Source organism: Pseudoalteromonas sp. SWN29, from assembly GCF_015864465.1.
GTDB lineage: Bacteria > Pseudomonadota > Gammaproteobacteria > Enterobacterales > Alteromonadaceae > Pseudoalteromonas.
The window spans coordinates 1-57,671 of record NZ_JADYXE010000027.1; the positions used below are offsets into that span (position 1 = coordinate 1).

Annotated in this window: 54 protein-coding genes and 1 other RNA gene (1 of these 55 running past the window's edge); 28 read left to right on the forward strand and 27 right to left on the reverse strand. The window is 39.1% G+C overall.

The features are described 5' to 3' along the window. Positions 1–182 precede the first annotated feature (182 nt). A complete protein-coding gene (locus I6F53_RS11570; protein WP_197239653.1) occupies positions 183–3,197 on the forward strand; it encodes a bifunctional diguanylate cyclase/phosphodiesterase in 3,015 nt (1,004 codons plus the stop codon). Between the two features lie 12 nt (positions 3,198–3,209). Here I6F53_RS11570 and I6F53_RS11575 read toward each other — a convergent pair whose 3' ends face one another. Further along, positions 3,210–3,539: a stress response translation initiation inhibitor YciH gene (locus I6F53_RS11575; RefSeq protein WP_166419216.1), complete on the reverse strand. Its 330-nt coding sequence runs from the start codon at positions 3,537–3,539 to the stop codon at positions 3,210–3,212. Between the two features lie 135 nt (positions 3,540–3,674). Between I6F53_RS11575 and I6F53_RS11580 the strand changes: the two genes are divergently transcribed. The 4 genes from I6F53_RS11580 (at position 3,675) to I6F53_RS11595 (ending at position 7,616) form a co-directional block, all read left to right on the forward strand. After that, a complete protein-coding gene (locus I6F53_RS11580) occupies positions 3,675–3,980 on the forward strand; it encodes an STAS domain-containing protein (protein WP_197239654.1) in 306 nt (101 codons plus the stop codon). Beyond that, positions 3,980–5,629 (forward strand): SpoIIE family protein phosphatase, encoded by a 1,650-nt coding sequence (locus tag I6F53_RS11585; protein ID WP_197239655.1) that lies wholly within the window; start codon positions 3,980–3,982, stop codon positions 5,627–5,629. Before I6F53_RS11580 ends, I6F53_RS11585 begins: the two co-directional genes overlap by 1 nt. 56 nt (positions 5,630–5,685) lie before the next feature. Further along, a complete protein-coding gene (locus I6F53_RS11590) occupies positions 5,686–6,345 on the forward strand; it encodes a GAF domain-containing protein (protein WP_197178237.1) in 660 nt (219 codons plus the stop codon). Positions 6,346–6,425: 80 nt separating this feature from the next. Next, complete coding sequence (locus I6F53_RS11595) at positions 6,426–7,616, forward strand: amino acid aminotransferase (RefSeq protein WP_197176738.1); 1,191 nt, start codon at positions 6,426–6,428, stop codon at positions 7,614–7,616. Positions 7,617–7,699: 83 nt separating this feature from the next. On the opposite strand, the gene I6F53_RS11600 is transcribed toward I6F53_RS11595, so the two are convergent. After that, the gene (locus I6F53_RS11600) at positions 7,700–8,902 is read right to left on the reverse strand and encodes an aromatic amino acid transport family protein (RefSeq protein ID WP_197178236.1); all 1,203 of its coding nucleotides are present in this window, start codon (positions 8,900–8,902) and stop codon (positions 7,700–7,702) included. A 215-nt stretch (positions 8,903–9,117) separates the two neighbouring features. Here I6F53_RS11600 and I6F53_RS11605 point away from each other — a divergent pair, with 215 nt between their 5' ends. Further along, the gene (locus I6F53_RS11605; RefSeq protein WP_197178235.1) at positions 9,118–10,011 is read left to right on the forward strand and encodes a DMT family transporter; all 894 of its coding nucleotides are present in this window, start codon (positions 9,118–9,120) and stop codon (positions 10,009–10,011) included. Between the two features lie 68 nt (positions 10,012–10,079). Here the strand turns inward: I6F53_RS11605 and I6F53_RS11610 are convergent, their stop codons facing one another. After that, a complete protein-coding gene (locus I6F53_RS11610) occupies positions 10,080–10,958 on the reverse strand; it encodes a flagellar protein MotY (RefSeq protein WP_197178234.1) in 879 nt (292 codons plus the stop codon). Positions 10,959–11,160: 202 nt separating this feature from the next. Here I6F53_RS11610 and rnt point away from each other — a divergent pair, with 202 nt between their 5' ends. Continuing rightward, positions 11,161–11,877 carry a ribonuclease T gene (gene rnt, locus I6F53_RS11615; RefSeq protein WP_197178233.1) on the forward strand — a complete coding sequence of 239 codons (717 nt, stop codon included), beginning with the start codon at positions 11,161–11,163 and terminating at the stop codon, positions 11,875–11,877. Here rnt and I6F53_RS11620 read toward each other — a convergent pair. Next, positions 11,861–13,486 carry a DUF342 domain-containing protein gene (locus I6F53_RS11620; RefSeq protein ID WP_197239657.1) on the reverse strand — a complete coding sequence of 542 codons (1,626 nt, stop codon included), beginning with the start codon at positions 13,484–13,486 and terminating at the stop codon, positions 11,861–11,863. The two genes, rnt and I6F53_RS11620, sit on opposite strands and share 17 nt — an antisense overlap. A 263-nt stretch (positions 13,487–13,749) precedes the next feature. On the opposite strand from I6F53_RS11620, the gene ssrA reads away from it, so the two are divergent. After that, positions 13,750–14,106, forward strand: a transfer-messenger RNA (tmRNA) gene (ssrA, locus tag I6F53_RS11625). A 98-nt stretch (positions 14,107–14,204) separates the two neighbouring features. Here ssrA and I6F53_RS11630 read toward each other — a convergent pair. From I6F53_RS11630 to I6F53_RS11640, 3 genes are all read right to left on the reverse strand, one after another. Continuing rightward, positions 14,205–15,311 carry a hypothetical protein gene (locus I6F53_RS11630; protein ID WP_331458731.1) on the reverse strand — a complete coding sequence of 369 codons (1,107 nt, stop codon included), beginning with the start codon at positions 15,309–15,311 and terminating at the stop codon, positions 14,205–14,207. Positions 15,312–15,467: 156 nt separating this feature from the next. Further along, positions 15,468–15,764 (reverse strand): hypothetical protein, encoded by a 297-nt coding sequence (locus I6F53_RS11635; protein WP_166419207.1) that lies wholly within the window; start codon positions 15,762–15,764, stop codon positions 15,468–15,470. Between the two features lie 35 nt (positions 15,765–15,799). Further along, positions 15,800–16,804, reverse strand: a complete 1,005-nt coding sequence (locus I6F53_RS11640; protein ID WP_166419206.1) for a YHYH protein — start codon at positions 16,802–16,804, stop codon at positions 15,800–15,802. 185 nt (positions 16,805–16,989) lie between these two features. On the opposite strand from I6F53_RS11640, the gene I6F53_RS11645 reads away from it, so the two are divergent. Next, entirely contained in the window at positions 16,990–17,748 is a 759-nt protein-coding gene (locus I6F53_RS11645) for a sulfite exporter TauE/SafE family protein (protein WP_166419205.1), read from the forward strand. Between the two features lie 179 nt (positions 17,749–17,927). Here the strand turns inward: I6F53_RS11645 and I6F53_RS11650 are convergent, their stop codons facing one another. From I6F53_RS11650 to mnmC, 3 genes are all read right to left on the reverse strand, one after another. Next, positions 17,928–18,563: an NAD(P)-binding oxidoreductase gene (locus tag I6F53_RS11650; RefSeq protein ID WP_166419204.1), complete on the reverse strand. Its 636-nt coding sequence runs from the start codon at positions 18,561–18,563 to the stop codon at positions 17,928–17,930. Between the two features lie 183 nt (positions 18,564–18,746). Continuing rightward, positions 18,747–19,070, reverse strand: a complete 324-nt coding sequence (locus I6F53_RS11655) for a hypothetical protein (RefSeq protein ID WP_197239658.1) — start codon at positions 19,068–19,070, stop codon at positions 18,747–18,749. 67 nt (positions 19,071–19,137) lie between these two features. Further along, positions 19,138–21,147, reverse strand: coding sequence for a bifunctional tRNA (5-methylaminomethyl-2-thiouridine)(34)-methyltransferase MnmD/FAD-dependent 5-carboxymethylaminomethyl-2-thiouridine(34) oxidoreductase MnmC (gene mnmC / locus I6F53_RS11660; protein ID WP_166419202.1), 2,010 nt, complete (start codon positions 21,145–21,147; stop codon positions 19,138–19,140). A gap of 179 nt (positions 21,148–21,326) precedes the next feature. Between mnmC and fabB the strand changes: the two genes are divergently transcribed. Next, the gene (gene fabB, locus I6F53_RS11665) at positions 21,327–22,538 is read left to right on the forward strand and encodes a beta-ketoacyl-ACP synthase I (RefSeq protein ID WP_197239660.1); all 1,212 of its coding nucleotides are present in this window, start codon (positions 21,327–21,329) and stop codon (positions 22,536–22,538) included. A 103-nt stretch (positions 22,539–22,641) separates the two neighbouring features. Here the strand turns inward: fabB and I6F53_RS11670 are convergent, their stop codons facing one another. Continuing rightward, complete coding sequence (locus I6F53_RS11670) at positions 22,642–23,007, reverse strand: hypothetical protein (protein ID WP_007582001.1); 366 nt, start codon at positions 23,005–23,007, stop codon at positions 22,642–22,644. 51 nt (positions 23,008–23,058) lie between these two features. Between I6F53_RS11670 and I6F53_RS11675 the strand changes: the two genes are divergently transcribed. Both I6F53_RS11675 and ggt read left to right on the forward strand, forming a co-directional pair. After that, on the forward strand, positions 23,059–23,601 hold the full coding sequence (locus tag I6F53_RS11675) for a GNAT family N-acetyltransferase (protein ID WP_197239661.1): 543 nt from the start codon (positions 23,059–23,061) through the stop codon (positions 23,599–23,601). A gap of 97 nt (positions 23,602–23,698) precedes the next feature. After that, positions 23,699–25,372 carry a gamma-glutamyltransferase gene (gene ggt, locus I6F53_RS11680; RefSeq protein ID WP_197239663.1) on the forward strand — a complete coding sequence of 558 codons (1,674 nt, stop codon included), beginning with the start codon at positions 23,699–23,701 and terminating at the stop codon, positions 25,370–25,372. 48 nt (positions 25,373–25,420) lie between these two features. On the opposite strand, the gene I6F53_RS11685 is transcribed toward ggt, so the two are convergent. From I6F53_RS11685 to I6F53_RS11725, 9 genes are all read right to left on the reverse strand, one after another. Beyond that, positions 25,421–26,278: a Tim44 domain-containing protein gene (locus I6F53_RS11685; protein ID WP_197239664.1), complete on the reverse strand. Its 858-nt coding sequence runs from the start codon at positions 26,276–26,278 to the stop codon at positions 25,421–25,423. A 161-nt stretch (positions 26,279–26,439) separates the two neighbouring features. Continuing rightward, positions 26,440–27,192, reverse strand: a complete 753-nt coding sequence (locus I6F53_RS11690) for a DUF3379 family protein (RefSeq protein WP_197176727.1) — start codon at positions 27,190–27,192, stop codon at positions 26,440–26,442. Then, a complete protein-coding gene (locus tag I6F53_RS11695) occupies positions 27,192–27,749 on the reverse strand; it encodes a sigma-70 family RNA polymerase sigma factor (RefSeq protein WP_032827217.1) in 558 nt (185 codons plus the stop codon). Before I6F53_RS11695 ends, I6F53_RS11690 begins: the two co-directional genes overlap by 1 nt. Before the next feature lie 60 nt (positions 27,750–27,809). Continuing rightward, positions 27,810–29,468, reverse strand: a complete 1,659-nt coding sequence (locus I6F53_RS11700; RefSeq protein WP_197176725.1) for a BatD family protein — start codon at positions 29,466–29,468, stop codon at positions 27,810–27,812. Further along, positions 29,462–31,402, reverse strand: coding sequence for a vWA domain-containing protein (locus I6F53_RS11705; protein ID WP_197176723.1), 1,941 nt, complete (start codon positions 31,400–31,402; stop codon positions 29,462–29,464). Before I6F53_RS11705 ends, I6F53_RS11700 begins: the two co-directional genes overlap by 7 nt. After that, complete coding sequence (locus I6F53_RS11710) at positions 31,402–32,388, reverse strand: vWA domain-containing protein (protein ID WP_166419194.1); 987 nt, start codon at positions 32,386–32,388, stop codon at positions 31,402–31,404. Before I6F53_RS11710 ends, I6F53_RS11705 begins: the two co-directional genes overlap by 1 nt. Continuing rightward, positions 32,381–32,815 (reverse strand): DUF4381 domain-containing protein, encoded by a 435-nt coding sequence (locus I6F53_RS11715; RefSeq protein ID WP_004335624.1) that lies wholly within the window; start codon positions 32,813–32,815, stop codon positions 32,381–32,383. Before I6F53_RS11715 ends, I6F53_RS11710 begins: the two co-directional genes overlap by 8 nt. A gap of 2 nt (positions 32,816–32,817) precedes the next feature. Continuing rightward, complete coding sequence (locus I6F53_RS11720) at positions 32,818–33,762, reverse strand: DUF58 domain-containing protein (protein WP_197176721.1); 945 nt, start codon at positions 33,760–33,762, stop codon at positions 32,818–32,820. 3 nt (positions 33,763–33,765) lie between these two features. Continuing rightward, positions 33,766–34,722, reverse strand: coding sequence for an AAA family ATPase (locus I6F53_RS11725; protein WP_024598407.1), 957 nt, complete (start codon positions 34,720–34,722; stop codon positions 33,766–33,768). A 306-nt stretch (positions 34,723–35,028) separates the two neighbouring features. Between I6F53_RS11725 and fadI the strand changes: the two genes are divergently transcribed. The 3 genes from fadI to I6F53_RS11740 all read left to right on the forward strand — a co-directional run bounded on the left by fadI (position 35,029) and on the right by I6F53_RS11740 (position 39,129). Beyond that, positions 35,029–36,339 (forward strand): acetyl-CoA C-acyltransferase FadI, encoded by a 1,311-nt coding sequence (gene fadI / locus I6F53_RS11730; protein ID WP_004335629.1) that lies wholly within the window; start codon positions 35,029–35,031, stop codon positions 36,337–36,339. Next, the gene (fadJ, locus tag I6F53_RS11735; RefSeq protein WP_165729177.1) at positions 36,339–38,546 is read left to right on the forward strand and encodes a fatty acid oxidation complex subunit alpha FadJ; all 2,208 of its coding nucleotides are present in this window, start codon (positions 36,339–36,341) and stop codon (positions 38,544–38,546) included. The genes fadI and fadJ overlap by 1 nt, the downstream gene beginning before the upstream one ends. A gap of 73 nt (positions 38,547–38,619) precedes the next feature. Continuing rightward, positions 38,620–39,129, forward strand: coding sequence for a GNAT family N-acetyltransferase (locus tag I6F53_RS11740; protein ID WP_007580595.1), 510 nt, complete (start codon positions 38,620–38,622; stop codon positions 39,127–39,129). Positions 39,130–39,165: 36 nt separating this feature from the next. Here I6F53_RS11740 and I6F53_RS11745 read toward each other — a convergent pair whose 3' ends face one another. Continuing rightward, complete coding sequence (locus tag I6F53_RS11745) at positions 39,166–39,552, reverse strand: MmcQ/YjbR family DNA-binding protein (RefSeq protein ID WP_007580596.1); 387 nt, start codon at positions 39,550–39,552, stop codon at positions 39,166–39,168. Positions 39,553–39,746: 194 nt separating this feature from the next. On the opposite strand from I6F53_RS11745, the gene efpL reads away from it, so the two are divergent. Then, positions 39,747–40,319, forward strand: a complete 573-nt coding sequence (gene efpL, locus I6F53_RS11750; RefSeq protein ID WP_007580599.1) for an elongation factor P-like protein EfpL — start codon at positions 39,747–39,749, stop codon at positions 40,317–40,319. Between the two features lie 142 nt (positions 40,320–40,461). After that, positions 40,462–40,656 carry a hypothetical protein gene (locus I6F53_RS11755; protein WP_007580601.1) on the forward strand — a complete coding sequence of 65 codons (195 nt, stop codon included), beginning with the start codon at positions 40,462–40,464 and terminating at the stop codon, positions 40,654–40,656. Here the strand turns inward: I6F53_RS11755 and I6F53_RS11760 are convergent. Continuing rightward, positions 40,653–42,905, reverse strand: a complete 2,253-nt coding sequence (locus tag I6F53_RS11760; protein WP_007580604.1) for a sensor domain-containing protein — start codon at positions 42,903–42,905, stop codon at positions 40,653–40,655. The genes I6F53_RS11755 and I6F53_RS11760 overlap by 4 nt on opposite strands. 54 nt (positions 42,906–42,959) lie before the next feature. After that, complete coding sequence (locus tag I6F53_RS11765) at positions 42,960–45,683, reverse strand: insulinase family protein (RefSeq protein ID WP_197176717.1); 2,724 nt, start codon at positions 45,681–45,683, stop codon at positions 42,960–42,962. A gap of 192 nt (positions 45,684–45,875) precedes the next feature. Between I6F53_RS11765 and sixA the strand changes: the two genes are divergently transcribed. From sixA to I6F53_RS11780, 3 genes are read left to right on the forward strand one after another with little or no spacing between them, the layout of a single operon-like run. Then, positions 45,876–46,346 (forward strand): phosphohistidine phosphatase SixA, encoded by a 471-nt coding sequence (gene sixA, locus I6F53_RS11770; protein ID WP_197176715.1) that lies wholly within the window; start codon positions 45,876–45,878, stop codon positions 46,344–46,346. A 24-nt stretch (positions 46,347–46,370) separates the two neighbouring features. After that, a complete protein-coding gene (locus I6F53_RS11775; RefSeq protein WP_024591642.1) occupies positions 46,371–46,724 on the forward strand; it encodes a RidA family protein in 354 nt (117 codons plus the stop codon). A gap of 8 nt (positions 46,725–46,732) precedes the next feature. Beyond that, entirely contained in the window at positions 46,733–47,470 is a 738-nt protein-coding gene (locus I6F53_RS11780) for an SDR family oxidoreductase (RefSeq protein ID WP_197176713.1), read from the forward strand. A 1-nt stretch (position 47,471) separates the two neighbouring features. Here the strand turns inward: I6F53_RS11780 and I6F53_RS11785 are convergent, their stop codons facing one another. Next, the gene (locus I6F53_RS11785; protein ID WP_007580614.1) at positions 47,472–48,401 is read right to left on the reverse strand and encodes an AEC family transporter; all 930 of its coding nucleotides are present in this window, start codon (positions 48,399–48,401) and stop codon (positions 47,472–47,474) included. A gap of 27 nt (positions 48,402–48,428) precedes the next feature. Beyond that, a complete protein-coding gene (gene smrB / locus I6F53_RS11790; protein WP_007377742.1) occupies positions 48,429–48,986 on the reverse strand; it encodes an endonuclease SmrB in 558 nt (185 codons plus the stop codon). 152 nt (positions 48,987–49,138) lie between these two features. Between smrB and prmB the strand changes: the two genes are divergently transcribed. The 7 genes from prmB to I6F53_RS11825 all read left to right on the forward strand — a co-directional run bounded on the left by prmB (position 49,139) and on the right by I6F53_RS11825 (position 54,471). Beyond that, complete coding sequence (gene prmB / locus I6F53_RS11795; protein WP_165725676.1) at positions 49,139–50,074, forward strand: 50S ribosomal protein L3 N(5)-glutamine methyltransferase; 936 nt, start codon at positions 49,139–49,141, stop codon at positions 50,072–50,074. Between the two features lie 64 nt (positions 50,075–50,138). After that, positions 50,139–51,236: a chorismate synthase gene (gene aroC, locus I6F53_RS11800; protein ID WP_008138551.1), complete on the forward strand. Its 1,098-nt coding sequence runs from the start codon at positions 50,139–50,141 to the stop codon at positions 51,234–51,236. 119 nt (positions 51,237–51,355) lie between these two features. Next, positions 51,356–51,748 (forward strand): DUF4112 domain-containing protein, encoded by a 393-nt coding sequence (locus tag I6F53_RS11805; protein WP_166419181.1) that lies wholly within the window; start codon positions 51,356–51,358, stop codon positions 51,746–51,748. A gap of 164 nt (positions 51,749–51,912) precedes the next feature. Then, a complete protein-coding gene (locus I6F53_RS11810) occupies positions 51,913–52,374 on the forward strand; it encodes a zinc-ribbon domain containing protein (RefSeq protein WP_166419180.1) in 462 nt (153 codons plus the stop codon). Between the two features lie 117 nt (positions 52,375–52,491). Beyond that, positions 52,492–53,046, forward strand: a complete 555-nt coding sequence (locus tag I6F53_RS11815) for an elongation factor P hydroxylase (RefSeq protein ID WP_197239666.1) — start codon at positions 52,492–52,494, stop codon at positions 53,044–53,046. After that, positions 53,036–54,199 (forward strand): ATP-NAD kinase family protein, encoded by a 1,164-nt coding sequence (locus I6F53_RS11820; RefSeq protein WP_197178220.1) that lies wholly within the window; start codon positions 53,036–53,038, stop codon positions 54,197–54,199. The genes I6F53_RS11815 and I6F53_RS11820 overlap by 11 nt, the downstream gene beginning before the upstream one ends. After that, positions 54,196–54,471 carry a YfcL family protein gene (locus I6F53_RS11825; protein ID WP_002962183.1) on the forward strand — a complete coding sequence of 92 codons (276 nt, stop codon included), beginning with the start codon at positions 54,196–54,198 and terminating at the stop codon, positions 54,469–54,471. Before I6F53_RS11820 ends, I6F53_RS11825 begins: the two co-directional genes overlap by 4 nt. Before the next feature lie 140 nt (positions 54,472–54,611). On the opposite strand, the gene I6F53_RS11830 is transcribed toward I6F53_RS11825, so the two are convergent. Beyond that, on the reverse strand, positions 54,612–56,471 hold the full coding sequence (locus I6F53_RS11830) for a DEAD/DEAH box helicase (protein WP_197239667.1): 1,860 nt from the start codon (positions 56,469–56,471) through the stop codon (positions 54,612–54,614). Between the two features lie 160 nt (positions 56,472–56,631). After that, entirely contained in the window at positions 56,632–56,895 is a 264-nt protein-coding gene (locus I6F53_RS11835; protein WP_004587283.1) for a GrxA family glutaredoxin, read from the reverse strand. Positions 56,896–57,152: 257 nt separating this feature from the next. Between I6F53_RS11835 and I6F53_RS11840 the strand changes: the two genes are divergently transcribed. Continuing rightward, on the forward strand, positions 57,153–57,671 hold the 5' end (the start) of the coding sequence (locus I6F53_RS11840) for a response regulator (protein ID WP_197178219.1). It continues 519 nt past the right edge of the window; the window shows 519 of its 1,038 coding nt (coding positions 1–519); the start codon lies at positions 57,153–57,155; its stop codon lies off the right edge, out of view.

Here is a 57,671-nt window from a genome sequence, read left to right on the forward strand (position 1 = left end):
TCGCTTTAGCATTCACTATGATGTGGCTACCAATGTGGGCTGATTAATATATGTACTACAAAGATCAACAGCCCCTAGTTTTTAGTGATATTTAACAAATAATTTATATATATGAAGTCAGATCTGATATATTTCGTTAACTGGTTCAAATAATAACAATTATTAATAATTAAGGTTGACCCGTGGTTTACAGACGCCCTCCATCGCGTTTTGGATTAAATTCTTTAAGTGTAAAACTTTCACTGCTTATATCTGCTATTTGTTTAATAGCAGGGGTATGTGCGGCTGCCTTAATGCTTAAATCTGAAGAGAAACAACTTGTATTTGAAGAACACGAGATATTAAAAAGCTCGACAGATTTATTAGTAAAACAATTTAATGAGCGTATTAAAACAAAAATAAATATTGCCCAGCAAGCTAATAACGTAGTGACAGAGCAGCTTTTTCAATCCAATTCACCAATTAATTTAAACAATAAATCACAGTTACAGTTTAATAGCGACGGCACAATTCGAAGTGCCTCTGCCGACGGATTATCTGCCGCATTTTTACCACAGCAAAATTACTCTCCTTTTTACAAACGCCTGTTTAATGATTCTGAAATGTTGTGGCGTATAATTTCTCCGACTCTGGTACATGACTTTTTTAATTTTTATTTAATAACTGATAATGATTTTATTCGGGTTTCTCCACCAAATTGGGCATTAAATGCACCTGCTGGCTTTAGAGTAACGAATGGGTCAACTTATAAATCTATTAAAAGTACATTAAGGTCAGAGCGAGAGCCTGCATGGTCAAAAGTTTATTACGATACAGTATGGCGCAAGTGGGTTATAAGCTTACTTGTGCCTGTTTATGTTGATAACGAGTTTTTAGGTGTGACGGGGAGCGATATTTCTCTCAATAAACTTATTTCGTTTTTACCTGTTGGTGATAAAGAAAAACACCTACTTGTGTTTGATAGCAAAGGGCAATTGTTAGCGCATCCGAGTCTAAACCCAGCTTTGTTAGCTGACTATGGGAGTGATAATAAAGCGCTTGCCACTAACGAATTTGTAAACTCAGAACTGCAGTCGATTATTGACGATGTAATTACGGTTAAGTTACCTGAATATGCAAATTCATTTGAACAAAATGATGAAGCTCATATTATTAATATTCGTAAGATTGATGATTTAGATTGGTATGTAGGGGTTTATAAAAAACGTTCATCTACGTTATCTGCGTTACAAGATTTAAAACTGAAGTTTTTTGGACTCTTTATTTTATACGCAATATTAGTTGCCTTATTGCTGCATCAGGCGCTTTATCAACTAGTACTTCGCCGTTTACATACTTTAGTTTATGCAGTAACAAGCTTTGGTAAAGGTCAATTAACCACAGAGTTTCCACCAGAAAATAAAGACGAGATTGGTACCCTTAATGGCTCATTTAGAGACATGACGGTAGAAATCCGTAAACTTATTGATGGCTTAAACCAAAGAATTACAGAAAAAGAAATTGCTGAAAAAGCAGCAAATCGTTTATCTAAAGCGGTCGCGTTCTCGGGTACCGGTGTTGTGATCACCGATGAAAACTTTATTATTGAGTACGTAAACCCCAAAATGCTCGAAATGACAGGTTACCCAGAAAGTCATTTTAACCGAGCGCCATTACTTAATATTATTGCCTCAGAGATGTCTATTTTAGTTGAAGATATAGACATAGATTTACGAAGCCGTAATTACTGGCGAGGCGACACGTTAATTGCTGGCTTAAATAAAGAACCAATTTGGGTGTCTTTAAGTGTTTCGCCAATTCGTGAAGAGGGCGGTGAAATAACCAGTTATGTAGCATCAGCACAAGATATTTCGTTTGTAAAAGAAAGCCAACGTAAAATGGAGCAACTGGCATACTTTGATACCCTAACAGGCCTTGCCAACAGAACGTTCTTTAGAATGCAATTGCGAAAATCAATGGCATTGGCGGAACGCGGACATTATGCATTTGCATTGTTTTACTTTGATTTAGACGAATTTAAACGTATTAACGATACATTAGGCCACGATGCTGGCGATCAATTATTAATTGAAGTGGCAAACAGACTTAAAAAACGTTTACGAGCCGAGGACACCATAGCGCGCTTAGGTGGTGATGAATTTGCAGTATTGCTTAGTGGTATAGAAAGCCAAGAGCATGCGACAGAGGTTGCTAACACCATTCAAAAAACGCTAAATGTACCGATAAAGCTAGGTAGTAATGAAGTTATAGTGAGCGCTAGTATTGGTATAACTATGGCTCCATACGATAGCCTAGAGGAAGATCAGTTACTCAAACATGCCGATTTAGCAATGTATGAAGCTAAAGCAAAAGGGCGTAATACATTCCATTTTTATAGCCAAGAATTGAACGCCGCCGCAAATGAGCGTTTATTTATTGAAAATGAGCTGCGTATAGGGCTCAAAGAAAAGCAGTTTGTAGTTTACTACCAACCTCAAGTCGACAGTCGTACTCATCAGGTCGTTGGCTACGAAGCGTTATTAAGATGGTTCCACCCAACTGAAGGCGCAATACCTCCAGATAAGTTTATCCCTATTGCAGAGGCAACAGGCCTTATAGTTGAATTAGGCGAATGGGTGCTTCAAGAGTCTTGTGATTTTGCCGTAAGATTAACAAAGCAAGGTCTAGAAAATAATATATCGATAAACTTATCAGCTCGCCAGTTTAAAGACTCAAACTTAGTTTCAACGCTGAGCAAAATGATAATTAGGTCGGGTGTTTCGGCTAAACGACTTCATTTAGAGCTGACCGAGAGTATGCTAATGGGGAATGTAGAAGCTGCTATTACTCAACTTCACGAACTTAAAGCATTAGGTATATCAATTTCGATTGATGACTTTGGTACAGGCTACTCGTCACTTAGTTACCTAAAACGATTCCCGGTCGATATATTGAAAATTGACCGTTCATTTGTCAAAGATATCCCCGATGATACAAATGATATGGAAATTACTGCCGCTATTATTGCCATGGCGCAAAAGTTAAAGCTCGATGTGGTCGCTGAAGGGGTTGAGACAATAGAACAAATGCAATTTTTACAAAATAATAATTGCTTCATTGTACAAGGCTATTACTTTAGTAAGCCAATTGCTGAACACGACTTACCAAAACTGTATGAAAGGTTAAGTGAGCTTTCAAATAGCGAAGTAAGCAGTTAATAAAATTGCGGGTTAACCACCCGCAATTTTAACTTTAAATTTTAACGCTTCTAAAATAGCTTTTAGTTTGTCTCGGTCATCGCCTTGTACTTCTATAATGCCTTCTTTTACTGCGCCACCTTGGCCCATTTTGCTTTTTATAGTTTTAGCTAACTTTTTTAAATCGTGATCTTTTGGATCAATGCCCACAACGAGCATTACGCCTTTGCCTTTACGACCTTTTGTTTGGCGTTCAATACGAATAAAACCATCTTTAAAAATCTTAGCGTCTAACTCTTTTTCTGGTTTTGGCTGGTCAATGCGACCAGTACTTGTTGAATATACTAAGTGACTATCACTCATATCTTGCCTTTATGGATGAAAATGAATTAAATACTGACGTAAATGATAGCAAATTTGAAGTTGTGTGTTTTTCTTTTTGCTAAATACTTTTAACAGGTTATATTTAGTTTAAAGGAAATATTATTGGAGTTTACTATGAGTTTAACTAAGAATGAATCAGTCGATGGCACTACATTAACAATACAAATTAAAGGTAAATTTGACTTTAATTTAGTGCAATCCTTTCGCCAAGCTTATGCTCAAATGAGCGAAAAAACAGTAAAGGTTATTGTTGATTTAAGAGAGACTGACTACATGGATAGTTCAGCACTTGGCATGTTACTTAACATGAAAAAAACCATTGATAGCCAAGTGAAAACCATCGAAATAAGCAATTGCCAACCTCAGCTTAGAAAAATACTACAAATTTCACGTTTTGATAAAAAGTTTGATATTAGCTAATGATACATGTGTTGATTGTTGACGACCAGGCGCTCAATCGTATTTTATTAAGTAAAATGCTTGAGCAAGAGGGTTATAAAATATCTGTGGCTTATAACGGGCTAGATGCACTTAATGTACTTAAAAGAGAGCAAATAGACGTTGTTCTACTCGATGTTTTAATGCCAGTAATGGATGGTTTTGAGGCCGCTGAAAAAATAAAGCAGCTGTATAGCGAAGTCTATCTACCGATAATTTTTATTACCTCTTTAGAAGATCAAGCAAGCTTTGAGCGCTGCCTTGCAGTAGGTGGCGATGACTTTATTCATAAACCATTTGAAAAAGTTATTCTGCACGCAAAAATTAAGGCACACAGTCGCACCAGAGAGTTGAGTAAAAAAGCCAATCAACAAAAAAAATTACTTGAATATCATCATAATCAAATTGAACGTGAACACGAAATAATTGAACATATATTTAATAATTCACTAGAAAACCAAGGTAAATTTAAAGAGTATCTCGACTTTAATTTATCACCTGCCTCTATGTTTAATGGCGATATGTTTTTAGTAGCCCAAAGCCCGATAGGTAATTTGTATTGCATGCTGGGGGACTTTACTGGCCACGGCCTAGCAGCAGCAATTGGCGCATTACCGGTTTCTCGTGTGTTTTACACTATGGTACAAAAGGGCATGGCGGTTAACGATATTGCCTGTGAGCTAAATACACTACTGTACAACCTCCTACCTGGGCATATGTTTTGTGCTGCAACCATTATAGAGCTTAGTGCATCAGGTAAAAGTGTTTCAGCATGGATGGGCGGCTTACCCGATGCCTACCTAATAGATAAAGACGGTAATGTAAAACAAACATTAGAATCACAGCATATGGCGCTGGGGATTTTAGATGAACAAGAATTTGAATATGAAGTTATTCATTTTGAAACAAATAGTAATACCCGCCTTGTATTAGCGACCGACGGAATTATAGAAACAGCAAACAAAGAAGATATATTTTTTGGGGAAGAGCGTTTTTTACAAACCTTAAAAAGTAAGTCGATGATTAGTAGTGAAGATATAGTGGCTAACGTTACTGAGTTTGCAGATGGTACTAAACAACAAGACGATTTAAGTATTGTTTTACTAAACTGCCTGCCTTTAATTCCTGAGGAGCAAGAGCGAGAAGCATTTTCTACTTTAGCTTTTAATTTATCTTTGAGTTTAAACTCAGAACAAATAAAAAAAACAGACCCCGTTTACGACGTTGTTAATATTTTAAGCAGTGTTGAGGGGTTAAATGCTCATCGTTCTAATATATTTTTACTGCTATCTGAGGCTTATAATAATGCGCTTGATCATGGTGTACTAGGGCTAGACTCAGAAATTAAAAAACAAGAAGACGGTTTTTTTCGATATTACGAATTAAGAGAAGCAGCTCTGGCTAAACTTACTGATGCTATGATTATTATTGATATGCGCTATTGCCCCGACACACTCAGTTTATATTTTATTATTTGTGATTCAGGCCGAGGGTTTAGTAGTAAGCAAGATGAGTTGTCAAAAGTTAATAATGAATTTGGCAGAGGCGTGTCTTTATTAGAAGAAATAGCCGAAAAAGTTACTTATAACTCCAGTGGTAATCAAGTTGAAATGTGCTACAAGTTGAGCTAGCTCTGTAAAAATATCCATGCTATTATCCTCGAAACTTTAGATGTATGGATGGCCAAATGATTTCTTCTTACCTAAAACAAGCACAATTAAGTGCTAATCCTACTTTGATTGCAACAGAGCTTGAAAAGCTTGAGCTGCATCTTACAAACTCAACTTTACCTGATGTGCGTTGGGAGTATCAAATACCAGAGCTTGGCGAGGGCGGAGCGTGTAGTTTATTTGGTTACTTACAAGATGAGCCATTCAAATTAACTGACTATCTTAAAGGTGATGAGCAAACACAACTTAAGTTAGCTAATTTACAAAGTATTGTAAGCTACATCGAACAGCAAACAGGCGTTGATTGGTATGGTATTTATCAATCAACTAATACAAGTGAAGGTAAGCAACTGTTAAAATTAGCTTATCATGGTGCGCCTAGTCGCCCGTTGTTTCCTTTAACGCAAGCATTTGCAGCAGGGAGTAATAACGTACAAGTTGCGCTATCTCACAAGGGCCGAATTATTAATAACGTTGAAGCGTATTTATCACAAGGCGGTGAATACTACACATGCGATCCTAAAGTTAAGTCAGAAACTTGCTTACCTTTATTCAACGCAAAAAATGAATGTGTTGGTATTATCGATGCAGAAGCCTTTAAAAATGATTTTTTTGATGAAAAGACGCTTGCTGTTTTAATTGCATGTTGTATTAAAATTCCTCACTTTCTAGTGTAAATAACGCTAGTCAATATGATGTGCTTTTATGTTAAGCTTAGCTTAACAGCTAACCCCTAAATAACGATAAGAGATAGCCAATGTTCTCAGTATTAAAACCATTACCAACAGATCCTATTCTTGGCCTTATGGCGGCCTATAAACAAGATACAAACCCTAATAAAATTGATTTAGGTGTAGGTGTCTACAAAGATGAGCAAGGCAATACACCGGTTCTTAAAGCGGTTAAAAAAGCTGAAGCGTTTCGTCTTGAAAACGAAATGAGCAAATCTTACATTGGTTTAGCGGGTAATTTAGATTACTGCCAAAAAATGGAGCAGTTATTACTAGGCGAACATCAAGCATTGCTAGCAAATCGCGTACGTACTGCGCAAGCGCCAGGTGGTACAGGTGCACTTCGTGTTGCAGCTGAATTTATTAAGCGTTGTAATACAGACGCGACTGTTTGGGTAACTAACCCAACATGGGCTAACCACATTAGCTTGTTTGAAGCTGCAGGCTTAACAGTAAAAGAATACCCATATTACGATTACGAAAATAAAGATTTATTGTTTGATGAAATGATCAACACACTTAAACAAGTGCCTAAAGGCGATGTGGTTTTACTGCATGCATGTTGTCATAATCCAAGCGGTATGGATTTAAGCGAAACACAGTGGAACACGGTTGCTGAACTTGCAAAAGAAGTTGGCTTTACACCACTTGTTGATATTGCATACCAAGGCTTTGGCGCTTCACTTGAAGAAGATGCACGCGGCTTACGTATTTTAGCTGATGCAGTAGAAGAGCTAATTATTTGTTCTTCATGTTCTAAAAACTTTGGCTTATACCGCGAGCGTATTGGTGCATGTTCACTAATTGCAAAAGACAGCGCAGCAGCTGATATTTCAAATTCTGTAATGCTGAGCGTTGTGCGTAGTATTTACTCAATGCCGCCAGCGCATGGTGCCGATATTGTTAATACTATTTTAAGCAGTACTGAGCTTACACAATTGTGGCACTCTGAGCTTGATGAAATGCGTAGTCGTATAAATGGCTTACGTAGCTTAATTAAAGAAAGCTTAGCAACGAAAGATATTGCGCAAGACTTCTCATTTATTGAACGTCAAAACGGTATGTTTTCTTTCTTAGGTATTAATAAAGAGCAAATTGCTCGCCTACAAAAAGAATACGGCATTTACATTGTTGGCTCTAGCCGCGTAAATGTTGCAGGTGTTAGTCATTCAAATATTGAATACTTTTCAAATGCTGTAGCTGACGTTTGTAAATAAACGCAGTTAATAAAAAAACCGCACATCATTAGTAATGATGTGCGGTTTTTTATTATCTAAATTTAAACAAAAAGCAGCAACCTTTAACCGATAGCAGGAATAAGCCCCGCCATTTGCATAAACTGCGCAGCAATAATAGTTATGCCACATATAGCTGCTATACCAAGCCCAACATTCCCGCTTTTAACTTGGTAGCCTGTTTTATTTGATGTTGTACGCTGTTTATAAACCATTGCTACAGGCAAAAATATTGCAAGGACGACAAGTGCTATAGCAGCGTAACCTAAGGCCATAATAAAGCCTTGAGGATAAAATAATGCAAAGCCAAGTGGCGGAATAAACGTAATTAAGGCCGTTTTAATTCGATCTGTTTTATTGTCACCCTTTTTAAATGCATCAGCAAAAAAATCGAATAACCCTAAACTCACCCCTAAAAATGATGTCGCAAGTGCTAAATCAGCAAATAACTTAACGGCCGTTGCCACACTTGGGTTATGCGCAATACTTGCCACGCTAGATACAAATCCATTAAGACCTTGGCTGTTGAGTAAATCAGCTTGGCTCATAATACCTTGGCTAAGTAGTTGCCAAAAAATATAAATGACTAAAGGCAGGGCGGCTCCAGCAATCATTACTTTGCGCAGTACTTTTATTTCTACACCAACATATTTAACAATAGAAGGGATAGAGCCATGAAAACCAAACGAAGTAAATATAACCGGTATAGCTGAAAGGATTAATCCTTGCTCTACAGGCATCTCTAATAAGTGCTTACCTTGCACATAAGGGGTAAGCATGTAAAACAAACTAGCTAATACAATAATTTTTATTGTAAATAACACTCTATTTAGTTTATCTACCTTGCTAGTGCCTAGTGTTACAACACTTGCAATAATAACAGCGAGGATCACAGAGCCAAACTGTGGGGCTATATCTACATCAAAGCCTATATTTATACGCGCTTGAAGTTGTGCACCACCACCTGCAATATAGGCGGCGCATAAAGCATAAAATAAAAAAATCATCGAAAAATTCGCAATATATTGTCCGCGCTTTCCAAGCCATAATTTAGCCAATGTATTTAATGTTGCATCGCGTGGTGCATATTGGTGTAGCTCTAACATGAGTAGTGCGGTGTAGGTCATTAGTAACCAGCTAGCTATTATTAATGCAAGTGCAGTACTAAACCCAAGCCCGGCAGATGCAATTGGCAATGCCAACATACCCGCACCAATAGTGGTGCCTGCAACAATTAACATGCTTCCCGTTGTTTTATTTTTAAGCACTTAATTACCTTAATTATTATTAATATTGATGCACCATATAACTAGTTGCTCAAATCTCAAATAGTTTTGTAATAAAAGAGCAGTATTAAAATGTAACTTACAATTTACAACTGTATTTATTAAGGACTTTAGTGTTTAAAAAGTACTAAAACACGGTAGTGAGCGTATAATTTATTCTTTGTTTTATTCATTCATATAAAGCGTAGGGATGTCACGTGCCAGTTAAAGTATCGTATTTTTTCATGGTTCTTATATGGTCTACTACACCACTGGGTATTGTGTGGAGTAGTGACACTGTATCGCCAACACTTGCAGTGTTAATGCGAATGCTGGTGGGGCTATTGTTAGGCGGCTTAATTGTTGCCATTACAAATATTAGAGTGCCTTGGAGCAAAAATGCATGCTTACTTTATTTTTATTCGAGTATAGGTATTTTTGGTGGCATGCTACTAAGCTATATGGCAGCTAAAACAGTGCCTTCAGGTATTATTTCTCTTATGTTTGGCCTTGCACCTATTTTGTCGGGATTGCTTGCTCAACAGCTATTAAATGAGCCTAAATTTAGCCCGATTAAATTAGTTGCGTTAGCGTGCGCCTTAATTGGCTTATATTTTGTTAGTTATAACCAAGTACAAAACTCGCAAACTCAAGGGCTCGGGTTACTTTATGTGTTTATGGCGGTCTGCTTTTTTAGTTTAAGTGGTGTGATGATCAAGCGCGTAAAAATTGCGATTCATCCAATGGCCACAACATTTGGCGCATTGGTTTTTGTAACCCCACTCTTTTTTATTGCGTGGTGGTTATTAGACGGTGAATTGCATATACAAAACTGGAGTGCAAAATCATTGTGGGCTATTGGTTATCTAGGAATATTTGGATCTTTAGTAGGGGCTTTGGCGTATTTTCATGTACTGCAAAACCTTAATGCGAGTACGGTATCACTTACTACTCTTATAACTCCTAGCTTTGCGCTAGGTTTGGGAGCTTGGCTAAACAATGAGTCACTAAGCCAAGAGTTAATAATTGGTGCGGTTATTATTTTAATTAGTCTGGGCTTTTTTCAATTTGGTGATAAGTTTTTAAAGCGAAAAAAAGTAAACATAAATTAGCTTTACTACATTTTTTCAATTTAGTGATAAGTTTTAAAGCGAAAGAAAGTAAGCGAAAATTAGCTTTACTACATCTTTTCTATTTGAATAATTAAACGACGGTTTTTGTCTCGGCTTAAAATGTTATCGTTATTATCAACAAAGCGTTTTTCACCGAAACCGGTTGTTTGTACTTTGCCTTCATCAACACCTAAGCTCACCATATAATCTTTTATAGTTTTGGCGCGCTTGCGCGATAAATCTAAGTTATTCCAGCGCCCGCCATAACTATCGGTGTATGAGTCAATACTAATGGACTCTATGCTTGCATCATTTTTTAAATACTCAGCAATCTTATCAAGACGTTGTTGCGAGGATTTAGTTAATTTACTGCTGTTAGATTGATAGTTCATTACAGTAAACGAAATATCTTCAAAGCTGTAAGGGAGTAGCTCATCACGGCATTGTAAAAAAGCCCAGTAAGCTTGTTTAAAGTTTACGCTCGATATACCAACGGCAATTTTATCGGCACTGTTTTGCCAGTCTTGATAATAAAAAGTAGGGTAGTAGCCTTTTTCAAGCTCGGTAAGCATTTCCCATGCGGTTTTATTGCCTAGCTCGCCATCAAACTTTTTAAGTAATTTCATGTTTGCAATATCGCGTGCAGGCAATCCTGCGCGCCATGTTGGTGGCACTGCTTTTAAGCCTGCAATTGCGTAGTTATCTGGGCGTACAACCATATCTAAATTAAACGTTAAGTTTTTATTTTTACTTGCTGAAGCTTTAAAAATAGCTTCGCCGTAATAAGGAACCTCATGATTTAATTGGCATTGTAAGCGCGTTGTTTTAACGACTTCCCAGTTGGAGTTGTCTTGGGTTGCTGTGTATTGGCGCATAGCAGCTTGCGAGTGAGTACCACAAAGCACTGCACTTATACTAAGGCTAATAAATAACAACTTATACTTCATGGTGCTCTCCAGCTATCCGGGAATGCCAATAATTTGGCAAATTTATGACTGCAATGATTAGTTTGTTCTCTACGTAACTAACTTATAAGTTAAAGCAAGTTATGTGCCTACAATTTTAAAGCAATAAATACTTAAATCCCCTAGCCTAGGGGGCATCAATTTTGACATAATAGTCAGCTTACACGTATAAACAAAGAAAACTATGGCAAATATTGAGCAAACACCTTTCGCAAAACGCTTTCGTGGATTTTTTCCTGTTGTTATTGATGTTGAAACTGCAGGTTTTAACAAAGAAACAGATGCCTTACTAGAAATAGCAGCCTCTGTTTTAAAAATGGATGACGAAGGATTGCTCAGCATAGATCATACTGTTCATTTTCATGTTCAGCCATTCGAAGGCGCTAATATAGAACAAGCCGCTATCGACTTTAATGGTATAGACCCATTTTCACCATTACGTGGCGCAGTACCTGAAGATGAAGTAATTAAAGAAATATGTAAAGTAGTACGTAAAGCTCAAAAGGCCGCTGGGTGTCAACGCTCAGTTATTGTGGCGCATAATGCCGCATTCGATCATGGCTTTTTAAATGCAGCAATAGAGCGTAATAACATTAAGCGTACGCCATTTCATCCCTTCGTAAGCTTCGATACAACATCTTTAGCGGGTTTAGCGTTAGGGCAAACTGTATTAGCAAAAGCATGTAGAGCGGCTGGTATCGAGTTTGATAACAGCCAAGCGCACTCAGCGCTTTACGACACAGAACGTACAGCTGAGCTTTATTGCTTAATAGTAAACCGCTGGCAGCAATTAGGTGGTTGGCCATTAGCCCCAACCGACGATTGCGACGCTGACGCCGAAACTGGTGCCGAAGTTGAAACTGAAACAAAAAATGACGAAGACGCTAAAACGTCTGAGTAATTTTACCCTCAGTTAGCTTAACTAAATGGGGCGGGTAAATACGCGAAAATTGTTTAGAATCTTTCGCTATTTTAAGCTCCACACCAGGGTGCATTAGCTCGTTTACTGTTAAACGACTACTGGCAAGTAATTGCACTATTTTTTGCTTAATAAGTAGTTTTTGACGATGAATATGGGCAGAGCGTATTTTTATATGTTGTTCATTTTCAGTTATTTTATTCATAAATTGCTGACGCTGAGCAGCCCCCGCAATTTTACTCGCTTTTTCACGAGCTTGTTGTAAAGCCGCTACTTTGGTTGCAAGTACTTTTTCAAAATCGGTTATTTGAGCTTGCTTTTGACGAAGCTCAAACCAAAGCTGCGCTAAAAACACACGCGTTTTAGTACCGGCTGGCGCGCCTAATTCACCTGTTTCAATACGCATAGCATCTAAAATATTACCGCCAATAATTTTACCTCGCGGATTATTTGCTTTGCCTACACGTATTAATCGCCTAGCACTTAAATCACAATGCAGAGCTTGGCGTTCAATAAATAAATCTTGTTCGGTTTTAATGTTGCAGTACTGGGCATAACCAATCGAAATAGTTCGCTGAGCGGTTATACAGCACGTAAATGCTTCCTCGCCTTCACGTTTTCGGCCAATTGCGCCAAGCATTATGGTTACCGCACTTTTACTTTCAACAGTTCCTGATTCTACAAAACCAAGTACCGTAATATCACCGTTGGCTTTTACACGCATGCCGTCTTTAATATCACCAGTAATAATTACGCTACCATCAAAATCAACATGGCCTGTACTTACATCTACGTTATCAAAGCATAAAACGTCATCTACACGCATACCACGTGGTAGGGCAACGGGCACACCTTTGCAGTCGGCAATAAGCATATTAGGATTATTAGGATCTACTTTTGTACCTTCGAAAGGCTGGAGTTGGTGATCTTTACCTGGTTTTGCACTAATTGAATCGCCAAATACCGTATAGCCTTCTTCTCCAGGTGTAGCTGCAATACGCTGCATTAAGGGAGTGCCAGGTTTTACGGTGATAATAGCGCCAAGGTTTTTCATATCAACCTTACCGCCTTCTTTAGCTTGTGGGCTAAGTACTCGGTCTTGAGCTGTTGAGCATAAACGTACAAATTTGGCATCGCTGCCTTCTTTTGGATTGCGCCCATGTGCAATTATGGCACTGTAAGAGCTTCCTGCTGGTTGCTCAAACTGCTGGCCCAAAAAGGTATCAAGCGCACGAGGACTTATTCCTTTTTTAACACCTGCATCAGCAAGTGCTTTTTGCGCGCCTTCCATAGACAAAAGTGCGCCACCTTTAGCGGTAGTTAATGTTGCTTCTGCGACCATGTTTTTTTCATCAATATTAATGATAAGCGACGCACCTACAGCTCTAGCAACGACAAGCGATACTTCCTGATAATTTTTAGTTGGCGCAAAAAGCTTTCCAATATTGGCAATGACAGCTTCGTACTCACTAAACTCAGATTGCTCTAGCATTTGCGTTAGCTGAGTACTTGTAACAGGAAAACCACTATCAATAGGGTGACTTTCTAAAGAGACAAACCCTGTACTTTTATCAAATGAAAAAACCGACATTTATTAATTCCCTACTCTATGCCTGTTATTATTTTTATTTTTTACAACTAAAGGTTTAGAAATAGCAAAAACCTTAACTCCTCATTTGAACACAGGTTAAACACATTGTTAAGTAAATGTTTATATAGGCTTGCACAAACTAAATTTTGGTTACTTAATGCGCGATTGGCACATGCAATTAAAATAAAGCGTTACTAGGCCTTGAGTATCAGTACTTTACTCAGTTATACTGTTTGCACGCTCTGAATTGAGTTACTAATTCAGGGGCTGATTAGGATTCGACGGAATTCAAGAAGCCCAAGGTGCATGTCGAGGTGCGGTTTGCCTCGTTAAACAGCCGCAACCTAAAGTAATCGCAAACGACGATAACTACTCTCTAGCAGCTTAGGCTGGCTAGCGCTCCTTCCATGTATTCTTGTGGACTGGATTTTGGAGTGTCACCCTAACACCTGATCGCGACGGAAACCCTGGCCGGGGTTGAAGCGCTAAAACTAAGCGGCCTCGCCTTTATTTACCGTGTTTGTCCGGGACTTAAAGGTTAATTAAATGACAATACTAAACATGTAGTACCGACGGTCGAGGCTTTTCGGACGGGGGTTCAAATCCCCCCAGCTCCACCAATAAAGGTTTTTGAACTCGTTATTCGAAAACCATAAGAAACCCGCAAATTTGTTAATCCAAATTTGCGGGTTTTTTTATGGAATTTATAAAATAAAGTTTAAGAATGTCTTATAGCGCGTAGCTTCATTTTTATTGCAATCACAAACAGGCTAAATAACGACAGCATACTTATTAACAACGTTAGGTTAAGTATGGGGTTACTTGGCTCATCGGTGGTGACAGGAGAGTTGTTTGTAGTTTGCGAGTTTTGATGTTGCCTAATATAGCTTTGGCTGATCCAATCTACCGCGTTTATCCATTGTACTTTGGCGGGATCAGTATTGTTTAGCATCCCTATTGCGTGCTTATCGTTATCTAAGCTTTTTGAAAGTTGTATCAGTTGCTGCCAAAATTCATTTTTAGGGCCTAGGTCGTCTATTTCTTGTAGGTGCTGTTGTAATTTGTCACCCCCCATCGTTTTTATATCAGCTTGTCCTGTACTTTGCGCGTAGCTATTTATTAGCGATGAAAAGCGACTAAAGTATTCATTACTTTTTTGCTGTGTAGGGTTAGCTGTTCGCTCGTTTGTTACTTTTTGTGTTGGTTGATTTAGGCTATTTTGATCAATCAAATATTGTTTATAGTTTTGGTAACTTAAGTTGTTTGTAGTTGTGTTATTTGTAGTTGTGTTATTTAGAGTGCCAAAGTTGTTTTTAAGTGCATTAACACTGATCACTACGCCTACTAAGGTAATAATACAAAGTGCGCAATAGCAAAAGTACAATGCGCTTTTTAAAGTGTTACGCAGTAGTTTATATTTATTATAACTTTGCTTAATAGCTGCAGCTGTATTTGGGGCTTCGTCTGTATCTAGGCGTTCATTTTGTATTGAGATACTTTTGTCGTTAGTACTTTCACTAATGTGTTTATCTGTATTTTTACTGTGCTCAGTGAGTGCTATTTGATTATTTTGAGATTGAGAGATTACAGTAATGAGTTGAGGTTCTACTTTAGTAATCAAACCTAGCTTTTTAAGTGAGGATTCTGTTTTAACAGCATCAATACTCGATAAGTCTTTTTTTAAAGCGTAAGCTTTTCCATCAAATAACTGAACAACAATATTATGAGGAATATTAAGAAGTTGGCTGAGTTGTTCTTGGGCAGAGGTAAGGTCAGTATTTTGATATAACTGACCATTAAAAACAATTTTAAATGTAGCGCTCACGTTAGTACCTTGCTTGTGTAATTCCATTTTTGGAATTTTATTTTTATTATTTGATACACAAAGCTAACTTAACAGATAAAGGGTATGCTTTCTAATGATTTGCGATTAAAAAAGCCTTAACAAACAGCGTTAAGGCTTTGGCGTGTAGCTGTTACTTTATCGTTTAGCGAGTGATTTTACAGATTGCTTTTGATCACTTGCTGGTTGGGTTGCTTTGTCTATTAATGTTTCAAGTGGTTTATTTCGAACGCACATAAGTACTTTGTTCATTGCTTGGCATGTGCCTGTCGCTTTTCTATCATGGCTTGTGTAGCTGCAATCTTCATTAATGGCTTTTGCTTCACATGCTTCCCAAGGCGCATTTGAGCCGTGGCCTGCATGACTTAGCGCTGAGCATGAGGCAGCAATTAAAAAGCCAGTGGTTAGTGCTTTTATCACGTTAAATATTTTCATTAGTATCTCAGTTAATTGTTTGGCCAGAATGCGAGTTATCTTGCGGTAGCACCTTTAAAACAACCAATAAACATGTTTTCAGATACATCGGCTGCATGGTAGTGGTATCCGCGTGTATCGTCGGTGTGGCCTCTACATTCGTCTAAATCAGTGGGTTCTAATCCATCTTCGTTAAGCATGCCAAATATACCAAATCCATCGAGTGCATAACCCATCATGGCGGCATGACCGTCTGATTGAATTTGTGTTTGGCTACAACCTGCTTCACCGTGGTAGTGATAACCTGCTACTAAGTTAATATGGCCAGCGCAATCATCAAAGGCTGCAATAGTGTATGCGCCTAAAATAGCCTCAACAGGCGCGGGTGCAGCAAGTACAACACCATTGAGAGCAACACCTACATTGGCGTTACCAATACTGCTATTTTGAGTGGTTGCAACAGGCGTTATTGGAATTAAAAATGATTCTGATATACCGCCATCAACATAATCAATAGAGCATTCTACGCAGTGGTTTTGGTATTGTTCTTCTACGTTTGGACGTGCAGCGCCATCACACGATTCTTGTGTGTCGGTTACATTTACAAGGCCTGTACCTTCGTCGTATAGCTGCCAATGACTATCGTTATATAATGTAGGTAGATTTAAAATAAAGTCTCCGGTTATATCGTAAACCTCACCGGTGCCGTCAAACCAAATACCGGCTTCGTCAGCTGTTGAGGTGATATTTTGAGGGCAAAATACACCAATCTCGTAATTTGAAGGCGCACCGGCAATATCAATTTTGTAGCATGAGGCTTCATCGCCATTACTTAGCGTACATGTTTGAGTGGTAATTGATGAAATGAGCGCATCGCTTTCAAAGTTAAAAGGGTCGACTTCTACAACAAAATCGGTTGAAGTATCTGTTGTAGTTCCCTCATCGGTGGTTGTTTCAGTTACGACGGTACTTTCAGCATCGCTACCGTTACAGGCAGCTAAACCCAGTGCAAGTATACACACTGCAAGCGGTGTCAAAATTGGTGTGTTAATTCTTCTCATCAAAAATATCCGGTAATGAAGTTGAATGTATAATATTTGTTAAATGTGCAAACAAAGTGCAAAAACAACGCAACATAGTACATAGCACGAGATAGAGGCTGATAAAGTTGCTATAAATGTGTTTAGTACCTTTTTTACTATTAAATACTGCGACTTGAAAGTACTTAAATAGGCAGTGGAGTTTTATGGATTTTTTATTTCCTGACAGCATGTCTTTATTTTTGTTTTTATTGTTAATGATCACCGCTGGCTTTACTTCTTTTATATCTGCTGCATTTGGTGCTGGTGGCGGATTAATGCTGCTTGTTGTTATGGCGTCGTTTATGCCAATGGCAGTTGTTGTGCCTGTGCATGGTTTAGTACAGCTTGGCTCTAATGCAAATAGGTTTTTACTCAGCTTTAAGCATATTGATAAAAGCATGTTTGTATATTTTGCGTTAGGCGGCTTAGTAGGGGCGGGGTTATCTAGTTTTGTAATTAATGATATATCGCTTGATGCAATGAAGTTCGTGGTCGCTATTTTTGTTATTTATTTACTGTGGGGTAAAACGCCACCTATAAAATTAACCTCTAAGGTGTGGCGTATGGTCGCGGGTTGCATTACTACTTTTATTTCTATGTTTGTGGGGGCAAGTGGCCCATTAGTTGGTAGCTGTTTATATATAAATAACTATGAAAAGTTAAAATTTACGGCAACGTTTTCGAGCATTATGAGTGTGCAGCATTTATTAAAAGCGATAATTTATGGCGCTGTTGGCTTTAGTTTTTGGCAATGGATACCGCTTGTAATTGCCATGGTAATAAGTGGCGCAGTAGGAACTTGGTTCGGAATTAAATTACTTAAAAGGATGTCTGGGGATAAATTTAAGCATATTTTTAGGATAGTTTTAACGTTATTAACGCTACAACTTGGTTGGCAAGGTATAAAAATATTACTCCACTAATTTGCTTAGTGGAGTAAATTTAATTTTATTAAACATAAATTATTTAAGCGGATTAAATAATTCATTGCGCCAAAAAGTTACTGATATAGAGCGACTATACTGTAATTTTTTGCCTTATCGATGAATTACATATTCTTTGTAATAATTGTTCATATGTTTAATTAAATTGGTATTAAAGCTTATTTAACAGCGGCTTTAATTGGCTTGTCGCCATCAAATAACTCAAAAATTCGATTGCTAATAAATGAGTTAGTCGCAATATGTAATAAAGCATTGGCTACGTTTTCGCGGCTAATTTTAGCTTTTGAGCGGTCACTTGGTCGCTGCGTTGTTACTTGCATTGATGCGCTTTCGTCAGTCAATGTACCTGGGCGAACAATAGTGTAATTTAAGCCACTATTTATTAAGTGCTCGTCGGCCATGTGTTTTGCTACTAAGTAAGGTTTTAAATCACCTTGAATCGAATCTGGATCGTCTGCACCAATTGAACTGACCATAATAAAGTGATTAACGCCGTGCTCTTTTGCAAATGTAGCTGCTTTTGTTGCAGCCCATAAATCAATGAGTACAGTTTTATCATCGCCTGTACTTCCACCAGAACCAGCAGCAAAAATTACTTGGTCACAGCCTTTCATTGCATCGCCAAAATCGCCTTCAAGATCTTGCTCAACAATAGTTAAAAAAGAGCTGTTTAAATCGCTTAACTTATTTTTGTCGCGCACTAATGCCACAACATTTTGCTCATTTTCTAAAAGTAGCTCAGTTGTCATTTTACCTATTTGTCCGCTTGCGCCAATAATTAGGGTCTTACTCATAATTAACTCCTTCCAATAAATAGTAAAAGTAATGTGCTTACAAACAGACCTTGGGGTAGGGGATTATTTTTAAAGGGTAAAAAAGAGTTTAAATGAGCTAATTTCAAAAAATACTTTAATTAAAGTGCGATGCTTAACTGAGTATTAAAATCAGCTGCTTTTGGTGTATTTTTTTAAACCTTTTTATTCAACCATTATACTCACTTCGGTCACATAACTACGGCGGTATAGACTAATACGGACTTTACGTTCTTGGTAATTATAAAACAAAGTGCGATATGTACTATTGCCATTTGTTTTTAAAGGTTCACCTAATTTTTGCTGATAAAAGCGAGTGATATCAGAAATTGAATCGGTTAAATAACCAGTACGTACCATTGGGTATTCGCTTGCTACGTCCATCGTTGTAACAAACTCTTCAGGAAGTGGGATTTCAGTGACGTTTTGGCTGAGTACGTTAAACGATAGAGTGCATAGCAATATGATTAAACATGCTAAAGTTTTCATTAGAGTCCTTTGAGTAATAAATTCCTTTTATTGGTACTTATTTTACCTGAATAAGCACCAATGTCATTTAAATTTTATTACGAATTAAGTCTCGCACTATAAATCGTGCAGGATGAATCGCTTGGCTTACACGTTCGCTTAATGGGCGGGGTTCGTTATTTAAACAACTTACGAGGTGGTCTGCACTTAGCGGTGCGCTACACAACGCGCGAGCACCAAAACCGGTAAAGATATGCAGGCCTTGTTGTGGTTTATTAAGTTGCTCGTACCGATAGCGTTTACCTAAACGTAGATTAGCAAAAGCCATAGTGTAATCACTTTGCTCGCACCATTGCCCTGCCATTGGTAGGTGATCTATAAATGTGCAGCGAACAGCCGCTTTTGCCGAGGTTATATTGCCAAGAGTGGAGGCAAATTCACTTTGCTGATAAAAGCTAAGTAGTTGCTCTTGGTTTAATTGGTTGTCGAGCGCTGTAACCTGGCGGCTTTTAGTGTTTTTTTCAAATGTGGCACCCATACAGTGATGATCTAAATAAGCCGGTGTAAAATACCCTTTATGGCATAGCACTGTTTTAAGTTTGCGTGATTGCTCACTTGCCTCAATATGTGAAACCTGACCGCGAACGCCTACTATTGGCAGCGCTTTTGTTTGCTCAAATGCATCGCTGTGCTCGCCTGCACAAATAATTACATCGCTAAAAGGGCCTAACAGCTCATTATTCGTTAATAAAAACCAACCGCTATCAGTTTTTTTAAGCTGCTTTATATTGCAGTTAAATAGGCTTTTAAATGGGCTTATGCTATTTGCAGCGCTTAGCATAGCGTTTACTAATTGTGGCGGGTTAACCCAGCCGCCTTGTTCAAAAAACACGCCTGAATAACCTGTCGTTACGCCGGCTATTTCATCGCCTTGCTCTGCGGTTACGTTACGCATTAGCTGGGTTGGCCACAGTTGCTTTTGTGCTAAGTTTTCGTGCTTATCAGCGAGAGGTTTTTTTACTGCGTGTTGTAATACGCCGCACCAATCGTAATCAAAATTAAAACCGCTGCTAAGTAAATTGTTATATAGGCGTTTGGCGTATAAAAAACTATGTGCAAACAATTCGCTGTGCGGCGAGTTTTTAGCTTGTAGGTGAGGGTAAATAGCGCCTTGCACATTATGCGATGCACCCATAGCGGGCTTTTCATCTTGGCAGAATAATTGGCTTGTTATGCCACGTTTTGCCAAGCTATATAAAATACAGCTACTGGCAATACCGCCACCTATTACAGCTACGTTTTTTAATGCGCTGCTATCTTGATTGAAATAAGCGGGGGTTGATTGAGCGTTATTAGTCTGTTTAAGTTGGCCAATAAGCATATTTTCTTTTTGATTAAAATTTTTGGCTTTTTCAGCACTAAAGCCAGCTTCTATTAATCCTCGTTGAACAAAGTCAGCGGCAGTAAAAGTCGATAAGGTTGCATTAGCTCTTGTTATATCAGCCATGGAGTTAAATAAACTTTGCTGCCACATATCAGGATTTTTACTTGGCTCAAGCCCATTTAAATACCAGGCATCAACAATTCCTGTTTGCGGGTAGCTCATTGCCTGTATGGATTCTAAAGCATCCCCAAAATATAAATCGAGAACAACAGTGCCATTATTAAATTCGAGCCGGTGGCACCCCTCTAAGTTAATAGGGTAGTTTGCTGCTAATTGCTCGCTTAAATGACTTAAAGTAGGCCAAGCGGTTAATGCTTGTTTTAAGTCGTTCACGGTTAAAGGGTGTTTTTCAAACGAAATAAAGTGTAAGCGTTTTACACTTTTTTCACATTCATTTTGAACTTGCATCCGCTTAAGGTGGTCAGTAAAGCGTTGCCATGTATTTAAAAAGTTTAAACCTGTGCCAAAGCCGGTCTCGGCAATAACAAAATGTGCTTGGTCATGATTTTGTAATCGTGCATCTATATTATTTTGCTCATAGAACACATAATGCGATTGAGCTAAGCCATCGACATTAGAAAAATAAATATCACCGGAGTCATTAGTCAAAGGTTTACCTAAATTATTAAAGTGACTATGTGCGTTTTTAATCATGATTTTTTAAATTTATGGATATATTTTTTAATTATTTTACGGGTTTTCTTTGAAATAGTCTGGCGTTATTTATATGCTAGCAGTTCAGAGTACAAGTGTACGCTAGAAAGCTGACCACTTAGGTGATTAAATTCGCGTAAAATAGAATGCAATTAAGTATTAAGCTAAGGGAATTACCCATGAGAAGAGCTGTAATTACAGGTATCGGTGTTGTATCAAGTATCGGTAACAACAAAGAAGAAGTATTAGAATCGTTAAAAACGGGCAAAAGCGGTATCGCTTTTAACCAAGAATTTGCCGATTATAAGTTACGTAGTAACGTATCGGGTAAAATTGATATTGACGTTAAAGCACATGTTGACCGCAAAGCAATGCGCTTTATGGGTGATGCTGCTGCTTACTCTTATATTTCGATGACTCAAGCAATTGAAGACTCAGGTTTGACTGACGACCAAGTATCAAATGAGCGCACGGGTATTATTGTTGGCTCTGGCGGTGGTTCGTCTAAGTGGCAAGTAGAAGCAGCTGATATTTTACGTGAAAAAGGCGTAAAACGCGTAGGGCCTTATATGGTTCCACGTACTATGGCGAGCACTACATCTGCTTGTTTAGCAACACCCTTTAAAATTAAAGGTGTTAACTACTCAATTAGCTCTGCATGTGCAACATCTGCGCATTGTATTGGTAATGCAGTTGAACAAATTCAATTAGGTAAGCAAGATGTTGTTTTTGCTGGTGGCGGTGAAGAACTACACTGGACATTGGCAATGGAATTTGACGCTATGGGCGCACTTTCTACCAAGTACAACGAAACACCAGAAAAAGCATCTCGTACATACGATGCAAACCGCGATGGTTTTGTTATATCTGGCGGTGGCGGTATTGTTGTAGTTGAAGAACTTGAACACGCACTTGCTCGTGGCGCACATATCTATGGCGAAATTGTTGGCTACGGTGCAACATCAGATGGCTACGACATGGTTGCTCCATCTGGCGAAGGTGCTGCACGTTGTATGCGCCAAGCTATGCAAGATGTAGACAGTATTGATTACTTAAACACACATGGTACATCTACACCGGTAGGCGACGTTAAAGAGTTAGGTGCAATTCAAGAAGTGTTTGGTGGTAAATCACCAATGATCAGCGCAACTAAAGCAATGACAGGTCATGCATTAGGTGCTGCAGGTGTTCACGAAGCTATTTTCTCTTTATTAATGCTAGAGCATAGCTTTGTAGCGCCTTCAATTAATATTGATGAGCTAGATGAGCAAGCGGCAGGTTTAGATATTATTACTGAACGTCGTGACGTTGAGTTAAATACTGTAATGTCTAATAGCTTTGGCTTTGGTGGCACAAACGCGACTTTAGTTATGAGTAAATACAAAGGTTAATTTAAGTTTATAAGCTTTAAATATGTAAACACATATTTGGGCTAAATAGCTTAAAACAAAAAAGGAAAGCCGAGGCTTTCCTTTTTTATTATCGAAAGTTAAATTAACCTTCGTTATGTTCTTTACGCGCTTGCTCAATTTCGTCAGCAATTTCTTGCGCTTTCTGCTTAGTTTTTTCAGTTAACTCACCAGCAGTTTCTTTGCTTTTAATCCATGCATCAACAGCAATCTCTTTGCCGTCGTCGTACATGTCTAAGCCCATTGTTTTACTTTGCTCTAATAGCTCGTTTAAAGACTCGTCATTTTTAAGATCGTTTGTTGTCTCTTTAACGTCGTTCCATGCATCACCAAGCTTTTCTTGCATTTGTGCGCTTTTATCTTTTGCATCTTCTTTTACTTCGTTGGCATCTTCACAACCAGTTAATGTAATTAAAGTGCCTAATAAAGCTAAACCTGCTAATTTATTCATGTGCTATCTCCTTTAGAGACTGATAATTAATTCGAGGCAGACTATACAATAATGAAAATGAACGCTCCCGTAACAAAACGATTAAACTTTAAATTAATGAATGAGCACGATTGGCCTCAATTGTTTGAACTTGATCAAGACCCTGCCGTAATGCAATTTTTAACGCGAGGTGTACCTACCACTTTAGATCAAATAAAAAATGAGGGAGTGCCTCGTATGCTCGCGTATCGAAATGAGCTAAAAGGCTGGGGGCTCTGGAGTCTTACTATAAAGCACACCAATACATTTATTGGTTGGGTATTAATAAGACCAATGGATTTTTTTAATGATGCACCAAATTACAGCGATATTGAAATAGGTTGGCGCTTTAAGCAAGCGAGTTGGGGGCATGGTTATGCAACCGAGGCGGCTTTAGCATTGTGTGATGAACTTATTAAGCAAGATGACGTTAAGGCGATAAGTGCAACGGCATTAAAAGGTAATACGGCTTCTATAAAAATAATGAAAAAACTAGGCCTGCAATTTATAAAAAATTATACGCATACAGATGAGCAAGGCGACTTACCGGCAGTACTTTATTCAAAAAACGTTTAAAGATGATTAAATATCAACAGTATAAAGATTGACCTACTCTTAAGTGACGTGCATTAATATGAATGAGTAACTAAAAATAATAAATTAAGGATGTTGTATGGGATTGTTTTTTTCACCACGTAAATTAATCGTCAAAAGTGTACTGGTTTTACAGTTCAGTGTATTTAGTGTTTTGGCGCAGCCTTTAACGCAAAGCGCAGTAGCTATGCCTGACTCGTTCAGTGCCGATGCTGCTAAAAGTATATTACAGCAAGGTGGTAATGCTGTTGATGCGGCTATTACTGCACAATTTGTACTTGCGGTAACGCTTCCTGAAGCCGGAAATATTGGCGGCGGGGGATTTATGCTTATTCAAAAAGATGGCAAAGGCGATTTTATAGATTATCGCGAAACAGCCCCAACAGCCGCTCATCGCGATATGTATTTAGATGAGCAAGGCAATGTTGTCCCTAACAAATCAATATATGGCATTCATGCAAGCGGTGTACCGGGCAGTGTAGCGGGTATGTGGCTTGCTCATCAAAAGCATGGCAGTTTAAAGTGGGAAGCACTCGTACAGCCTGCCGTAACTTTAGCGGAGCAAGGCTTTGTTGTTCCGTCTAAGTTGGCACAGGGTGTTAGCCACTATATAGCGCATCTAAAAGATCAAAAAATAAATGTAAACTTTGAAAAATATTTTGCTGATGTAAAAGCCAATAAAGTATTTAAACAACCAGAGTTGGCAGCAACCCTAAAGCGTATTCGTGATAACGGTCAAGATGGATTTTATAAAGGCGAAACCGCAAATATTATTGCTAAGTTTATGCACCAGCACGGCGGTATTATTAATCAAGATGATTTAAAAAATTATACCGCTAAATCGCGCACGCCCATTAAAGCAAGTTGGAATGGTTATGAAGTGCTTACTTCACCACCGCCGAGTTCAGGTGGTATTGCTATTTTACAGTGGCTTAAAATGTATGAGCTACAAAAGCCTGATGCAGGCTTAGTTCATAACTCCATGCAATATGTTCATTTACTCTCTGAAATAGGTAAACGCGTATTTGCAGATAGAGCAGAGTATTTAGGCGATCCTGATTTTTTTGATGTGCCAGTAAACGCGTTAACTAATATTAACTACCTCAAAGAGCGCAGTAATGGCATTTCGCTAACCGCTATCTCTACTACCGAAAATATTAAACCGGGCCTTAAAGAAAGTGAGCAAACTACGCACTTTTCAATTGTTGATAAAATGGGTAACGCTGTAGCAAATACCACCACAATAAACCTAGGGTTTGGTAGTGGTGTTGTTGTTGAAGGTGCGGGATTTATTTTAAATGATGAAATGGACGACTTTAGCGCCAAACCAGGCGTTATGAATGTATTTGGTGCAATAGGTGGTAAAGCTAATGAAATACAGCCACACAAGCGTATGTTGAGTTCTATGACGCCTACAATACTACTTAAAGACAACACTGTTAAAATGGTGACAGGCTCGCCTGGTGGTACAACTATTATTAGCTCTGTGTACGAATCTATTTTAAATGCGGTAGAGTTTGATATGAGTGCAGAGCAGGTTGTAAATAGCCCCCGTTTTCATCACCAACTATGGCCTAAAAATATAATTAGATCCCATAAAGGTTTAACTGATAGCGTAAAAGCAGAACTTACAAAAATGGGTTACACCATCGATGAAAATCACTTTGGTGACTTACACGTTATTATTAATAAAGAGGGTCAATTAGATGCCGCTTCTGAAGCATCAGGGCGCGGTAAATCAATCGTTTTTTAAATAAAAAAAATACCGCGCTAAAAAGCGCGGTGTTTTAAACAATAAAAGCTATTGAGTATCAATTAAATCTTCAACACCCACTATTAGCCATGGGGCATCATCTGAAATTAGACGCTCTAAGTGCCAAATTTCTAAAATAGGTTCTTCTTTTTTATCGCCTAAATCACGATACTTACCTTTAAAGCGAACACTAACCTGCCACGATTGCGCGTTTGTATCTGCACGCACAAGTTCGGCATCAATAAACATTACTTCAGTGTCTACGTTTTGTATCGCTTCACGCTCTGTTTTAAATTCGGCAACAAGTTCAGAGCTCAAGTATTCAGCCATTGTGGTGTAATCAGCATTATTCCATGCAGTTTGCAGCGTATGGTAATGACTACGGGCACCTTGTAAAAAACCATTAACGTCAAAGTTAGGCGGTAAGTTAAAAGGTACACTTTCACCTTGTGGTGCATTGCTTGCAAAGCCTGTACTCATTGGCTGCTCGATTGGTGCTTGTTTAAAAGCATTTTGCTGAGCATTTGTACCAACACTGGCATTTGCAAGTTGTGGAGCACGATTAACACGTAAAAAGCCTGTTACTAGCTTAAATAAAATAAAGAGTCCGCCAGCTAATAAAATCATTTCCAATAGCTGAAAACCTTCAAAATCGTCGCCTAACATTGCTGCAATTAAGCCACCCGCTAAAAGACCACCCAACACGCCAGCCATAATCCCTTTTTTATTTGATTTAGCTTTAGGTGCTGTTGATGCAGGTACATCTGATTGTTTATTTTGTGTGGTTTGTTGTGTTGCAGGCGTTTTTCCGCGTTTGCTGCTACCAAACTTTTTACGTGCATGTGCATCAAAACTAGCAGTACATAACAATGCTAATAGTGAAAAAATAACGATGATGTTCCTCATGAAAACCCTTAATTTTAATCGAGCCGCGATTATAATTTACTTTAAGGGGAAATATAAATAATTACTTTTAAAATCAGATGGTTTGAGTGTAATTTAATCTATTTAATAGACACAAAAAAACCGCTTAATAAATATTAAGCGGTTTTTTAATTACGTAAAAATTATAACCAACGAATAGCGCCTGTAACGCGTTCGTTATAAGTATTTAGAGGTGCGCCAACACTTGCCACTAAAATAGTATCTGCTTGTGGACCACGATTAATATGACCTTCAAAGCGCTCGTCTTTGAAATTATCATCGCCAAAACCAAATGATTTATTTTCAGAAGGCACTATAAATACAGTCATTGGGCCAAAGTCAGACTCAAATATTAAGTGCAGACCTTTTTCGCCTTCAAAATCACAAAACATAGCGTACGTTACGGCACCTGGAAGTTCATCAAGATGACCTCCTAGAACTGCAAGCTTGTCGTTAACGCTTTGTAGGCTAATAGGCTCTTTTTTATCAAGCGCATTAATTTCGTAGTACACATGGGCTAGTGCATGTTCACCTGCTTCGTGCGCAATATTTTGCTCTGTACTAAAAAAGAATGCACCCATTGCTACAAAAAATGATGCGGCAAGCGCTAAATGTACTCGATCAAACTTAAAACGCGATCGGGCATCAACCACGTTTTTTCCCGTTGCTTGCTCTTCTTGTAGTGCTTTTTCTTTTAATGATGTGTTTAAAAGAATACGGTCTGCAAGATTTTCTGGCACAGGTATGTCTAAAGCATCTTGAATATACTTATCAAAATCTTTCATATCGTTAATAAAACTTTGTCGCTCTGGGTTACTGTTAGCAAACTCCATGAGCTCCTTGTCAATGTCGTTTGGCTGCGCAATAGTGCGGCGACGAAACTCAAGTTCATCCATTATTTTGATGCCCCTTTAAGTTGTTCATCATCACGGCTTAAAGCCTCTTTAAGTTGATTTCGGGCACGGTATAAACGAGTCATTACCGTGTTTTTATTTAAATTAAGTATGCCTGCAATCTCTTCACCAGAGCAGCCCATTACAACTTGCAGTAATAATGGTTCTCGGTATTCATCAGATAGCAGTGCAATCTGGCGTTGAATAACCGTTTGCTCCATTTCATCATCTAATGAATGGCTGGTTTCATCAACAAGCGTATCGTTTTCTACATCACTGTAATCAAACTGTTTACGCTCAAATCTGCGTGCGTTTTCTCTTCGTAATATAGTTAGCAGCCAGGGTTTAGCTGCTTTTTGATCAAGTAAAGAGTCGAGTGAACGCCAAGCGCGTAAAAACGTTTCTTGTACTAAATCATCTGCTATGTGCGGATCACGGCATAACCAATAAGCAAAGCGATAAAGCTCTTTATTGTAAACGTGGACCAAGGCTTCATAACGCTTTTGTTTCTCTGCCATATCGATTAAGACCTGATTGTTTGATTTTTTCTTTCCAAGCATAAGCACTTTTTTAATTAAAAATTATTATTTTTTGCAAAAAAGACCTGTTTATAGTCGTTATTAATCATAAAGATCTTTTAATACAGCTTGTTGCGATTTTAATGCTTGAGTTTGATAATTCTCAATAATTTTAATAATAGCATTAAGATCCGTGTTTGCGTCTTTATTGCTATAAAGTTGCGCCTGTAATTGGTTAATAAAACCATTTAGCTCACTACTATTTATGCGGCTACAAAGCTCATCAATAGCGCCCACATTTTTGTGGGTAACTTTTATAGCAAAGCTATTTAGTGCATTGTAAAAAGCTTTCACATCCTGTGTTTTAGCTAAAGCTTTAAGCTCATTTAAGTTTGGCTGAACAATACGCCCACTATTAATCTGTACTTTTTCAGTCGTATTTTTAGAAGAACGGGTAACTAGATAAAAAATTACAGTACCAATCCATAAAATATACCCTAAAGCGGCAACAACTATTAACCAAAGAGGAGTATCACTTTTAGTTTCAATACGTTGTGTGCCTGTCGCTTCATTCGAAACATTTTCAATAGCAGGTAAATTGTTTGGGTTTGATTGTGGGTTTGCCACAGCGGTATTAGGTGCAGTACTACTTGGCGTTACCGTTATAGTGCGCTTTGGTAATGTAGCTACGCTAATACGGTTCATTTTAGTATTAAACCAAGGCAGCTGTATTTCAGGTAAAGTGTAAGTACCTGGTTTTTGCGGTAATAATGCATACGATGCAGTTTGCTGCGATACAACACGTCCGTCACGTACTGCATTGTTATTTTCTTTTTTATCAGGGTAGCTGCGTATGCCATCAATAGTAGGCATTGTAATTTCAGGCAGTTGCTCTTTTGTAACACCAAGCGCGGTAAGTGTAATAGTACGTGTTATAGGCGTACCTACTTCTACGGTGTTGTCGTTAGGTTGCCATTCTTCATCAAGACTAACTAGCTCGCTTGGTAACCATGCGCCCTTGTAGTCACTCGGAATTGGTTTAATTTCTACTTGCTGATCGTCCCCAAGGGCCGATACTTCTAACTGACGATAATTTTGTTGTACTCGTCCTTGAAAAGCGGGGCCTGCAATAGTGTAAGCACCACTTTTTTGTGGCTGAATTAAATATTCGCGAGTAATAACAAGATAGCGTTTACCATCAACTAGCTCATAGCCTTCTGCTTGCTTACCCAATTGCGTAAGCTGAGCGTCTTCCATACTTGGTGTGCTTAAACTGCCATCAAGCAGTTCTTTTGCAAGATAAAGCTTAATAGTATAAACGCCGGCTTCTTGCACAAACAATGAATTACTCGATAGTGACGTTTTTAAAAATATTTCGTTATTTTTATCTGCATCAACAGAGCGTTTTGCTACTTTTAATTTAATAGGCTGTGAGGTTAACCCTGCAACGCTAAATGCCGGAATCGTGTATTCGCCCTCAGCACGGGTCATTAATTTAACCGACCACGTAGTTTGCTTATTAATGCTGCCATTAATAATGTTGGTACGAGAGCTTAAGCTAGTCGGGCCTACTACAAAGTCTTTTAACAGTGCAGAGGTGTCAGGTTGCTCGCCTTTAACTGTATCGTCTACGGATATATTAAGCATAAAAAATTCACCTGCTAAAACAGGGTTTTTATCTACGCTGGCTTCTAACTTGGTGGCAGCCCATGAAGGCATCGCACTTAATAGCAATAAACAGCAAAATAATCGCATTACCATGATTTTTCGACTCCTGTAGGGCGACGTTTATATTGTCTTTTTTGGGCTTCTAATTGCATTTTATTCCGTAATAAAATAGCCGGATCGTCCGGGACTTTTCTAAGTAGTTGATTAAGCTGTTGCGCTTTTTCTTTCTCTTCGTTAGTCAATTCGCTAGCTTGGGCTTGCATTGCCTGCTGTTGAGCATTTTGCTTTTGCTCATCACTAGCAGGTTGCTCGCTCATTGCTTGTGGCTTACTTTGTTGCTGCTCGTCTTTAGGTTGGTCAGCGTCTTTATTTTGTCCTTGCTCACTTTGTGGCTGGGCTTGCATATCAGGTTCATTTTGCTTGTCTGATTGCTCTCCAGGCTCACCTTGTTGATCTTTTGATTGTTCAGACTCTTTATCTGATTCTTTATCAGATTTTTCATCGCTGGGGCTTTGACTTTCGTTTTCGCCTTTTTCAGAATCGCTTTTATCACCATTTTGTTGCTGATCCTGTTTTGACTCATCAGAATTTTGCCCTTGGTTTTGCTCATCTTTTTTCTGGCTATTATCTTGGTCTTGAGAGTCGTCGCCGTCGCTTTGCTGATCTTGCTGGTTTTGTTGCTCTTGTTGATTTAGTAATTGTTCAACTAAAGTTTGGTTGTCAGCTGCTTGTGTAAAGTCGTCTTGTAAGGTTTGGGCTTGTTTGTAGGCTTCAATTGCGTCCTCAAGCTTGCCAGCTTTGGCAAGGGCATTACCGTAGTTGTACAAACCGCTAGCCGACTTATCATTACTAAACTCATTAAGTGCAGCATCAAAATTACCTTGCTGGTAAAGCGCAGCGCCTTTTAGTTCACTTGATTGAGCCTGTGTTGCTGCATCGTACTCTTTATTATTGTAAGCCTCTAATGCACGTTGATCTGCATTTTGCAAAAGAGTAGGGAGCTCTACGGCATACACATTTTGCTGGGGTAAAAAGCTAAATACTAAAAAAGCACCTAATAAGGCAGCGCGTCTAAATAAATACAAGCCAAATGGCAATAGCAGTAACAGTCCGTATATACCGGCATCTATTCGCCAAAGTGCATGGCTTTGTTTTTCGTCTTTTAACAATTCGCTTTGCGCGCTTGGAGCAAATGTATTTATGTCGTTATTACTAGGCTGATAGCTCGCAAATTTACCGCCACTGCTTGATGCTAAATTTTTAAGCTGAGCTGCATTAAGTGTAGGGACTACAATTTGGCCGTATCTGTCTTTCAAAAAACCACCTTCAGGTAATTTTATCGGTGCGCCTTGAGCGGTACCTACACCATATATATTTAATCTATATTGGGTGTTACTGGTAAAGCTACTCACGTCGCTTTGTTCTTGTTGGTCAATACCATCGGTTACTAAAATAATGTCGCCATCAATATAACCCGCTTGCGTTAATAGCTCTTTGGCCATATCAAGACCGGCTAAAACGTTTGAGCCTTTGTCTGGCATTATTTCAGGGCTCAAGCTTGGAATTAAATTACTAAGTGTTGTGGCGTCGTTTGTTAGCGGCGATATTATGTAGGCCGTGCCTGCGTAGGCTACAAGCGCGGTATCGCCTTCTTTAAACAGCTCAATCATATCAAGCGCTTTAAAGCGTGATTGCATTAAACGATTTGGTAAAATATCGGTGCTGTACATTGAGTACGACATATCCATAACAATTACGCGGGCACTTTTACTTTGAAATACGGGCACTTGTTTTTTCTCAAAACTAGGTCCTGCACTAAATAAAATGCCAAGGCTGCAAAACAAAGCAATAAGCCAAAGAGGTTGGCTGGCTTTAGTGTTTGATTCGCTCATTATAAATTGTGCTAAATGTGGTGCAATTAGCTGCTCACTGGTCGCTTTTTTATGCTTAATTAAGGCAATAAAAAATAATGCCACAGCAGGTATGAGTAACCATAAAAGAGCAGGGCGAATAAATTCAAAATCCATTAGTTTGGCTCCTTTAATGCACGCAGTGTACTAAGCATTACTTTTAAGCTAATAAGTAAAATAGCGATAAGTAATGGGTAGTAAAATAATGAGCTTTGTGGGCGAAATGTTTGTTCATCAGCGCTAATAGGTTCAAGCTTATCAAGCTCTGCGTAAATTTGTTGAAGGCCTGCTACATCTTTGGCTCTAAAGTATAATCCGCCAGTTTGCTCGGCAATCTTTTTAAGTAAGCTTTCATCTAAATTACTGCCGCTAGAGCCGCCCATATTAAAGAGGCTAAAACCACGTGGGTTATCTGAGCCAACACCAATGGTGTACACTTTAATACCTTCTTCGCGAGCTAGCAGTAGTGCATCTTCTGGGTTTAAATTACCAGCGGTATTTTGTCCGTCGGTTAATAGCACCACAATACGGTTACTTTCATCTTTATTGGCAAAGCGTTTTACCGAAAGACCCAATGCATCACCAATAGCTGTGGCGCGTCCCACTAGACCAATTTGGGCTTCGCTGAGCATTTTACTTACTGTTTTAACGTCGCGCGTTAGCGGGGTTTGTAAAAACGCGGTGTCGCCAAATAATATCAGCCCAAGCCTGTCGCCTTGACGCTGCTCTATAAAATCACTGAGTACGGCTTTTACCATGGTAAGGCGGTCAACATATTGGCCGTTGTAAGCCATGTCTTGTTCGGTCATTGAGCCTGATAAGTCAACAGCTAGCATTATATCGCGACCCTCATTTGGCAATGAGATTGGCTCATCTAGCCATGTTGGATTGGCAGCGGCAGTAACAAGTAATAACCAAATTATCCATTCGAAAGGATTTAAACGTTGTGCGTGTGGTTCAATACTTTGGCTGGTTAAATTGTGCTTTGCAAAACTGGGTATACGTAAACGCGTACTGGCATTACTTGCAGCAGGTTTTAATAGTAAAAGTAATAAAGGTAAGGGTAGTAATAAAAATAACCATGGCCAGCTAAATTCAAACATTTACTGACTCCTTTATTTTAAATTGTTTAATACCTTGGCGAAATTTTTCGCACAGGGTTGTATCTTTTTGGCTGGGGTTATACAAGCTTAGTATTTCTTGTTCTGTAAAGCTTAAGCCAGTAAGCGTATTAAGTGTTGTACACCATTTAGAGGTTGATTGCGCAGCAAGGCGCTTGTCGTAATATTCAATCACTAAACGTTTTAAAATAATATGCAGTTGCTGAGGGTTTTGCTCACTTTGGCTCAATTGTATTGCGTAGCGTTTAGGCTTTTTAAATTTATGTTTTTTATAAAATATATAAATAGCTGCGCACAGTGCTAAAAACAGCAGTGCAATAATAACCCACCAAGCAGGGGCAAGTGGCCACCAATTAACTTGGCTTGGCGCTATTATGTCGTGCAGGCCATCGAGTGGATTGGTTTGCATGGTTATTTTCTCACTAATTGCAGCTCAAGCGGTGTTGCTGCATTGAATGATATTAAGTTAAGACCCGATTTAGTTAGGCGATTAAAGCGCGTGCTAAATGCGTGTTCTGCATTTTTAGCAAAGCGTTCTCTAAAGCTGTTATCCATTAATGGTAGGGCAAAGTCTTGGCCATTTGCATTAACGGTAACGGCTTGCTTAAACGCAGGTAACTGATGCTCAAACGGATCGCTTATATGGCAACCAATAAGCTCGCAGTGGCGGCTTAATATTTCGAGTTGCTTAAAGCTGGCATCATCCAGAGCGTTAAAATCAGACACTAAATACACTAAGCTGCCAGGTTTTGCTAAATGATTAAGGCGCTTTAGGTTATCACTAAAGTTGTTAGTGGCTGCTTTATCAATGTTGTTGAGTGCTTGCAGGTGGTTGTCGCATAAATTATGACAAAGCTTAAGGACTGCTTTTTCGCGAGCACTGGGTTTTAGCTCCAAATGAGAGTGCTGATTAAACACAATGCCGCCAATTCTGTCGCCGCGCTGACACGCCGACCATGCAACAAGGGCGCTTATATGCGCCGCTTGAACCGACTTTAACAGTAACTTTGAGCCAAACAGCATCGAGTTTGAAAAATCAGTAAACACAAACACAGGGCGTTCTTTCTCTTCTTGAAAGAGCTTTGTGTGAGTTTCGCCGGTACGCGCAGTGACTCGCCAATCAATAGAGCGAATGTCGTCACCTTGCTGATAATGTCGCACTTCGGCAAATTCCATTCCTCGGCCTTTGTGCGGTGCAAGGTATTGCCCTGTTAAGGTATTTTTTATTTTTACCTTAGGGGCAAGCTCAAGCAATTGCGCTTTGGCTTTGTAATACATCAGCTCTTTAAGTGCTAAATTAACACCGTTGCTATGGCTCTCTTTAAGCCATGCTTGGGGATCTAATTGTTTTTGCATAACTTATGGTACGGCTACAAGTTCAACTATACGGCTTATTACTTGATCTTTAGTAATGCCATCGGCTTGGGCTTCGTAACTTAAAATAATGCGATGACGCAGGACGTTATGCACAACAGCTTGAATGTCATCAGGTGCTACAAAGTCACGGCCTTGAAGCCATGCATGAGCACGAGCACATTTATCAAGTGCTATTGTTGCACGCGGGCTTGCACCAAATTCAATCCAACTACCTAGTTGTGCATCTAATTTAGCGCCTTCACGGGTGGCAATAATAAGTTGTACTAGGTATTGCTCAAGCGGCTCTGCTAAATAAAGCCCTAGTATTTCTTTTCGGGCAGCAAATAAATCGCTTTGACTAATCTTTTGTAATACCGGCTGTTGTTCGTTAAGTGCTTCGCCGCGTGTTAAACGTAGTATATCAAGCTCATGCTCTGCGCCAGGGTAACCAATACTTAGGTGCAGTAAAAAACGATCCAGCTGGGCTTCTGGTAACGGGTAAGTCCCTTCTTGCTCTAGCGGGTTTTGTGTAGCCATAACTAAAAACAGCTCGCTAAGCGGATAGGTGTTTTTACCTACGGTAACTTGGCGCTCTGCCATGGCTTCTAACAATGCTGATTGTACTTTGGCTGGTGCGCGGTTAATTTCATCGGCTAAAATAAGGTTGTGAAAAAGAGGGCCTTTTTCAAATACAAACTCGCTAGTTTGTTGGCGGTAAATATCGGTACCTGTTACATCAGCCGGTAATAAGTCTGGCGTAAACTGTACGCGCTGAAACGAGCCTTCAATACCTTTTGCAAGTGCATTAACTGCACGTGTTTTTGCAAGCCCCGGAGGCCCTTCTACTAATAAATGACCATCAGCTAAAATTGCAATAAGTAGCGCTTGTGTAAGCTCTGGCTGGCCAATGATTTGTGTATCTAAGTACGTTTTTAATTGTGAAAATGCGTTAGCTGCCATAATAAGTGGACTGTCCTCGTCAGCTGGGTTTGTACCTAATAGTGTTAGGTGATAAATACAGACCTATTTATAAGGTTTATAATTGGGTAACTCAAGAGTTAGACTGTATTTTTTAAAATAGTTCGTTATTTTTTAACGATTTTTAGCGTACCACAAAACTTTGTAAATGCGTCTAAAAAAGCCTATTGTGATAGTCGTAATTAAACACTGTTTATATAAATTTGTGTTTTTCTATTGGCTTTAGCACACGGGTTGTTTAGAATCGAGGAAAACAAACAGGTCAGACCTGTCAGCGGGAGAGCATAAATGTCTGAGCAAAACATACTAAAAACACCAAAGGGCGACCGTATTGCCATAGTTAGCGGCTTACGTACACCTTTTGCAAAGCAAGCAACAGCGTTTCACCATGTACCTGCACTTGATATGGGTAAGTTGGTGGTTAACGAAATGCTTGAACGATTAAATTTCAATAAGTCAGAAATTGATCAACTTGTATTTGGTCAAGTAGTACAAATGCCAGAAGCGCCAAATATTGCACGTGAAATTGTATTGGGCACAGGTATGCCAGTATCGGTTGATGCATATTCTGTATCGCGCGCATGTGCTACCAGCTTTCAGGCAATTGCCAATGTAGCTGAGTCTATTATGGCAGGCTCTGTAAGTGTAGGTATTGCGGGCGGCGCAGATTCGTCATCAGTATTGCCAATTGGTGTAAGTAAAAAGCTAGCAGGCAGCTTAGTTGATTTAAATAAAGCGCGTACGCTTGGTCAACGCTTAAAAATATTTTCAAAACTGCGTTTAAAAGATTTATTACCAGTGCCACCTGCAGTTGCAGAGTACTCAACAGGCCTTTCAATGGGGCAAACTGCTGAGCAAATGGCTAAAACACATAACATTAGCCGTGAAGATCAAGATGCATTAGCACATCGTTCTCACTCACTTGCAACGCAAGCATGGGCTGATGGAAAGTTAAAAGATGAAGTAATGACGGCGCATTTACCGCCATATAAAAGCTTTATTTCAGAAGATAACAACATTCGTAAAAACTCAACGGTTGAAGGCTACGCTAAGCTTAAACCGGTGTTTGACCGCCAGCACGGTACAGTTACCGCAGCAAATGCAACACCGTTAACAGATGGTGCAGCGGCCGTACTTATGATGAGCGAAAGCAAAGCAAAAGCACTTGGCTACGAAATACTAGGTTACGTACGTAGCTTTGCATTTTCGGCAATTGGCGTAGAAAAAGACATGTTAATGGGCCCAGCTCATTCAACGCCTATTGCACTAGATAGAGCGGGTATTACCCTTGCTGATTTAGATTTAATTGAAATGCACGAAGCGTTTGCATCGCAAACACTTGCCAATATGAAAATGTTTGCCTCAGACAAATTTGCACAAGAGCATTTAGGTCGCAGCAAAGCAATTGGCGAAATTAACATGGATAAGTTTAACGTTAACGGCGGCTCTTTAGCATATGGTCACCCATTTGCAGCGACAGGTGCACGCTTAATTACGCAAAGCTTACACGAGCTTAAACGTCGTGGTGGCGGTTTAGCATTAACAACAGCGTGTGCTGCTGGTGGTTTAGGTGCAGCCTTTGTATTGGAGAGCGCGTAATGACTGATTCAGTATTTAATTTAGCGGTAGATGAAAATAAAATCGCCGTGGTAACGATTGATGTGCCGGGTGAGAAAATGAATACCCTGCGCAGCAGTTTTGCCGATGATTTAAAAGCATTACTAGAAGACGCTAAGTCGCAAAATGTAAAAGGCATGGTATTTATAAGCGGAAAAAGCGATAACTTTATTGCTGGCGCCGATGTGAAAATGCTCGATAGCGTTCAAAAGCGTGAAGATGCTTTAGCTATTAGCGAGCTATGTCATCAAGCGTTTTTTGATATGACAAAACTGCCATACACAACAGTAAGTGCGATTCATGGCGCTGCATTAGGTGGTGGTTTAGAGTTTGCTTTAGCATGTGATTACCGTGTTGGTACCGACAGTGATTTAACAAAAATTGGCTTACCAGAAGTACAACTTGGTTTACTTCCAGGTGGCGGCGGCACCCAGCGCTTAACCAAAATTGTTGGTATTCAAAAAGCACTTGAGTGGATGCTAACAGGTAAACAAATTCGCCCTACGCAAGCTAAAAAAGCAGGCGTGCTTGATGATTGTGTACCGCACAGTGTGCTGCTAAAAGTTGCAAAAGAATTTGCCGCGAAGAAAAAGCCACAAGCAAAAGAGCCAAAGCTCGACAATATTAGTAAATTACTAGAGTCAAACCCGTTTGGTCGTAACTTTATCTTTAAAAAAGCAAAAGAAAACGTACTTAAAAAAACGGGCGGGCACTACCCAGCACCACTAGCTATTATTAAAGCAGTGCGAGCTAGTGTAGAGCTTGATGAGCTAAAAGCGTATAAAACAGAAGCTGAAAGCTTTGCAACACTTGTAATGAGTGACGAATCGAAAGCGCTTCGCGGTATTTTCTTTGCAACGACTGAAATGAAAAAAGAGTGGCGCAATGATGACGCACCCGCAATAAGCAAAACTGCTGTTTTAGGTGGTGGACTAATGGGCGCAGGCATTGCGCACGTAAGTGCTGTTAAAGCTAAAGTACCGGTACGTATTAAAGATGTAGCAGAGCAGGGCATTAGTAATGCAATGAGCTACACCTATAAAATTTTAGATAAGCGTCTTAAGCGTCGTATTATGTCTAAAGCTGATGTGCAGTTAACGATGAACCGTATTACAGGTACAACTGACTACAGTGGCTTTAAACACATTGATTTAGTAATAGAAGCGGTGTTTGAAGACCTTGCACTTAAGCAAGGTATGGTTGCAGACGTAGAGCAGCAATGCCAAGCAAATACAATTTTTGCAAGTAACACGTCATCATTACCAATATCGCAAATTGCAGCGCAGGCAGCACGTCCTGAAAATGTAATTGGCTTGCATTACTTTTCACCAGTGGAAAAAATGCCATTAGTGGAAATTATTCCACACGAAGGTACGTCTCAAGAGACCATTGCCCGCGTTGTTAACTTTGCACGTAAGCAAGGTAAAACGCCAATTGTTGTAAAAGACATGGCCGGTTTTTACGTCAACCGTATTTTAGCGCCTTACTTAAACGAAGCTGCTAACTTAATGTTAGCAGGCGAGCCAATTGAAAAGATTGATGCAGCGCTTGTTGAGTTCGGTTTTCCGGTAGGCCCGCTGGCTCTACTTGATGAAGTAGGTATTGATATTGGCTCTAAAATTGCCCCAATTCTTGAAAAAGAATTAGGCGAGCGTTTTAAAGGCCCTGATGCATTTATGCGTATGATTGATTCAAAACGCCTTGGCCGTAAGTCTGGTCGTGGTTTTTATGAATACGATAAAAAAGGCAAAAAGGTTGATGAGTCAGTTTACGAACTATTGGGTGTTACCCCGGCTCCACGTTTAAACAAGAGCGAAATTGCTAAGCGTTGTGTATCGCAAATGCTTAACGAAGCAGTACGCTGTTTAGATGATGGCATTATTGCCAGCCCACGTGATGGCGATATCGGTGCAATATTTGGTATTGGTTTTCCACCATTTTTAGGTGGCCCGTTTAGCTATATGGATAAATTAGGCGCAAGTAAAATAAGCTCTGATATGTCTACATTAGCTAACAGCGATGCTAACTTTGCACCATGTGAATCACTGGTAACAATGGCAAGCTCTGGTGCTACTTTTTATAACGCAACACATGTTGAGGTTGTAGCTCCTGAAGTACAAAGCACTGAGTCACAAGAGCAAAGTGTAACTGAGCCTGAAGTTACCAAAGAGATTGAAACGAAAGAATAAAGTTTCTGCTATCTAAAAAAACCGCATTTAAATGCGGTTTTTTTATAGTTTTTATAAATAAATGAGGAGCTTAATGACATTATTTACACAAAGATTGAGCATATACCAAATGGAAGAATCTGATTGGCCTCTTTTTCTTGCGCTTCATCGCGATCCTCAAGTCCTCAAGTATTGTTTTGATATGCCAATGGAGTCACTGGTAAGAAACCGCTTTGAGATACGCTTGCCTAAGTGGAATGCTAAATCACGTCATCCCCTGTGTTTACTCATTATTAATAATCAAACAAAACAACCTGTGGGTGTTACAGGTTTTGCCTATGACGGAGAAACCGCAGAGCTTGGTTATTTATTATTGCCAGAGTATTTTAATAAAGGCTACGCGACAGAATCCCTAAGAGCTGTGATTGACTGGGCTTGGAAAGAATGTGGTATTAGGCAGTTTAAAGCAGTCGTAACGCGTGGCAATATTGGTTCTGAAAAGGTGCTTGGTAAGTGCGGTTTAACCCATACCGATACACTTTTTAAAGTGCATACAATAGGCGAAAAGTTATATGACGATTTAATTTATACGCTTAAGGTGTAGGGTTTTAATGGGCTAGTAGCCTAGCCCAAAAAGTGTTTACAAGTGAAGTGAAATAGCTTTTCGGTCTTTTTCTGGCATGTTTTCTACGACTAAATTAAATGAGTTATCAATCATTCTCTCAATTTCACCTTGTGGAATTGTGCCGTCTAAAATTACTGTGTTCCATAAGCGTTTATTCATATGGTAACCAGGGATCACTGCCGGGAAAATATCACGCAATGATATTGCTTCATCAGGATCGCACTTTAAGTTAAGCCACCAAATAACCTCACCATCATCATTAGTTTGACCGTCATTGCCAATAGCAAGAGTCGCAAACATTTTATGATTCACTTTATATACATCAACCTCTTGCGCAAATGGTTTTGTAACCTGAACAAGTGGTTTTTTAACTAAATACTCATGTACTTTTTTCTGGTCCATGATCCATTCCTTGAAGTCATACTCGGTAAAGCTACCATAGCAGTTTTTTTCACATTTGATTATATGTATTTTAGTATAAATTAAAATTTTACAAGCTAATACAACATGTAGCGTAAAACCAACGTAATTTTAGTTGAACAAAATCCAGTTCGTGGTATGTTTCTGGCAATCAAAAAAATAATAGGAATTCACACATGCCAAAGGCGAGTGATGTTAAAAAAGGTACTGCTATTGACTTCAATGGCCGCGTTTTAGTTGTAAAAGATATTGTGCGCTCTGTGCCGCAAGGTCGTGCTGGTGGTAGTTTATACCGTATGCGTTTATACGATGTGGTAACCGGTGGTAAAGTTGACGAAACATTCAAAGACAGTGACATGCTAACGCTGGCTGATTTAACACGCCGTGAAGTAATGCTATCGTACATTGATGGTGACGAGTATGTGTTCATGGATAATGAAGATTACACGCCTTATAACTTAAGCAAAGATGCTATTAGCGAAGAAATTTTATTTGTTAATGAAGAAACACAAGGCGTACACGTAATTGTTATTGATGGCGCGCCAGTAGGGCTTGATTTACCGTCAAGTGTTGAACTTGTTGTTGAAGAAACAGACCCATCTATCAAAGGTGCATCTGCGAGTGCTCGTTCAAAACCTGCACGTATGTCTACTGGCTTAAATATTTCTGTGCCAGAGCATATTTCAACAGGTGACCGTATCCGTATTAATACTGTTGAACACAAATTTATGGGTCGTGCTGAAAAGTAACGCGTAAATTATAATTTTAAAAGCCGAATCTGTGTTTAACAGCTTCGGCTTTTTTGTGCGCGCGGGGGATTTGTTGCTTTAAATTTAATCACGTTAGCGTTAGAATAAGTGCCGTATTTTTGAGCAACTTTAAAGGGTAATTTTGTTTATAGTTTTACTAAGCAGTGCATTTATAGCTTTAATGTATTTAGAAGCCATTAAAAAAGGTATGCCAATTAAGCGATGGCTTATTTTAGGCGGTTTACTTGGGCCTGTGGCCTGGTGCTTATTTAATCTACATTATCGCCGTGCTTTAGTAAGAAATGTAGGTATAAATGCGTGTATATGGCGCCCTTAATTTATCGACGCCACATTTTTATTTTTTCTAATTAAGCTTGGGGCTGCTTTAGTTTGTTGCTGCTTTAAAAATTCAGTAAATTCACTTTTTGATAGTGGCTTAGAATAGTAATAACCTTGTACTGTTTCGCAATTAAGCTTTTTAAGTATATCAATTTGATGAGCTTGTTCTACACCTTCAGCAACTACATGCAAATCAAGGTTATGCGCAATAGTGACTATTGAGTCGACCATATTACGCCCACGTTCGTTGGTCATGTCATCTATAAATGCTTTATCTACTTTAAGTGTATTAAGCGGAAATTGCTTTAAATACGCTAATGATGAATAACCAGTACCAAAATCATCCATTGCTAAATGAATACCTCGGGCACTTAACGAACGCATAATTGCAATGGCTTCTTTAGGGTCGTCCATTACAGTACCTTCTGTTATTTCAAGCTCTAAAAAGTAAGAAGGTAATTCGTTTTTTTGCAAAATAACGTCAATACGAGAAGTTAAATCGGGGAGGCTAAATTGCTTTGCTGATAAGTTGACAGCTACTCGGCCGCTAAATAAACCGCTATCTAGCCATTCTTTTACGTCTCTGCAGGCTTTGTTTAATACCACTTCACCAATTTCAATTATTTGGCCAGTTTCCTCGGCTATAGGTATAAAAACTCCCGGACTAATAATGCCTTTTTTGGGTGTAATAAAGCGCACTAATGCTTCCATTCCGGTTAGCTTGCCTGTGCGAATATTCATTTTTGGTTGGTAGTACACTTCAAAATGGTCTTCTTTTAAACCAAAGCGCATGAGGTTTTCAATTTGCAGTCGTTTAACGGCTTGACGGTTCATCGTGTCGTTAAAAAATAAGTAGCTGTTACCTTTCTTTTTAGCATGATACATCGCGGTATCTGCATTTTTTAAAAGCAGTTCAGGCGTATTACCGTCTTCTGGAAATAATACAATGCCTACACTTGAGGTGATTGCCAGTTCGTGGCCAGCCATTTTAAATGGTGTAGCAATGGCTGCTAAAAACTGTTTTGCCATACGTGTAATTACATGTATGTCGTTAGTGTCAGACATTACAAGAGCAAACTCATCGCCGCCTAAACGATAAAATACATCATTTTCGCGGGTTAGTTTATTTAAGCGCATTGCTAGTTTAGCTAATAAGCTGTCACCTAGTTGATGCCCTAACGAGTCATTTATTTTTTTAAAGTTATCTAAATCGAATACAAGCAAGGCGTGATGCGAGTTGAGCTTTACTAGCTTTTGCAAATCAGTAAAAAATAAATTTCGGTTAGGCAGACTAGTTGTGCGATCTCGATTCGATAAGTTATGTAACTGCGATTCGGCTTTTTTACGCTCTGTTAAATCTGAATAAACAACGACATAATTAGTTATTTGATTTTGATCGTTTTTAATTTCATCTATCGATATTTCTATAGGCAATAAAACACGCTCACTATTACGAAGCTTCACTTCTTGTTGGATATGTTCGCGCTCTTTTACTATTTCAATAATTCTGTTTGTGTAGCTTGGCTCATACCCAGATAGGTTGAAATCTTTTCCTAAGTATTGCTCGCGTACGCCACCAAACAAGGTTAAAAAACTCGGGTTTATATCAACCAGTTTAAAGTTTTTATCGTAAATTGCTAAGGCGTCAGTGAGTGATTCAACACATTTAGCAAAAAGGTTTAAGCGCTCTTCCGTTGATTTTAACTGTGATATATCGCGAACGGTACCTGTCATTCTAAGGGGTGATAAGTTGGCGTCTTTTTCAATTATTTTTCCGCGATCGAGTACCCAATGCCAACGACCAAATGTATCTTTGATTCGGTAGGTGGCTTCAAAAAAAGCAGACTGCTCTGCAAAGTGTACTTTTAACAAGTGCTCAACGTTATTAATATCGTGAGGGTGAATAAGGCCTTTGTTTGGCGGAAACCCCATTAAGGTAGTCGAATCCATTAAGTACTTATCGTTAATACGAATAACTTCGCCTGTTTTTATGTTCCAGTCCCAAAGTGTATCGCCGCTACCTTCTACAGTACTTTTAAGGCGTTTTTCCGAAAGACGGAGTTGACGGCGTGAGCGTCTAAGTTTGTGGATTACAAATAACAGGTAGGGCAAAGCAAGCGCTATAATGGCGCTTGCTAGTATAAGTATATTGTCGGAGTTGTAATTAAATGATGACTCAAAGGCAAAAAGCTCAAATGAGTAAGCAAGTACTACAAGCATGCTTAGTTTTATTATTATTTTTATCATTTTTTTATTACTTCTAATTTACAAATGATAATTTAAAACAAGCTAAACCTAGTGTCAAAGAGATTGAGAGTAAACGGGCATATTTTGAGATTTATTGACTTTTGCCGAGCTTAAAAGCTCATATCTTGGTCTATTATCATCAAATAGGCTTAGTGCATAAACTTTTAGTTCTTTTAGGGTTAGCGCATTTAAGGCATCTAAAAGTCGTTGTTGCATATAAAATTCATGATCTCTGTTACCAATAGCAAGCCATAACCGTTGTGAGCGCAGGCGCAGGTTTTTATCTTTTTCTGCAATATGAGTACTAAGGCCGTGTTTTTGCTGTTGCCAATCGTTTTCATCAAGTGCATCAATATTATCAAGGTAGTTTTTAATAAAACGGTTATGTCGATGCAATAATGTTTTTGCATCAAACTTAGGTGACTGCACATAAAATGCTATACCAGCACGCGTGTTAAATGGTGCATAACCAGCGCCTACTAAATAACCAAGTTGCTGTGTAGTTCGTAATTCATTAAAGTAATCTTGATTAATTAAATGATTTAACGCCATCATTTTTACTTTTTCGGCCACGCAATCCGTTTGCGCTTGATAGTAAATAACCATTGCATGGTCGTTACAAGGAAGCTCTAACTCGTAGCGAGTTACTTTTTTAATTTCAAAAAGAGGGCGTCTTAAATCTTCAATTATGGTTGCGTTTTTTAAGTGATTTGCGACCTTTTTTTGAAAGGCTATTGCATCACTTTGCTGCCAGTTACCATGTAAAAATGATTCAACATGTAGTGCTTTAAAAAAGTCTGTTCTGAACTCATTAAATTGCTGAAAACAGGTGTTTTTTAATGCCGATGCAAGCTCCCCAGGTTGTGGGTTCCAAGGCATTATTTTTGCGCCTAAAATGCTAAATAACTCACTGACTGGTTTGTTTTGGTTGCTATTGCGCCAATGCCTTACAAGCTGTTTTTTATATTCAGCAAAGCGTTTTGCACAGATCTCTACATTAAATAAAGCATCTATTAATTGATCAACAAGCTCTAACTGGCTAGATGAAAGCCCCGCGGTATGTAGAGTTAATCCACCTTGATGCGAGGTTAAGTGGTAGCTAAGTCCCGCAAGTTCTGCTGGATAAAATTGCTCGCCCACACTATCCATAAATAAATCTGTAAATAAGCGGGTGAGTGCCATATGTTTTACATCTTTTACGGCAAAATCAGAATCCATGGCCAAATAAAAATGGCCTTTAGCAACACGAAATGTGTTGTCTTGTTTAAACCAAAAGTCAAAACCGGGTTCTTTTACTAATAACTCGGGTTTTGTTTGTGGTTTTACGACATCAAATAACACCACTTCTTTTGTTAAATAAGGATTAGCTGTAGGTAGCAGCATTTCGCTCAACGGCTTATTTATCTCGCTAAGGGCATCAAGCCAACTAGGTGAAATATGTTCTACTTTATATGGTGTGTTGTACCATGCCGTTTTATGTTCAGGCTCTACATCTGGATGTATAAGTACGATGCGCATATTATGTGGCGTTAACCACTGCATGGCCATTTCGTGGGTCGCTTTTTTAAAGCCTTCCATTAAATAGTCGCCTTGCACGTAATTTGCTTCATCGTAATGCTGCATATTAATGCTTAAGTTACTAACCCAATCAATTAAACGTGACTTTTCTTGGTTATCGAATGCTATTTGTAATAGATTTTTTTTATCTTGATATAGGCGCGGTAATTTTTCGGTGTTATGGTTAATTAAGCAAATGTATTCAAACACCATTTCAATAATATCTTCAAAGTATTCAATGCCTTCATCACTAAGCGCTAAACTAATATTAAAATCTTTGAAGTTGCTACCATTAATACCACCGCCAGCAGAAAGTGCATTGATCCAGCCTTGCTCCTTTAAAATAGAATAAAGAGAACCGGCGCCTTCATAGCCAAGTAAATGAGCTATAAAACTTACTGTTTTGTGACGATAAAAGTCATCAATATTAGGCATAGCAAAGCTAATAATAAGTTTTTGCATATGCTTATGCGGCTCAATATGGAGTATTTTCCCTATGTCTTGCTTGCGATAAAGTGGCTCACTGATCTCTGGCTTTTTAAAGTTTTTGTTGCCGTTAATTGCGCTAAAGTAAGTTTGCGTCCAACTTTGCAGAGTATCTAGCTCTTCATTAGCGCATATAACCAACGTCATCCACTGAGCTTGGTAGTAGTTATTAAAAAAATCACGTAGCTCGTCGCTAATACAGCGCTCTCTGTCAGCTAGAGTTTGTAGGTTACCCACAGAAAATTTAGCAAATGGATGAGCAGGATTTACTGTTTCTTTGTGGGCCTGATAAATACGGCGACCATCATCTTTTATTTTTAGCTTAAACTCGGCTTCAATTGCATTTCGTTCTTTTTCTGTTTCGGCTGAATTTAAAAGAGGAGCAATAAAAAAACGACTAAATTGGGTTAGCGCTTGTTCAAATTCTTGATTGTTAATATCAAAAAAGTAACAGGTATGCTCAGTGCCAGTCCATGCATTGGTGTTGCCGCCAGCTTGGGAAACAAAATTATTAAAACTGCCTGAATCTGGATATTGGTCTGTGCCTAAAAAAAGCATGTGCTCTAAAAAGTGTGCGAGGCCTTGCCTGTCAAGAGGGTCGTCAAAATGTCCGGCGTTAACTGCCATTGATGCTGCCGCTTTTGTAGAATCTTTATCTTGCACTAATAGTACTTTTAGACCATTGTCCAGTGTAAAGGCGCGGTATGCTCTGTTATCATTGCGGCTGATATTCAAATGATGCTCCTGAAACTAAACGTTTACTTGTTAACAACAGATGATGGCTTCAGGAAAGCGAAATATAGCTTGAAAATTTACCTGAGTCTCATGAAAGAACTATTTTAGAAATAAATAGGTTTATGTTGTCAATATAGCTGACAAACGGGCAAACTGGCTACTGTTTTATATTCTTTAATTGGTTGATTTTTTATGAAAACAATCCTAATAATGCGCCACGGCGAAGCAACACCCATGCAGGCTGATGATGCAGGTAGAAATTTAACCCAAGCAGGGCATGATGAAGCTGAAAAAATGGGTCTTTGGCTCAATAAAACACATCACCCTGATGCACTGTTAGTTAGTCCTTACATTCGAGCGCAGCAAACGGCTGCAGGTGTTGCTAAAAATAACGAATTTAAATTTAGCGAAACCACGTCCGATATAATCCCTGAGGGCAAACCTCAAATTGCCGCTGACTACATCGAAACACTTATAGCTACTCACCCCCAATGTAATACGTGGCTCATTGTAGCCCATATGCCTATTGTCAGTTATTTAGTGGATCAATTAAGCCCTGGCAATATGCCCATTTTTAATACGGGTGCTGTAGCTGTTATTAGTTACGATGAGCAAACCCAGCGTAGTAGTTATTTAAGTATAAATGCCCCAGAAAATGTTTAAATATAAATAATTGAGTAAATTAAAATGACGATAGAACGCTTACAAACAGGTGCGCGCATGAGCCGCATAGTAAAACACAACGGTACTGTGTATTTATGTGGGCAAGTATGCGCCGACGCACAAAAAGATATTAAAGAACAAACTCAAACTATGCTCGATAAAGTAGAGGCGTTACTTGATGAAGCAGGAAGCTCAAAAGAGCATATGCTTAGTGCGACTATTTACGTAAAAAGCATGGAATATTTTGCTGATATGAACGCAGTATGGGATGCGTGGGTAACCGAAGGTTATGCACCAGCACGTGCTTGCGTGGAAGCAAAAATGGCGCGCGATGCACTGCTTGTTGAAATTTCAGTAGTCGCAGCTTTAAAAGAATAATAGCGTTAATGACTCGCTCCCCCGTTGTACTCATCACTGGCTCTAGCCGAGGTATTGGCGCAGCTACGGCATTATACTTTGCTAAGCAGGATTATGATGTTTGCATTAATTATAAAGCTGATTTAGCTAGTGCCAAGCTAGTAGCTGATCAAGTAAGAAGCTTTGGCGTTAGAGCTCAATTTATAAAAGCAGATGTGTCCAAAGAGATGGATGTTTTGGCGTTGTTTGATTTTATTGATAAAGAGTTTGGTCAACTTGATGTACTTGTAAATAATGCTGGGATATTACAGCCGCAAATGCCCTTACTGGAAATGAGTGCTGAGCGCATAAACGAAGTTTTGACTACAAATATTACCAGTGCTTTTTTATGTAGTCGTGAGGCAATAAAGCGAATGGGAAATGGCGGTAGTATTGTTAATGTTTCATCGGGGGCCGCTAAAACGGGCTCTCCTAATGAGTACATTGATTATGCAGCATCTAAAGGTGCAATGGACACATTTACTATTGGCTTGGCAAAAGAGGTGGCAAGTAAAGGTATTCGTGTTAACTCTGTTAGACCTGGGCTTATTTACACTGATATGCATAGTGATGGCGGCGAAAAAAATCGAGTCGATCGTCTTAAAAGTAAATTACCCCTTGGCAGAGGCGGTACACCCGAGGAAGTTGCTGCAGCAATTTACTTTTTAGCTTCGGAGCACGCTTCTTTTACAACGGGTAGTTTTGTTGATGTAGCCGGCGGTTTGTAAGCTAAAGTAATAAAGCTAGCCAAAACGTAAAGCTAATAACACTTAAGATAGTAGAAAGTACGACAGCCCCAGCAAGAGTAGCTTCATGCTGCTTTATTTGACTCGCAATAAGATAAGCATTTACGCCAACAGGGGACGCACTTAAAAGTACCAATACATTAAGTATTTGCGTGTCTAGCTTAAATACATAGGTGCCTACCAATAAAACTAACGCAGGCAATAAAAATATTTTTAAAATTGATGCTATTAACGCGGGTTGCCAATTTGCTGCTATTTTATAAAAAGCTAAATTAGCACCAAGTACAAATAGCGCACAGGCAATTGCTGGTTTAGCTAATAGATCCAAACTATTTGCTAAGTCGGTGAATAGTGTTACTCCTAAAATGTTTAATATAAGCCCGCATCCAATACTCAGTACTATTGGATTTAACACCATACTTTTTCCAAAGTGCGACCACGAAAATTTATCGCTGCTGCCTTTAGCGCCTATTAAAAAAGTAAGTGCAAATAACAATGTGCTATGAAAAGTAATGATCATAAACGCAATGGCTATCATCTCTTTGCCAAGCGATGCAATAACAATAGGAATACCCACTAACACCATATTTGAATAGCTAGAAGCAAGTCCAAAGACGCCGTGTTGTTGGTAATTTTTTAAATACTTTTTATTTAAATAAAAGCGGTCAATTAAAATACCCACCCCAAATACACTCAGAACCGGTATGTAAAAACTCAAAAATGCAAAAAGGCTAATGCTTTGCTGTAAGTTAATTTGCGACATATTTAACAATAAAAAAGCAGGCAAACTAATATAAAAAGTAAATTTACTTAAGCCTGCAATATGCTGCTTTTCGAAAAATTTTAATCGGCAACAGCTGTAACCAAACGCCACAATAAAAATGAGCGGAAAAATAATTGAAAAAATATGCACGAAGTTACATCCTAGTAATAGCTAAAGTTAGCGTCTAAATTCATCACTTTGCGGTAAATTAATTAGTATGAGTACAGCGCCTCTACCACCATATTCGAGAGGGGCTTGGTGCATCGCTATTACGTCAGGGTGCTGTACTAAGTACTGAGGCACTTTGTGCTTTAGTACGCCGCCGCCAATACCGTGCACTACACATGCACAATAGTAATGCTGCTTTTTACATTCGTGAATGAGTCCAGCGAGTTCATCTTTAGCAAGTTCTTTATTTAAGCCATGTAAATCTAGCGTCAAATCGGGTGCAAAGTCACCACGGCGAAGCTGTTTAGCTAGGAAGGTATCTTGGCCTGGTTTTACATATTTAACCGTGCCGTGGGTGTCTATATCGGGAATATAAACGTCTGAGAAGAAAAATTCAGATTGAGCCTGCTTTTTTTGCTGGGCAAATTGCTTAGCTTGTGACACCTTAGGCTTTGTATCAAAACGATGAGTATCTTGTTTAAATACTTTGGCGCCTGTGATCGTTTGACGAAATAAGCTTATGTCGTCATTGCTTAGGGACGAATGTGATGGAGTGTCTTTTTTCATAACTATTACCTAAACAAAAAAACGTAAAAACGCAGCGCAAAAGGCGGTACAATACTTAAATGAGGGGCAATTGTAATTTGCCCAGCGCAGATAGGCAATGCAATCGTCTTAAAGACTCAAAACAGTCAGTAAGCTAATACAGGTAAAAATATATGAGCGATTTACAAATAGAAGAAGCAACACTCGAAGAAGCCGTTGCAGAACTGTCAACTTTACATGACTGGTTACGTTGGACTACAAGCCAATTTGCAAGTAGTAGTATATTTTTTGGACACGGTACAGATAACGCATGGGATGAAGCTGTAAGCTTATTACTGCCTGCGCTTAGCTTGCCTGTTGATGCGCCAAAAGAATTAATGCACGCGCGTTTAACAAGCACAGAAAAAAACCGACTTGCGGGTCTTATTGCAGAACGTATTAACGACTGCACACCAGTACCTTACTTAACAAACATTGCATGGTTTGCGGGTATGCCATTTTATGTGGATGAACGTGTACTTATACCTCGCTCACCGTTTGCTGAGCTTATCAGCAACCGCTTTACACCCTGGCTTGAAGAGCCACAATCGGTTAACCGTATATTAGATTTATGTACAGGTTCGGGTTGTATCGCAATTGCACTTGCGCAAGCTTTTGAGCAGGCACAAGTTGATGCGGTAGATATATCGTATGAAGCGCTTGAAGTGACAGACATTAACATTAACGATTACATGTTAACTGATCGTGTGTTACCTATTCAGTCTGATGTATTTAGCGGTGTACCAGGTCAAAAATACGACCTAATAGTAGCAAACCCACCATATGTTGATGCAGAAGATATGGCTGACTTACCACGTGAATTTCATCATGAACCAGAGCTTGGGCTTGCATCAGGCCACGATGGTTTAGATGTAACCCGTACTATTTTAAGTGAAGCGAGTGAACACCTAACTGATAACGGTTTGTTATTTGTAGAAGTTGGTAACTCTATGGTACATATGGATGCACTGTATCCGGGCGCGCCGTTTGAATGGATTGAATTTGAACAAGGCGGCTTAGGTGTATTTGTAATTAGCAAAAAGCAGCTAGATGAGTATTTTGCAAAATAAGTAAAAAATGAATAGCCAAGCCGTGTGCTTGGCTATTGGTAGTCATTAGGAATGAGGAAAGTTAATGGCAGGAAATAGCATTGGACAGTTATTTAAAGTGTCCACCTTTGGTGAGAGCCACGGCGTTGCATTAGGCGGCGTTGTTGATGGTACTCCCGCAGGTCTTGAAATCACAGAGGCCGACTTACAAATTGATTTAGATCGCCGAAAACCAGGCCAAAGCCGTTATACAACGCAGCGCCGTGAAAGCGATCAAATAAAAATATTAGCAGGCGTTTTTGAAGGTAAAACCACAGGTACTAGCATTGGTTTATTAATTGAAAACACCGATCAACGTTCGCAAGATTACGGCAAAATTAAAGATGTATTTCGCCCAGGTCATGGCGATTACACGTATTGGCATAAGTACGGCCTGCGCGATTATCGTGGTGGCGGCCGTTCCTCTGCACGTGAAACCGCAATACGCGTAGCGGCAGGCGCTATCGCTAAAAAATACTTAAAGCAATTTCATGGTATTGAAGTTAAAGCATGCTTAAGCCAGCTAGGTCCTATTAAGGCGGAAACGTTTGATTGGGACGAAGTTGAAAATAACTTATTCTTCTTCCCTGATGCAAGTAAGCTTGAAGCGCTTGACGAATATATGCGTGACCTTAAAAAGCAAGGTGACTCAGTTGGCGCTAAAGTAAAAGTAGTGGCAAGCAACGTACCAGTAGGTCTTGGTGAGCCAGTATTTGACCGCCTTGACGCTGAACTTGCACACTCATTAATGAGTATTAATGCAGTTAAAGGCGTGGAAATTGGTGATGGCTTTGATGTAGTTGAGCAAAAAGGCTCTGAGCATCGCGACGAGCTAACCCCTGAAGGTTTTACATCAAACCATGCAGGTGGCGTACTTGCGGGTATTTCGACAGGGCAAGATATTATTGCTTCTATTGCGCTAAAACCAACGTCGAGTATTACCATCCCAGGTAACAGCATTAATACAAGCAACGAAGCGGTTGAGATGATCACCAAAGGTCGTCACGATCCGTGTGTGGGTATTCGTGCAATCCCGATTGCTGAGGCAATGATGGCTATTACATTAATGGATCATTTACTGCGCCAACGCGGACAAAATCCACATGTAAACCACGAACACGGGCCAATTAACGGCTCTGTGTAAGTATTTATAATTATAAAAAACGCGGACTACCGCGTTTTTTTATGTCTGTAATTTAGTTTAAAGCCTTTCAGGAGTTGTTCAAGTAAGCCCTATATACTGTACAAAGGAGGGTAGTAATCATGAACGATAATATTAATGAACACTCACAAATAAAAGCCCAAGCTGCAATAGCCCGCTTAGAACGTTTCAGTAAGTTAACCGATAGCAGTATTGGTATTCCTTTTACTAAATTTAATATAGGCCTAGAGGCTGTGATTGGTTTAATTCCCGTTATAGGTGATGCCGCAGGGCTAATTTTATCAAGTTATGTGCTGATAGAAGCGCAGCGTTTAGGTGTGAGTAAACGTATAAAGACTAAGATGATTATCAATATGCTCATAGACTTTGTGGGCGGTTTAGTGCCATTTTTTGGCGATATATTTGATGCATTTTTTAAAGCTAACACGCGTAATACCCGTTTGTTAAAAAACTATATAGCTAAGCAGGTAAAAACAGAGGGCATTGAACACTAAGTAATACTAATGCCGAAAGTATTTAATGGGTTAAATTATTTAAAGTGTAGAAATTACTTATACCTAAATTCGGATAATAACTACGTATTATTGATTTTGCTTTAACTTGCTTTTATTTAGCTTACTTTTAAGATGTAAGCTGTGAATTTAAAATAGGCAGATATATGTACCTTAACCACCCAAGGTATGGCAATAGACCAATAACTACAAATACCTCAGTGACAATAGAGGAGATAGAGAAAGGGCATTGGCGTTACTCGAGTCTTAAATACTTCCCTAATACGGCAATATTGGCTGATATAAAAAAGCAAAATTATGCCATTTTTCCTCGAACACTCTATGTAGATATTGAGGAGCAGTGCGAGACTTGCTCTAAGGCATTTATTTTTTTTGCTCAAGAGCAGCAATATTGGTTTGAAACATTAAGATTTTGGGTCGATTCGCACTGTACTCATTGCTTTGAATGCCGCAGGCATGCCAGATATATACTAACTCTACGTAAACGGTACGATATGTTAACTAGCTTAGCCAATAAAACCTCAAGTGAAAAAACGCAGCGTAAAGAACTTGCCAATACTCTTTACTGTTTAGGTATTATTAAAAATATCAATAAAGTGAAAGATTAGTCCGCTTATATTTTACTATCACGCCTTATTTTTACTTTAGCTGTAAAAGCCCGTACAATTCGTCTCGTTTTTACTGCGCACAATAGCGCTGCAACCGAGACAAATTAGCCCAATTTTATGCATCAAATAGCTGATCTAATTTCAATTTTTGAACGCACTTTTTATCAAAGTTATAATACACAGCTGATAAAAGGCGATTATGAGCCTGTGTATCTGCCTGCAACAGAGCACGTGCCATATCACCAAGTTGTATTTGCGCATGGTTTTTATGCCAGTGCATTACATGAAATAGCGCATTGGCTGGTGGCCGGAGATGAACGACGATTATTAGAAGATTATGGTTATTGGTATTGTCCTGATGGGCGCGACAAACAAAAACAAGCTGAGTTTGAAAGCGTAGAAGTAAAGCCTCAAGCTATAGAGTGGTTATTAAGCACCGCAACAGGGTTTAATTTTAATGTGTCGGTGGATAACTTAAACGGCGAGCAAACATGTCGGTTTGATTTTCAGCAGCGAGTACATGCACGTGTATTATCGCTTATCGAAAATGGCTTTAATTCTCGTACAGAGTTACTTTTAAAAGCGCTCTCTGATTTTTATAACACACCTTGGCCATTAACAGCGCAGCAATTTAATTGGCAACATCCGAAGGAGCTTTGTAATGGCGTTTAAATTAGGTTTAATTGTAAACCCAGTAGCGGGTTTAGGCGGAACAGTTGCTTTAAAAGGCAGTGATGGCGCACACACAGCCGCCAAAGCAATCGAATTAGGTGCAGAACCAAAAGCAAATAGCCGCACAAAAGCAGCGCTTGAAGTGCTATTGCCTTATAAAGAACGCTTAACCATTTACACCGTTAACGGTGACATGGGTGAGCAAACAGCCAAAGCTTTGGGCTTTAATGTAGAGGTTGTATACAACTCTGCAGTAATAACAACCCCAGATGACACAGAACAAGCAGCAAAAGTACTTAAAGACTTAGGTGTTGATTTAGTTTTATTTGCAGGAGGCGACGGCACAGCGCGTAATATTTGTCATGCAATAGAAGATACCATTCCCGTACTTGGTATTCCTGCAGGCTGTAAAATTCACTCTGGTGTGTACGCTATAACGCCAAAAGCAGCAGGGCGCGTAGTCGAAATGCTGGTTAAGGGTGAGTTAGTTACCTTAGCTGATGCAGATGTAATGGATATAGATGAAGATGCTTTCAGGCAAGGTACAGTAAAAGCCAAACGCTACGGCGAAATGCAAACACCAAGCGAAGTGCGTTATATGCAAGCAGTTAAAAATGGCGGCAAAGAAACCGACGAACTCGTACTTGCCGACATTGCTGCGCATGTTGTATCGCAAATGGATGAAGACACATTTTATATTATGGGTAGCGGCTCAACGGTTGAAGCCATAATGGAAGAAATGGGCCTCGATAATACCTTACTTGGCGTTGACTTAATAAAAGATCAAACCTTAGTTGCCCAAGATTTAACGGCTAAGCAATTACTTGAGTTTACTCGCCAGCAAAGTACTAAGTTAGTCATTACGCTCATTGGCGGGCAAGGGCATATATTTGGCCGTGGCAATCAGCAATTAAGCCCTGCGCTTATACGTGCAATTGGCAAAGAGAATATTATTGTAGTAGCAACAAAAACAAAGCTACAAGCGCTTAACGGTCGCCCCCTTATTTGTGATACTGGCGACAGTGAATTAGATGATGAATTAACAGGTTATATTAAAGTAACCACCGGATTTAACGACCATATTATGTATGCAGTAGGGCACCAAAACCTTAAAAATACAGGTGCTCTGCAAAACCAGGAGATTTTTAAATGAGTTTAGTGAATTATATCGATGCAGCCCAGCAGTACTTCGATGATTTAGTAATAAAAGCAACTGACGATGAATTATTTGCAGGCGGCTATTTACGAGGTCATTTTGATCTTGCAGTTGGTTATGCCGAAGTAGAAAAGCTGACAATCAGTATAGATGAGCTAAACGAAACGGTAGAACAAAGCTTAGTAAAAGCATATCGTAATGGTGAGCTTAATGAAGAAGATAAAACATTAGTTGCACGCTTATGGGAAGAAGTTAAAGCACTCGCTTAACACAATATAAAAACACGATTTGTTTATCACTATCGTGTTTTTTTGTGCCCTTACAAATATTTTTTATTATTAAAATAAATTTTAGATACAAAAAAACCTTGCTCACTTACGTGGCAAGGTTTTTATTAAAGAGTCGTTGCTTATTTCGGCGTTGTAAAGCTTACTGGGCGACGTTCTTTACGAGGGCCAGTACGCTTATCACCGCGTTGGCTATCGTCTTTATCTTTACTAAAAGTGCGCTTTTTGTCACCAGCTGGACGCTCAGAGCGTTCGCCGCGTGGTTCAGCAGGACCTTGATCAGTGGTAATTGTTAAGCCCATAGGACGTTTACAAATAAACACTTTTTGGAAATGATCAAGTACATCTTTAGGCATGTTTTGCGGTAATTGAACCGTACTGTGATTGTCGTGTAAACGAATATCACCAATAAACTTGCTTGAGATGTCAGCTTCGTTAGCAATAGCGCCAACAATGTTCTTAACCTGAACACCGTGTTCACGACCTACTTCGATACGGTAAGTATCCATAGGGCCTGCATCACGGCTGTTACGCTCGCGAGGTTTACGCTCAGCGCGTTCACCACCACGTTCGCCGCCACGTTCGTTACGACGTCCACGGTCACCGCGATCGTTGCGGTCACGTGGGTTGCGGTCGTTACGCTCGTTACGTTCACGAGGTTGAATCTTAACTTCTTCAACTTTAATTGGAGACTGTTGCTGTGCTAAACACAGTAACGCACCCGCTAAGCTTTCAAGAGGAAGTTCAAGTTTTTCAGCCATGTTAGTAGCTATCTCGTTAAAGAATGTAATATCTTTGTTTTCAAGCGCAATAGTTAATTTTGCTTGTAACGCTTCGATACGTTTTTCTTCAACGATTTTTGCAGTTGGTAATTCAACTTGTGCAATTTCAGACTTCGTATGACGAATGATATTTTTAAGTAAATAACGTTCGTTATGTTTTACGAATAAAATTGCTTTACCAGTACGACCAGCACGACCTGTACGGCCGATACGGTGAACGTAGGCTTCAGAATCTTGTGGGATATCGTAGTTGATAACTAAGCTTAAGCGGTCAACATCTAGACCACGAGCAGCAACGTCTGTTGCAATAACAACATTTAGCATGCCGCTTTTTAAGCGTTCTACAGTGCGTTCACGTGCTTGCTGGTTCATGTCACCGTTAAGTGGAGCAGCAGAGAAACCTTCGCGCTCTAATAACTCAGCAAGTTGTACTGTATCGTTACGCGTACGTACGAAAACAATAGCACCTTCATACTGTTCAGCTTCTAAGAAGCGAACAATTGCTTTATTTTTATGTACGCTTGCATTCCAAAACACTTGCTCAACAGATGATACTGTAGAGTTACGCGCAGAAATATGAACCTGTTCAGGATTGTTCATATATTTGCTGCTGATGTTTTGAATCTGCTTAGGCATAGTCGCAGAGAAAAGACATGTTTGCTTTTCGCGCGGTGTTTTTTCCATGATGCTTTCTACATCATCGATAAAGCCCATACGTAACATTTCATCGGCTTCATCAAGTACAAGTGCTTGTAGAGCATCAAACTTGATAGTGCCACGGTTAATGTGATCGATTAAACGACCTGGAGTTGCAACAATAACCTGAGCGCCACGACGAAGTGCGCTTAATTGGATACTGTAGCTTTGGCCACCATATAGTGCCAATACTTCAATACCACGAACATGTTTAGCATATTGTTCGAATGCCTCAGCAACTTGGATCGCAAGCTCACGTGTTGGTGTGAGTACAAGGATCTGTGGCTGTTTCACAGACGGGTCAATATTATTTAGTAATGGCAGTGCAAATGCTGCGGTTTTACCTGTACCCGTTTGAGCTAGTCCCAGTACGTCCTTTCTTTCTAGCAATAACGGTATACATTGAGCTTGGATTTCAGATGGTGTCTTGTAACCCAACTCTTCAACTGCCTTCAAAATTGCAGGAGAAAGATTTAGAGATTCAAACGTGACTGGTTCTGACATTAATACGCCTCAACGAATTTAAAGAGGCGCGCATTATATAGGATTCGCGAGGCAAATGCTTGTATAAATTGAAACTAATTTGTATGTATTTGATGTTGGTCGAAATTTAACCAGTTCAATTTAAGGTTTATTAAACTGGTTAACATATTTAATACAAAGCTTATTTATACAGGCCTAGGTTTTCTTTTGCGTAAGCTTCAAATTCTGTAAACCCACCGATGTGTGTTTGGTCTACAAAAATTTGTGGGACTGTAGGGCAAGGCTTACCCGCTGACTTTTCAAGGTCGGCTTTACTAATACCTTCTTTAATTATGTCAATATAGCGAAATTTAAAGTCATCACGTTCATTTGATAGTTGCTCAGCAACGTCTTTCGCACGAACACAAAATGGACAGCCTTCACGGCCAAAAATTACAGTTAACATAGCTTTCTCCTCAATTTGATTAATATCAGTTTAAATGATTGAAAAATAATTTAAAGCGAAAAAAATCGATTGCAGCATTCTAATAAAACTATAAACCATATTATGCATAGCAATATGATTTGCAAAATGCGAATAGCAAACTAAAAAGTTATTACCCTAATACTTAAGTCTATGAATGCAAGTGTGTTTACAAAAATTAATTTATGGCACATAACTTGATGATGTAGAGCTATACATTGGGTTAACGAGAGTACTTTATGAATATTAATAGTCACGTTTTAGAAATTATCCAAGGAGTAATAGGTAAATATTGTGAAACCCAAAATCGAACTTTTTCTATTACCTTAATTAATAAGTTGCATTGTAATTACGTCTGTTTGCAAATTCCGCCTGAACAAATGATCGCGCAATGCGAAGAGTTTCTTATCCCGGCGTTGGCTTCTGTAAAAGAGAGTTTTTTACTCACGCTCGAAGCAAATATCCAAGGAGTTAGTTTTCATTGCCAAATTGATGATTCTGAGCAAGTAAACACACTTGATTTTCACGGACTTTTAGCAACAAAAGAATCTGTTAGTTTAGCGCTTGATATTAGTCAAAATGTAGACGTTTTAACTGATTGTGAGGCGTTACTTAAAAGCTGCTTAAAAATGTCGGCTAATACTCATGACCGCTTTGGTTTAAATTTTAAATTGTTTAATAGTAATTTTAGGGAATCGGTGCAGCTAGAAGATTTACGTCATCTTAGTGGTGACGCGCTAACTGATAGATTAAATAGT

Coding starts and splice junctions, on each gene's coding strand:
- I6F53_RS11575 (WP_166419216.1), bottom strand. CDS start 3,539: ATGAGTGATAGTCACTTAGTATATTCAACAAGTACTGGTCGCATTGAC.
- I6F53_RS11580 (WP_197239654.1), top strand. CDS start 3,675: ATGAGTTTAACTAAGAATGAATCAGTCGATGGCACTACATTAACAATA.
- I6F53_RS11585 (WP_197239655.1), top strand. CDS start 3,980: ATGATACATGTGTTGATTGTTGACGACCAGGCGCTCAATCGTATTTTA.
- I6F53_RS11590 (WP_197178237.1), top strand. CDS start 5,686: ATGATTTCTTCTTACCTAAAACAAGCACAATTAAGTGCTAATCCTACT.
- I6F53_RS11595 (WP_197176738.1), top strand. CDS start 6,426: ATGTTCTCAGTATTAAAACCATTACCAACAGATCCTATTCTTGGCCTT.
- I6F53_RS11610 (WP_197178234.1), bottom strand. CDS start 10,958: ATGAAGTATAAGTTGTTATTTATTAGCCTTAGTATAAGTGCAGTGCTT.
- rnt (WP_197178233.1), top strand. CDS start 11,161: ATGGCAAATATTGAGCAAACACCTTTCGCAAAACGCTTTCGTGGATTT.
- I6F53_RS11620 (WP_197239657.1), bottom strand. CDS start 13,486: ATGTCGGTTTTTTCATTTGATAAAAGTACAGGGTTTGTCTCTTTAGAA.
- I6F53_RS11635 (WP_166419207.1), bottom strand. CDS start 15,764: ATGAAAATATTTAACGTGATAAAAGCACTAACCACTGGCTTTTTAATT.
- I6F53_RS11640 (WP_166419206.1), bottom strand. CDS start 16,804: ATGAGAAGAATTAACACACCAATTTTGACACCGCTTGCAGTGTGTATA.
- I6F53_RS11645 (WP_166419205.1), top strand. CDS start 16,990: ATGGATTTTTTATTTCCTGACAGCATGTCTTTATTTTTGTTTTTATTG.
- I6F53_RS11650 (WP_166419204.1), bottom strand. CDS start 18,563: ATGAGTAAGACCCTAATTATTGGCGCAAGCGGACAAATAGGTAAAATG.
- I6F53_RS11655 (WP_197239658.1), bottom strand. CDS start 19,070: ATGAAAACTTTAGCATGTTTAATCATATTGCTATGCACTCTATCGTTT.
- mnmC (WP_166419202.1), bottom strand. CDS start 21,147: ATGATTAAAAACGCACATAGTCACTTTAATAATTTAGGTAAACCTTTG.
- fabB (WP_197239660.1), top strand. CDS start 21,327: ATGAGAAGAGCTGTAATTACAGGTATCGGTGTTGTATCAAGTATCGGT.
- I6F53_RS11670 (WP_007582001.1), bottom strand. CDS start 23,007: ATGAATAAATTAGCAGGTTTAGCTTTATTAGGCACTTTAATTACATTA.
- I6F53_RS11675 (WP_197239661.1), top strand. CDS start 23,059: ATGAAAATGAACGCTCCCGTAACAAAACGATTAAACTTTAAATTAATG.
- ggt (WP_197239663.1), top strand. CDS start 23,699: ATGGGATTGTTTTTTTCACCACGTAAATTAATCGTCAAAAGTGTACTG.
- I6F53_RS11685 (WP_197239664.1), bottom strand. CDS start 26,278: ATGAGGAACATCATCGTTATTTTTTCACTATTAGCATTGTTATGTACT.
- I6F53_RS11690 (WP_197176727.1), bottom strand. CDS start 27,192: ATGGATGAACTTGAGTTTCGTCGCCGCACTATTGCGCAGCCAAACGAC.
- I6F53_RS11695 (WP_032827217.1), bottom strand. CDS start 27,749: ATGCTTGGAAAGAAAAAATCAAACAATCAGGTCTTAATCGATATGGCA.
- I6F53_RS11700 (WP_197176725.1), bottom strand. CDS start 29,468: ATGGTAATGCGATTATTTTGCTGTTTATTGCTATTAAGTGCGATGCCT.
- I6F53_RS11705 (WP_197176723.1), bottom strand. CDS start 31,402: ATGGATTTTGAATTTATTCGCCCTGCTCTTTTATGGTTACTCATACCT.
- I6F53_RS11710 (WP_166419194.1), bottom strand. CDS start 32,388: ATGTTTGAATTTAGCTGGCCATGGTTATTTTTATTACTACCCTTACCT.
- I6F53_RS11715 (WP_004335624.1), bottom strand. CDS start 32,815: ATGCAAACCAATCCACTCGATGGCCTGCACGACATAATAGCGCCAAGC.
- I6F53_RS11720 (WP_197176721.1), bottom strand. CDS start 33,762: ATGCAAAAACAATTAGATCCCCAAGCATGGCTTAAAGAGAGCCATAGC.
- I6F53_RS11725 (WP_024598407.1), bottom strand. CDS start 34,722: ATGGCAGCTAACGCATTTTCACAATTAAAAACGTACTTAGATACACAA.
- fadI (WP_004335629.1), top strand. CDS start 35,029: ATGTCTGAGCAAAACATACTAAAAACACCAAAGGGCGACCGTATTGCC.
- fadJ (WP_165729177.1), top strand. CDS start 36,339: ATGACTGATTCAGTATTTAATTTAGCGGTAGATGAAAATAAAATCGCC.
- I6F53_RS11740 (WP_007580595.1), top strand. CDS start 38,620: ATGACATTATTTACACAAAGATTGAGCATATACCAAATGGAAGAATCT.
- I6F53_RS11745 (WP_007580596.1), bottom strand. CDS start 39,552: ATGGACCAGAAAAAAGTACATGAGTATTTAGTTAAAAAACCACTTGTT.
- efpL (WP_007580599.1), top strand. CDS start 39,747: ATGCCAAAGGCGAGTGATGTTAAAAAAGGTACTGCTATTGACTTCAAT.
- I6F53_RS11760 (WP_007580604.1), bottom strand. CDS start 42,905: ATGATAAAAATAATAATAAAACTAAGCATGCTTGTAGTACTTGCTTAC.
- sixA (WP_197176715.1), top strand. CDS start 45,876: ATGAAAACAATCCTAATAATGCGCCACGGCGAAGCAACACCCATGCAG.
- I6F53_RS11775 (WP_024591642.1), top strand. CDS start 46,371: ATGACGATAGAACGCTTACAAACAGGTGCGCGCATGAGCCGCATAGTA.
- I6F53_RS11780 (WP_197176713.1), top strand. CDS start 46,733: ATGACTCGCTCCCCCGTTGTACTCATCACTGGCTCTAGCCGAGGTATT.
- smrB (WP_007377742.1), bottom strand. CDS start 48,986: ATGAAAAAAGACACTCCATCACATTCGTCCCTAAGCAATGACGACATA.
- prmB (WP_165725676.1), top strand. CDS start 49,139: ATGAGCGATTTACAAATAGAAGAAGCAACACTCGAAGAAGCCGTTGCA.
- aroC (WP_008138551.1), top strand. CDS start 50,139: ATGGCAGGAAATAGCATTGGACAGTTATTTAAAGTGTCCACCTTTGGT.
- I6F53_RS11805 (WP_166419181.1), top strand. CDS start 51,356: ATGAACGATAATATTAATGAACACTCACAAATAAAAGCCCAAGCTGCA.
- I6F53_RS11810 (WP_166419180.1), top strand. CDS start 51,913: ATGTACCTTAACCACCCAAGGTATGGCAATAGACCAATAACTACAAAT.
- I6F53_RS11815 (WP_197239666.1), top strand. CDS start 52,492: ATGCATCAAATAGCTGATCTAATTTCAATTTTTGAACGCACTTTTTAT.
- I6F53_RS11820 (WP_197178220.1), top strand. CDS start 53,036: ATGGCGTTTAAATTAGGTTTAATTGTAAACCCAGTAGCGGGTTTAGGC.
- I6F53_RS11825 (WP_002962183.1), top strand. CDS start 54,196: ATGAGTTTAGTGAATTATATCGATGCAGCCCAGCAGTACTTCGATGAT.
- I6F53_RS11830 (WP_197239667.1), bottom strand. CDS start 56,471: ATGTCAGAACCAGTCACGTTTGAATCTCTAAATCTTTCTCCTGCAATT.
- I6F53_RS11835 (WP_004587283.1), bottom strand. CDS start 56,895: ATGTTAACTGTAATTTTTGGCCGTGAAGGCTGTCCATTTTGTGTTCGT.